Source organism: Xanthomonas sp. NCPPB 2933, assembly GCF_056725225.1.
Genome location: NZ_CM161518.1, coordinates 230686 through 288356 on the forward strand (window position 1 = coordinate 230686; position 57671 = coordinate 288356).

Annotated in this window: 50 protein-coding genes and 1 other RNA gene (2 of these 51 only partly in view); 36 read left to right on the forward strand and 15 right to left on the reverse strand. The window is 65.1% G+C overall.

What is annotated here, in order from left to right:
- The 9 genes from AC1PLU_RS00920 to AC1PLU_RS00960 form a co-directional block, all read left to right on the forward strand.
- On the forward strand, positions 1-428 hold the 3' portion of the coding sequence (locus AC1PLU_RS00920) for a TRAP transporter substrate-binding protein (protein WP_481107437.1). Its footprint begins 571 nt before the window's first position; 428 of the gene's 999 nt are visible here — the last part of the coding sequence; its start codon lies beyond the left edge, outside the window; it ends in the stop codon at positions 426-428.
- Between the two features lie 10 nt (positions 429-438).
- Positions 439-960 carry a TRAP transporter small permease gene (locus AC1PLU_RS00925; protein ID WP_481107438.1) on the forward strand — a complete coding sequence of 174 codons (522 nt, stop codon included), beginning with the start codon at positions 439-441 and terminating at the stop codon, positions 958-960.
- Positions 960-2243 carry a TRAP transporter large permease gene (locus AC1PLU_RS00930; protein WP_006452152.1) on the forward strand — a complete coding sequence of 428 codons (1284 nt, stop codon included), beginning with the start codon at positions 960-962 and terminating at the stop codon, positions 2241-2243. Before AC1PLU_RS00925 ends, AC1PLU_RS00930 begins: the two co-directional genes overlap by 1 nt.
- Positions 2244-2481: 238 nt before the next feature.
- Positions 2482-4065 (forward strand): family 43 glycosylhydrolase, encoded by a 1584-nt coding sequence (locus AC1PLU_RS00935; protein ID WP_481107439.1) that lies wholly within the window; start codon positions 2482-2484, stop codon positions 4063-4065.
- 140 nt (positions 4066-4205) lie between these two features.
- Positions 4206-5264, forward strand: a complete 1059-nt coding sequence (locus AC1PLU_RS00940) for a LacI family DNA-binding transcriptional regulator (protein WP_006452150.1) — start codon at positions 4206-4208, stop codon at positions 5262-5264.
- 395 nt (positions 5265-5659) lie between these two features.
- The gene (kduI, locus tag AC1PLU_RS00945; protein WP_481107440.1) at positions 5660-6514 is read left to right on the forward strand and encodes a 5-dehydro-4-deoxy-D-glucuronate isomerase; all 855 of its coding nucleotides are present in this window, start codon (positions 5660-5662) and stop codon (positions 6512-6514) included.
- A gap of 159 nt (positions 6515-6673) precedes the next feature.
- Positions 6674-7429, forward strand: a complete 756-nt coding sequence (gene kduD, locus AC1PLU_RS00950) for a 2-dehydro-3-deoxy-D-gluconate 5-dehydrogenase KduD (protein ID WP_023902094.1) — start codon at positions 6674-6676, stop codon at positions 7427-7429.
- A gap of 165 nt (positions 7430-7594) precedes the next feature.
- Positions 7595-8257, forward strand: a complete 663-nt coding sequence (locus AC1PLU_RS00955; RefSeq protein WP_115037011.1) for an RpiB/LacA/LacB family sugar-phosphate isomerase — start codon at positions 7595-7597, stop codon at positions 8255-8257.
- 222 nt (positions 8258-8479) lie between these two features.
- Positions 8480-9601, forward strand: coding sequence for a GDSL-type esterase/lipase family protein (locus AC1PLU_RS00960; RefSeq protein ID WP_481093901.1), 1122 nt, complete (start codon positions 8480-8482; stop codon positions 9599-9601).
- Positions 9602-9670: 69 nt separating this feature from the next.
- Here the strand turns inward: AC1PLU_RS00960 and AC1PLU_RS00965 are convergent, their stop codons facing one another.
- From AC1PLU_RS00965 to phhA, 4 genes are all read right to left on the reverse strand, one after another.
- On the reverse strand, positions 9671-10954 hold the full coding sequence (locus AC1PLU_RS00965; RefSeq protein ID WP_481093900.1) for a type II toxin-antitoxin system HipA family toxin: 1284 nt from the start codon (positions 10952-10954) through the stop codon (positions 9671-9673).
- Positions 10951-11271, reverse strand: coding sequence for a helix-turn-helix domain-containing protein (locus AC1PLU_RS00970; RefSeq protein ID WP_481093899.1), 321 nt, complete (start codon positions 11269-11271; stop codon positions 10951-10953). Before AC1PLU_RS00970 ends, AC1PLU_RS00965 begins: the two co-directional genes overlap by 4 nt.
- Before the next feature lie 108 nt (positions 11272-11379).
- On the reverse strand, positions 11380-12024 hold the full coding sequence (locus tag AC1PLU_RS00975; protein ID WP_481093898.1) for a DMP19 family protein: 645 nt from the start codon (positions 12022-12024) through the stop codon (positions 11380-11382).
- Positions 12025-12115: 91 nt separating this feature from the next.
- Positions 12116-13006, reverse strand: coding sequence for a phenylalanine 4-monooxygenase (phhA, locus tag AC1PLU_RS00980; protein WP_481107441.1), 891 nt, complete (start codon positions 13004-13006; stop codon positions 12116-12118).
- Positions 13007-13133: 127 nt separating this feature from the next.
- Here phhA and AC1PLU_RS00985 point away from each other — a divergent pair, with 127 nt between their 5' ends.
- Positions 13134-13616 (forward strand): Lrp/AsnC family transcriptional regulator, encoded by a 483-nt coding sequence (locus AC1PLU_RS00985; RefSeq protein ID WP_176341347.1) that lies wholly within the window; start codon positions 13134-13136, stop codon positions 13614-13616.
- A gap of 221 nt (positions 13617-13837) precedes the next feature.
- Positions 13838-16042 (forward strand): TonB-dependent siderophore receptor, encoded by a 2205-nt coding sequence (locus tag AC1PLU_RS00990; RefSeq protein ID WP_481107442.1) that lies wholly within the window; start codon positions 13838-13840, stop codon positions 16040-16042.
- Between the two features lie 79 nt (positions 16043-16121).
- Here the strand turns inward: AC1PLU_RS00990 and AC1PLU_RS00995 are convergent, their stop codons facing one another.
- Complete coding sequence (locus AC1PLU_RS00995; protein ID WP_481107443.1) at positions 16122-17159, reverse strand: patatin-like phospholipase family protein; 1038 nt, start codon at positions 17157-17159, stop codon at positions 16122-16124.
- Between the two features lie 276 nt (positions 17160-17435).
- Positions 17436-18281: an ABC transporter ATP-binding protein gene (locus AC1PLU_RS01000; RefSeq protein ID WP_481107444.1), complete on the reverse strand. Its 846-nt coding sequence runs from the start codon at positions 18279-18281 to the stop codon at positions 17436-17438.
- Between the two features lie 151 nt (positions 18282-18432).
- On the opposite strand from AC1PLU_RS01000, the gene AC1PLU_RS01005 reads away from it, so the two are divergent.
- The 4 genes from AC1PLU_RS01005 to AC1PLU_RS01020 all read left to right on the forward strand — a co-directional run bounded on the left by AC1PLU_RS01005 (position 18433) and on the right by AC1PLU_RS01020 (position 22290).
- Complete coding sequence (locus AC1PLU_RS01005; protein WP_481107445.1) at positions 18433-19638, forward strand: DesA family fatty acid desaturase; 1206 nt, start codon at positions 18433-18435, stop codon at positions 19636-19638.
- 61 nt (positions 19639-19699) lie between these two features.
- A complete protein-coding gene (locus AC1PLU_RS01010; protein WP_006453189.1) occupies positions 19700-20023 on the forward strand; it encodes an EF-hand domain-containing protein in 324 nt (107 codons plus the stop codon).
- A 60-nt stretch (positions 20024-20083) separates the two neighbouring features.
- Positions 20084-20821, forward strand: coding sequence for an ATP-binding cassette domain-containing protein (locus tag AC1PLU_RS01015; RefSeq protein WP_481107446.1), 738 nt, complete (start codon positions 20084-20086; stop codon positions 20819-20821).
- Positions 20818-22290, forward strand: a complete 1473-nt coding sequence (locus tag AC1PLU_RS01020) for an ABC transporter permease/substrate-binding protein (protein ID WP_481107447.1) — start codon at positions 20818-20820, stop codon at positions 22288-22290. The genes AC1PLU_RS01015 and AC1PLU_RS01020 overlap by 4 nt, the downstream gene beginning before the upstream one ends.
- Before the next feature lie 121 nt (positions 22291-22411).
- Here AC1PLU_RS01020 and AC1PLU_RS01025 read toward each other — a convergent pair whose 3' ends face one another.
- Positions 22412-23593: an aminotransferase class V-fold PLP-dependent enzyme gene (locus AC1PLU_RS01025; RefSeq protein WP_481093891.1), complete on the reverse strand. Its 1182-nt coding sequence runs from the start codon at positions 23591-23593 to the stop codon at positions 22412-22414.
- Between the two features lie 65 nt (positions 23594-23658).
- Between AC1PLU_RS01025 and egtB the strand changes: the two genes are divergently transcribed.
- Together egtB and egtD are read left to right on the forward strand one after the other, a co-directional pair.
- Positions 23659-24948 (forward strand): ergothioneine biosynthesis protein EgtB, encoded by a 1290-nt coding sequence (gene egtB, locus AC1PLU_RS01030; RefSeq protein ID WP_481093890.1) that lies wholly within the window; start codon positions 23659-23661, stop codon positions 24946-24948.
- On the forward strand, positions 24945-25931 hold the full coding sequence (egtD, locus tag AC1PLU_RS01035; RefSeq protein ID WP_481093889.1) for an L-histidine N(alpha)-methyltransferase: 987 nt from the start codon (positions 24945-24947) through the stop codon (positions 25929-25931). The genes egtB and egtD overlap by 4 nt, the downstream gene beginning before the upstream one ends.
- A 58-nt stretch (positions 25932-25989) precedes the next feature.
- Here egtD and AC1PLU_RS01040 read toward each other — a convergent pair whose 3' ends face one another.
- From AC1PLU_RS01040 to AC1PLU_RS01050, 3 genes are all read right to left on the reverse strand, one after another.
- On the reverse strand, positions 25990-27267 hold the full coding sequence (locus tag AC1PLU_RS01040) for a type II toxin-antitoxin system HipA family toxin (RefSeq protein WP_481107448.1): 1278 nt from the start codon (positions 27265-27267) through the stop codon (positions 25990-25992).
- On the reverse strand, positions 27264-27821 hold the full coding sequence (locus AC1PLU_RS01045) for a type II toxin-antitoxin system Y4mF family antitoxin (RefSeq protein ID WP_481107449.1): 558 nt from the start codon (positions 27819-27821) through the stop codon (positions 27264-27266). Before AC1PLU_RS01045 ends, AC1PLU_RS01040 begins: the two co-directional genes overlap by 4 nt.
- A 124-nt stretch (positions 27822-27945) precedes the next feature.
- Positions 27946-31653, reverse strand: coding sequence for an indolepyruvate ferredoxin oxidoreductase family protein (locus AC1PLU_RS01050; protein ID WP_481107450.1), 3708 nt, complete (start codon positions 31651-31653; stop codon positions 27946-27948).
- 163 nt (positions 31654-31816) lie between these two features.
- Between AC1PLU_RS01050 and AC1PLU_RS01055 the strand changes: the two genes are divergently transcribed.
- From AC1PLU_RS01055 to AC1PLU_RS01095, 9 genes are all read left to right on the forward strand, one after another.
- On the forward strand, positions 31817-32455 hold the full coding sequence (locus AC1PLU_RS01055) for a tetratricopeptide repeat protein (protein ID WP_268213691.1): 639 nt from the start codon (positions 31817-31819) through the stop codon (positions 32453-32455).
- A gap of 672 nt (positions 32456-33127) precedes the next feature.
- A complete protein-coding gene (locus tag AC1PLU_RS01060) occupies positions 33128-34045 on the forward strand; it encodes an AEC family transporter (RefSeq protein ID WP_481107451.1) in 918 nt (305 codons plus the stop codon).
- A 338-nt stretch (positions 34046-34383) separates the two neighbouring features.
- Positions 34384-35016: a ParA family protein gene (locus AC1PLU_RS01065; protein WP_006449221.1), complete on the forward strand. Its 633-nt coding sequence runs from the start codon at positions 34384-34386 to the stop codon at positions 35014-35016.
- Positions 35017-35030: 14 nt separating this feature from the next.
- Positions 35031-35507 (forward strand): SixA phosphatase family protein, encoded by a 477-nt coding sequence (locus tag AC1PLU_RS01070; RefSeq protein WP_023902098.1) that lies wholly within the window; start codon positions 35031-35033, stop codon positions 35505-35507.
- Between the two features lie 3 nt (positions 35508-35510).
- Entirely contained in the window at positions 35511-36083 is a 573-nt protein-coding gene (locus AC1PLU_RS01075; protein ID WP_023902099.1) for a YceI family protein, read from the forward strand.
- On the forward strand, positions 36080-38113 hold the full coding sequence (locus tag AC1PLU_RS01080; protein ID WP_481107452.1) for a phospholipase D family protein: 2034 nt from the start codon (positions 36080-36082) through the stop codon (positions 38111-38113). The genes AC1PLU_RS01075 and AC1PLU_RS01080 overlap by 4 nt, the downstream gene beginning before the upstream one ends.
- 262 nt (positions 38114-38375) lie before the next feature.
- Positions 38376-38804 carry a hotdog fold thioesterase gene (locus AC1PLU_RS01085; protein WP_023902102.1) on the forward strand — a complete coding sequence of 143 codons (429 nt, stop codon included), beginning with the start codon at positions 38376-38378 and terminating at the stop codon, positions 38802-38804.
- A 21-nt stretch (positions 38805-38825) separates the two neighbouring features.
- Positions 38826-39725 (forward strand): lysophospholipid acyltransferase family protein, encoded by a 900-nt coding sequence (locus tag AC1PLU_RS01090; RefSeq protein ID WP_172839254.1) that lies wholly within the window; start codon positions 38826-38828, stop codon positions 39723-39725.
- Positions 39726-39787: 62 nt separating this feature from the next.
- Positions 39788-40774, forward strand: a complete 987-nt coding sequence (locus tag AC1PLU_RS01095) for a YheT family hydrolase (RefSeq protein ID WP_023902104.1) — start codon at positions 39788-39790, stop codon at positions 40772-40774.
- 4 nt (positions 40775-40778) lie between these two features.
- Here the strand turns inward: AC1PLU_RS01095 and AC1PLU_RS01100 are convergent.
- A non-coding RNA gene (locus AC1PLU_RS01100) (sX9 sRNA) lies at positions 40779-40853 on the reverse strand.
- Positions 40854-40970: 117 nt separating this feature from the next.
- Here AC1PLU_RS01100 and AC1PLU_RS01105 point away from each other — a divergent pair.
- Both AC1PLU_RS01105 and AC1PLU_RS01110 read left to right on the forward strand, forming a co-directional pair.
- A complete protein-coding gene (locus AC1PLU_RS01105) occupies positions 40971-43043 on the forward strand; it encodes a tetratricopeptide repeat protein (RefSeq protein WP_481107453.1) in 2073 nt (690 codons plus the stop codon).
- A gap of 174 nt (positions 43044-43217) precedes the next feature.
- On the forward strand, positions 43218-43829 hold the full coding sequence (locus AC1PLU_RS01110) for a YbhB/YbcL family Raf kinase inhibitor-like protein (RefSeq protein WP_481107454.1): 612 nt from the start codon (positions 43218-43220) through the stop codon (positions 43827-43829).
- A gap of 262 nt (positions 43830-44091) precedes the next feature.
- Here AC1PLU_RS01110 and AC1PLU_RS01115 read toward each other — a convergent pair whose 3' ends face one another.
- On the reverse strand, positions 44092-44901 hold the full coding sequence (locus AC1PLU_RS01115; protein ID WP_481107455.1) for an META domain-containing protein: 810 nt from the start codon (positions 44899-44901) through the stop codon (positions 44092-44094).
- A 137-nt stretch (positions 44902-45038) separates the two neighbouring features.
- The gene (locus AC1PLU_RS01120) at positions 45039-45833 is read right to left on the reverse strand and encodes an undecaprenyl-diphosphate phosphatase (RefSeq protein WP_006449211.1); all 795 of its coding nucleotides are present in this window, start codon (positions 45831-45833) and stop codon (positions 45039-45041) included.
- A 220-nt stretch (positions 45834-46053) separates the two neighbouring features.
- On the opposite strand from AC1PLU_RS01120, the gene glnA reads away from it, so the two are divergent.
- The 7 genes from glnA (at position 46054) to AC1PLU_RS01155 (ending at position 54015) form a co-directional block, all read left to right on the forward strand.
- Positions 46054-47463: a type I glutamate--ammonia ligase gene (gene glnA, locus AC1PLU_RS01125; RefSeq protein WP_006449210.1), complete on the forward strand. Its 1410-nt coding sequence runs from the start codon at positions 46054-46056 to the stop codon at positions 47461-47463.
- Positions 47464-47751: 288 nt separating this feature from the next.
- Entirely contained in the window at positions 47752-48090 is a 339-nt protein-coding gene (locus AC1PLU_RS01130; RefSeq protein ID WP_002808480.1) for a P-II family nitrogen regulator, read from the forward strand.
- A 22-nt stretch (positions 48091-48112) separates the two neighbouring features.
- A complete protein-coding gene (locus AC1PLU_RS01135; protein ID WP_268213699.1) occupies positions 48113-49555 on the forward strand; it encodes an ammonium transporter in 1443 nt (480 codons plus the stop codon).
- A 264-nt stretch (positions 49556-49819) separates the two neighbouring features.
- Complete coding sequence (locus AC1PLU_RS01140; protein ID WP_006449208.1) at positions 49820-50875, forward strand: two-component system sensor histidine kinase NtrB; 1056 nt, start codon at positions 49820-49822, stop codon at positions 50873-50875.
- Complete coding sequence (gene ntrC / locus AC1PLU_RS01145) at positions 50868-52298, forward strand: nitrogen regulation protein NR(I) (RefSeq protein WP_481107456.1); 1431 nt, start codon at positions 50868-50870, stop codon at positions 52296-52298. The genes AC1PLU_RS01140 and ntrC overlap by 8 nt, the downstream gene beginning before the upstream one ends.
- A gap of 417 nt (positions 52299-52715) precedes the next feature.
- A complete protein-coding gene (locus AC1PLU_RS01150) occupies positions 52716-53318 on the forward strand; it encodes a superoxide dismutase family protein (RefSeq protein WP_162498212.1) in 603 nt (200 codons plus the stop codon).
- A 49-nt stretch (positions 53319-53367) separates the two neighbouring features.
- Entirely contained in the window at positions 53368-54015 is a 648-nt protein-coding gene (locus tag AC1PLU_RS01155; RefSeq protein ID WP_481107457.1) for a superoxide dismutase family protein, read from the forward strand.
- Between the two features lie 219 nt (positions 54016-54234).
- Here AC1PLU_RS01155 and AC1PLU_RS01160 read toward each other — a convergent pair whose 3' ends face one another.
- Entirely contained in the window at positions 54235-55119 is an 885-nt protein-coding gene (locus tag AC1PLU_RS01160; protein ID WP_481107458.1) for a hypothetical protein, read from the reverse strand.
- 88 nt (positions 55120-55207) lie between these two features.
- Between AC1PLU_RS01160 and AC1PLU_RS01165 the strand changes: the two genes are divergently transcribed.
- Entirely contained in the window at positions 55208-56503 is a 1296-nt protein-coding gene (locus AC1PLU_RS01165; RefSeq protein ID WP_043888825.1) for an acetyl-CoA C-acetyltransferase, read from the forward strand.
- Positions 56504-56778: 275 nt separating this feature from the next.
- Here the strand turns inward: AC1PLU_RS01165 and AC1PLU_RS01170 are convergent, their stop codons facing one another.
- Positions 56779-57671, reverse strand: the 3' portion of a protein-coding gene (locus AC1PLU_RS01170) for a heme biosynthesis HemY N-terminal domain-containing protein (RefSeq protein WP_481107459.1). Its footprint extends 373 nt past the window's final position; only the last 893 of its 1266 coding nucleotides appear in the window; its start codon lies off the right edge, out of view; its stop codon occupies positions 56779-56781.

A 57671-nucleotide genomic window follows, 5' to 3' on the forward strand; every position in this document is an offset into this window, starting at 1 on the left:
GCGCCAATCCCACCCCGATGTCGCTGGGCGAGACGTTCTCGGCGATGGAAACGCACATGATCGACGGTGCGGAAAACAACATGCGCAGCTTCCAGTCCAGCCGCCATTTCGAGGCGGCGCACTACTGGTCCCAGAGCGAGCATTCCTACGCGCCGGACATCCTGGTGATGTCGCGCAAAAGTTTCGAATCGCTGAGCCCGGCCGACCGCGGCCTGGTGGTGGAACTGGCACGCGCCTCGGTGCCGGTGATGCGCAACCTGTGGGATGCCTCGGAAGTGATCGCGCGCAAACAGGTGATCGACTACGGCGTCAAGCTCAATCAGGTCGACATGCCGGCATTCCGCGCCGCCTCCGCCCCGCTGCTGGCCGAATACCGCAAGCAGCCGGAGATCGAAGCGTTGTACCGCCGCATCCGCGATTTCGCATAGAGGTAATCCAATGACCGAACCCGAGACTCTCGCCGTCCCGGTCGCGCCGTTGCAGCGCGCGCTGGACCGCGTTTCCGACACTGCCGTTGGTGTGGCATCGCTGGCCTTGCTGGGCCTGGTGGTCGTGCAGGGCTGGCAGGTGTTCACCCGCTACGTGCTCAACGACTCGCCCAGCTGGACCGAGCCGGTGACGCTGCTGCTGCTGAGCACCGCGCTGAGCCTGGGCGCGGCCGCCGGTGTGCACACCAACCGCCATTTCGGCTTCTACCTGCTGGGCGAACACGTGCCGCCGCTGGTGCGCAAGGTGTTCGATCTGATCCGCCCGCTGATGATCATCGCCATTGGCGCGGTGCTGGCGCGCTGGAGTGCGGCGCTGCTGGTCGATGGGCTGGACATCAAGATGGCCGGCGCGCAGATGCCGCAGAGCATCAACTACCTGCCGCTGTCGATCGGCGGCGCGCTGATGGTGGTGTTCGCCTTGTACAAGCTGTGGCGTGTGCTGCGCCCGATCCACACCGGAGGAGTGCGCTGATGGGCATCGCCATGTTGTTGGGAACCTTCGTGGTGCTGCTGCTGATCGGCGTGCCGGTGGCCTACGCATTGGGCGCGGCCGCGCTGGCCACGCTGCTGTATCTGGACCTGCCCACGGTGGTGCTGGTGCAGCAGATTTCCGCCGGTAGCGGCTCGGCCTCGTTGATCGCCATTCCGCTGTTTATCTTCGCTGGCGAGTTGATGCTGCGCGGTGGTATTTCCGAACGCTTGATCGCCTTGGCCTCGTCGCTGGTGGGGCGTGTGCGTGGCGGCCTGGGCCAGGTCAGCGTGTTGTCGTCGCTGTTCTTCGGCGGCGTGTCCGGCTCGGCGATTGCCGACGTCTCGGCGGTCGGCGGCACCATGATTCCGCAGATGATCAAGCGCGGTTACGACCGCGATTACGCGGTGAATGTGAGCATGACCGCCGCGCTGGTGGCGCTGCTGGTGCCGCCCTCGCATAACCTGATCCTGTTTTCCGCAGCAGCGGGCGGCGGCATCTCGATTGCCGATCTGTTCGCCGCCGGCATCTTCCCAGCGCTGTTGATGACTGCGGCAATGATGGTCACCGGCTATGCGGTGGCGCGCCATCGCGGCTACGGCACCGAGCCGTTCCCCGGCTGGCGCGCGGTGGCGCTGCGCCTATTCGGCGCACTGCCGGGCCTGGGGTTGGTGGCGCTGATCTTCATCGGTATTCGCGCCGGCATCTTCACCGCAGTGGAGAGCGCCGCGATTGCGGTGGTGTACGCGTTGATCGTCACCGCGCTGTTGTATCGCCAGCTGCGTTGGGCCGAGTTCTTCGCGGCGGTTACGCATGCCGCGCGCACCACTGGCGTGATCCTGTTCGTGATCGCCACGGCTGCAGTGTTCGGTTGGTTGCTTGCGTACTTGCAGGTGCCGGCGGCCGCAGTGAAGTTCCTGCAGGCCATCGCCGACAGCAAGAACACCGTGCTGCTGATGATCGTGGTGATGCTGTTGTTGCTGGGCATGTTCATGGACCTGGCGCCGAAGATCCTGATCTGCACGCCGATCTTCCTGCCGGTGGTCAAGGCCTACGGCATCGACCCGATCCACTTCGGTCTGGTGATGGTGCTGGCCGGCGGTATCGGCTTGATCACCCCGCCGATCGGCTCGGTGTTGTTTATCGGCACCTCGATCGGCCAGATCACCATCGCCCAGAGCATGCGCACCATTTGGCCATTCTGGTTGGCCGCGTTATGCGTGCTGCTGATCGTGGCGTTTTTCCCCGAACTGTCGTTGTGGTTGCCGCGGGCACTGCGCGCGTAAGGGCGCCACTCCCATCCACTGCGTATCCGTCGGCAGGGCGCGGTCGGGGCGAACGAATCGGCGTCTACCACGTGCGATTCCACCGCCCCGGCCACCCCATCCGACAGTCGCTTGGCGACGCTGCATGAGCTGTGCTCAGCGCCGCTGCTGGCGGGAGTTTCCGCCGTCATCCCAGCGGCCGACGATCTAAGGCGTCGGCCGCCGCATCGCCCCGCAGGTTGGGGGTCAAGGAGAGAGCATGCGTATGCGTAACACTTCACTCTGTTTGCGTTGGCTGCTGGCCAGCGGCCTGCTGCTGTGTGCCGGGCTAAGCGCTGCGGCCGACTGGAAGCGCGGTATCGAACACCAGCGCATTGCCGACCAGGGCAACGGCACCTTCCTCAACCCGGTGCTGGCCGGCGATCACCCCGACCCGTCGGTGCTCAAGGACGGCGACGACTATTACCTCACGCTGTCCTCGTTCGATGCCTATCCCGGCCTGCCGATCTGGCATTCGCGCGATCTGGTCAACTGGCAACCGCTGGGCCATGCGATCACGCAGAACGTCGGCGCGATCTGGGCACCGGACCTGATCAAGCACGGCAAGCGCTATTACATCTACTTCCCGGCGCGCCGCGGCGACCAGGGCGAGCGCAGCAACTTCGTGGTCTGGGCCGATGACATCACCGGCCCGTGGAGCAAGCCGATTGACATCGGCCTGGGCAAGTACATCGACCCCGGCCATGCAGTGGGCGAGGACGGCAAGCGCTATCTGTTCCTGAGCGGCGGCGATTACGTGCAGCTCTCCGACGACGGCTTCAAGGTGGTCGGCACGCCCAAGCACGTCTACGACGGCTGGAAATACCCGGAAAGCTGGGACGTGGAGGGCTACGCCCAGGAAGGCCCCAAGATTACCCGCCACAACGGCTGGTACTACATGACCACCGCAGTCGGCGGCACCGCCGGCCCGCCGACCGGGCATATGGTGATCACCGCGCGTTCGCGCTCGATCCATGGCCCCTGGCAGAACGCGCCCAACAATCCGATCACCCGCACCAAGAGCGCCGACGAGCCGTGGTGGTCGCGTGGCCATGCAACCCTGGTGGAAGGTACCGACCAGCGCTGGTGGATGCTCTACCACGGCTACGAACACGGCTACTGGACGCTGGGCCGGCAGGCGCTGCTCGACCCGATCGAGTGGACCGCGGATGGCTGGTTCGTCGCCAAGGGCGGCGACCTGGGCACGCCGTTGAAAAAGCCCAGCGGGCAGGCCTTGCCGCATGGCCTGAGGTTGTCGGACGACTTCCGCGCCAACACGCTCGGCCCGCAGTGGTCGTTCTTCAACCCGGCCGCCGACGAAGCCAAGCGTCTGCAAGTAGGCGATGGCGTGCTGCGCCTGCAGGGCAAGGGCAGCGCCCCGCGCGATGCCTCGCCGCTGACCCTGATCGCGCCCGACCAGGCCTATCAGTTCGAGGTGCAGATGACGGTGGCACCGGGCGGGCAGGGCGGGGCGCTGCTGTTCTACAGCGACAAGCTCTACGCCGGTGTGGGGAGCAACGGCGAGAACTTCGTCATGCACCGCTACGGCGAAGAACGCCCGGCCAGGCTGGCGCCCAGCGGCAAGGGCGGCGCGTTATGGCTGCGCGTCACCAACAACCGCCACATCGTCACCATCCACAGCAGCACCGACGGCACCACCTGGACCAAGTACCCGGTGCAGATGGAAGTGTCCGGCTACCACCACAACGTGGCCGGCAAGTTCCTGGCACTGAAACCGGCGCTATACGCGTCCGGCCAAGGCCAGGTGGAGTTCCGCAACTTCCGCTACCGCGCCCTGGACTGACCGTTCTGCACTGCCGGGCATGCTGTGGCGCATCACGCCACGGCGCCCTGGTCATGGCGGATTCGAGACATCGGCAAGCCTGCGAAGGCTTGCCGGCCCGCTGGCCGGTAGAATCCAATCAACTTCAATGGTTGACCGCTATGCCCGCCCGCAAGATGCCTGAAGAGGGAATGCCCGGCCTGCCGAAGGGCAAGGTAGCCACGATCAACGACATCGCCCGGATGTCCGGGGTGTCCAAGAAGACCGTCTCGCGGATCATCAACAATTCGCCGCTGGTCCGCCAGGACACCCGCGAGAAGGTCGAAGCGCTGATGCGCGAGGTCGGCTACTCGCCCGACCCGCTCGCGCGCGGGCTGGCGTTCCGGCGCTCGTTCCTGATCGGCATGGTCTACGACAACCCCACCGCGCAGTACATCGTGGACATGCAGTACGGCGCGCTGGACGCGCTGCGCGGCTCCAGTTTCGAGCTGGTGGTGCACCCCTGCGACAGCCGCAGCCCCGGCTATATCGAAGGCGTGCGCCGCTTTGCCCAGGCGCAGAAGCTGCACGGGGTGATCCTGGTGCCACGCGCCTCCGAGGACCAGGCGCTGGCCGACATGCTGGCCGAGATCGGCTGCCGCTATACCCGCATCGCCTCGGTCGCGCTGGACGCCACCTCGCAGACGGTGATCACCCACGACCGCGACGGCGCCGCCGAGGCCGCCGACTACCTGCTCTCGCTCGGCCACCGCGACATCGCCCTGGTCACCGGCCCCAGCGCTTACCGCTCCTCGGTCGAGCGCACCTCGGGCTTTGCCGACGCGCTGACCCGGCGCGGCATCGAACTGCCGCCCGAGCGGATTGTGGAAGCCGGCTATACCTTCGAATCCGGCGTGGCCGCCGCCGAAAAGCTGCTGCTGGGCAAGAAGCGCCCCACCGCCATCTTCACCGGTAACGACGAAATGGCCGCCGGTATCTACAAGGTCGCACTGCGCGCCGGTATCAACATCCCGCGCCAGCTTTCGGTGATCGGCTACGACGACAGCTCGCTGGCCTCGCGGCTATGGCCGCCGCTGACCTCGGTGCGCCGCCACACCCGCGACACCGGCCGCACCGCCGCCGCGATGCTGATCCAGCCCGACAACGCCCCGCAACTCCCCACCGCCAGCGTGCGCCCGCACCTGATCGTGCGCGACTCCTGCCAACCGCCGGAGGATTGAGCACGTAAAGCCTCTCTCCCTGCGGGAGTGCGCGCAGCCTCGCACCCTCATCCGGCGCTACGCGCCACCTTCTCCCGACGGGAGAAGGGAGTGAGCCCCTCTCCCTCCGGGAGAGGGGTTGGGGTGAGGGTACGGCGGCAGACAGCCATCTAAAAAAGCTCGGACATGCGCTGAAGTGAGATGGGCGCACAAGCCTCTACTCGACCAACCCGATCGCGCCCTCTAGCACCGCGCGCAGCCTCGTACCCTCATCCGGCGCTTACGCGCCACCTTCTCCCGCAGGGAGAAGGGATTCCCACGCTATCGTGCACTGCGCAATGACACCGGTTAACCAGAGTCGGTAGAATGTCCCGGTGCAAGCCAATATCCCCCTTGCTTGCTACCGGAGATCGCGCATGTCCCTGTACTGCAAGACCCACTACGCCACCCATCCCGACGCCATCAAGGGCGCCAGCAACGACGACCTGCGCGAGCTCTATCTGCTCGACGGCCTGTTCGTCGAAGATGCGGTGACCCTCAAATACACCCACTACGAGCGCTTTGTGCTCGGTGGCGCGGCACCGCTTGGTAAAACGCTGGAGCTGCCCAAGCAGACCGAACCCGCGTCCGCTGCCGGCCATCCGTTCCTGGAGCGCCGTGAGCTGGGCATCCTCAACGTCGGCGCCGGTCCTGGCACCGTGACCGTGGACGGCACCGCCTACACGCTCGGGCCAAAGGACGGCCTGTACGTGGCGATGGGCAGCACCGAGGTCACCTTCGCGTCCGCAGACGCTGCCAATCCGGCCAAGTTCTACCTGGCCTCTACGCCGGCGCACGCGCGCTTCGAGACCAAACAACTCTCGATCAAGGACGCGGTGGCACTGGAGCGTGGCGCGCTGGAAACCAGCAACGAGCGCACCATCTACCAGTACATCGTGCCGGCCACCTGCCAGTCTTCGCAGTTGCTGCTGGGCCTGACCGTGCTCAAGCCGGGCAGCGTATGGAACACCATGCCGCCGCATTTGCACGACCGCCGCAGCGAGGTGTATTTCTACTTCGATCTTGGCGCCAACGACCGCGTCTATCACTTCATGGGCGAGCCGGACGCGCAGCGCCACATCGTGATCCAGAACAACGAAGCGGTGGTGTCGCCGCCGTGGTCGATCCACATGGGTGCCGGCACCAGCAATTACGCCTTCATCTGGGCGATGGGCGGCGAAAACCTTGATTACACCGACATGCACGTGCTGGACATCTGCCAGCTCAAATGACGCTGGCGCTTGCAAGGCAATACTTAATCAGCGCAATAACTCGGTTAATGCGATTCACCAGCCAAGTTAATGCAATAACTCCATCAATGCGTGGCCGCGCAGCGCGCGGACGCAACGCACTCATCCAACGTGGCATCACCCAGCAGGAGCGATAAGGTAATGAGCAATCCGTTCAGTCTCGAAGGCAAGGTCGCACTGGTCACCGGTGCCAACACTGGCCTGGGCCAGGGCATCGCGCTGGCACTGGCACAGGCGGGCGCCGACATCGCCGCCGCCGGCATCCAGGCGCCGACCGAGACCGAAGAACTGGTCAAGGGCCTGGGCCGCCGCTTCATCGCCATCCAGGCCAACCTGATCAGCCTCGAGCCAGTCGAGCGCATCCTCAAGGAAACCCTGGACGGCCTGGGCCGCCTGGATATCCTGGTCAACAACGCCGGTCTGATCCGCCGCACCGACGCGGTGGATTTCAGCGAGCAGGATTGGGACGACGTGATGAACGTCAATCTGAAATCGGCCTTCTTCATGGCCCAGGCCGCCGGCCGCCATTTCATCGCCCAGGGCAGCGGCAAGATCATCAACATCGCCTCGATGCTGTCGTTCCAGGGCGGCATCCGCGTGCCGTCGTACACCGCCAGCAAGTCCGGCATCGCCGGCATCACCCGCTTGCTGGCCAACGAGTGGGGCAGCAAGGGCGTGACCACCAACGCCATTGCGCCCGGCTATATGGCCACCGACAACACCGCCCAGCTGCGTGCCGACGAAGCGCGCAACAAATCCATCCTGGACCGCATCCCGGCCGCGCGCTGGGGCGTACCGGCCGACCTCGGCGGCACCGCAGTGTTCCTGGCCAGCAGCGCCTCGGATTACGTCAACGGCGCCATCATCCCGGTCGACGGCGGCTGGCTGGCACGCTGAGAAAACCGCGTCGTTCCCTTCTCCCTCCGGGAGAAGGTGCCCGAAGGGCGGATGAGGGTCGGCATGCACGCGCACGACCCGACCCAGACACTCATCAAGTCCGCCACCCAAGCGCACGCATCACCACATTCCAAACAACTTTCCCCAACCCAATCGGAGCACCCCATGAAAATCGCACTCATGAATGAGTTTAGTCAGGCCGGCAAGAACCCGGTGATCCTGCAGCAGCTCAACGACGTCGCCAGCGAACAAGGCCACAGCGTGTTCAACGTCGGCATGGACGGCGACAACGACCACCGCCTGACCTATATCCATCTGGGCATCGTCGCCAGCCTGCTGTTGAACTCCAAGGCGGTCGACTTCGTCGTCGCCGGCTGCGGCACGGGTCAGGGCGCGATGATGTCGCTCAACGCGCATCCGGGCGTGTTCTGCGGCTACTGCATCGAGCCGACCGACGCCTACCTGTTCGCCCAGGTCAACAACGGCAATGCGCTGTCGCTGGCATTCGCCAAGGGTTACGGCTGGGGCGCGGAAATCAACGTGCGCTACATCTTCGAAAAGGCCTTCAGCGGCGAGCGTGGCCTGGGCTACCCGGCCGAGCGTCGTGAATCGCAGGCCGCCAACGCCGGCATCCTCACCCAGCTCAAGCAGGCCACCGCCAAGTCGTACATCGACGGCCTGCGCGCCATCGACCCGGAGCTGATCAAGCAGGCCGTCGGCGGCGAGCGCTTCCAGCAGTGCTTCTTCGACAACGCCCAGGACGCCGAGATCCGCGCCTTCGTCGCCGGCGTACTGGGCAAGCCGGAAGCCGCTGCTGCCGCAGCGTAACTAGCCAATGCGTTTTAGCCCCTCTCCCGCCGGGAGAGGGGTTGGGGTGAGGGTACGGCGGAAGACAGCTGGCCTAAACGGAAAAGGCTTGAAAGGCTTGAGACGACAGTAAGGCCGTCCAACATTTCCGATGCCGCCGCACCCTCATCCGCCCTTCGGGCACCTTCTCCCGATGGGAGAAGGGACACCGCGCTGTCCTAAACACTCTTCTCCGGAGCCACCATGCGTCTGCTTCTGTTCGCATCGTTGCTGCTGCTCTCCGCAAACCCCGCCCGCGCCGAACCACACCGCATCTTCATCGCCGGTGATTCCACCGCCGCCGAATACGGCCCGGAGCGCGCGCCGCAAGCCGGCTGGGGCCAACTGCTGCAAGACTGGTTCGACCCTGCGCAATGGCAGGTCCGCAACCACGCCAAGGGCGGCCGCAGCACCCGCAGTTTCATCGCAGAAGGGCACCTGGACGCCATCGCCAACCAACTGCAACGCGGCGACATCCTGCTGATCCAGTTCGGCCACAACGACGCCAAACACGAAGACCCGACCCGCTATACCGACGCGCACAGCGACTATCAGCAGTTCCTGCGCCGCTACATCGCCACCGCACGCGACAAGGGCGCCACGCCGATCCTGATCACGCCCGCCGCTCGTTTGCTCTACGACTTCGGCGCGCTGCTCGACACCCACGGCCGCTATACGCTGGCCATGCAGCAACTCGCAGCGCAAGAGCACGTTGCCCTCATCGATCTCAACGCCAGCTCCAGCGACTGGATCCGCGCACTCGGCGAACAGGCAGCCAAACCGTACTTCCTGTTCGTGCCCGAACAAGGCAAGGTCGATGGCACCCACTTCAGCCGCGCCGGTGCCACCGCAATCGCCTGCCTGGTTGTGCATGGCTGGGTGCAACTGCAGCCAGCGCTGAAACCGCAACTCCGCCGCGACGCCGATTGCGGCGCAGCCCCCGACACGGCCGCACAACGCGCCGCGCAGGCGCATCCCTCGCTGGTGGTGCACGAACGCGACCTCGCCCGCGAGCAACCCGGCCCGCACGGTGGCGCCGGGCCCACCACGGCGTACCCCTTCTTCGCCGACGCACCGGAGCTGAAATTCGTGCTGCGCAAACGCGTGCTGCACAAGGGCGCGGGCATCGGCCTGCACTTGCACGACAAGGACGAGATCTATTACATCGTCAGCGGCCGCGGGCTGTATGCACTGGATGGCAAGCAATACGAAGTCAACGCAGGCGATGCGCTACTGACGCGGCCGGGAAGTACGCACGCGTTACAGCAAACCGGAGAAGAACCGTTGGTTGTATTGCTGGCATACACGGTGGCGCCGAAGATATAAGCCATACGTCACTGATACGTATCATCGATCTCCCGGTTGCGATGCTCACGATAAGCCTTGAAATCAAGCCTATCGCATCGGATCAATCACCGATTCCATCGCCACTATCTCTGCGCGGCTGGCGTTGCATCGCACAGCTTCCTGTTGCCACCGCGCAACCGCCGCGCGTACTTCTTCGATGATGGCCAATGCCTGCGCTCTGGTCAGCCGATAATACTCGTGCGTTTCCATCAATAGCGCCGTATCGGGTATGGTGTCGTCAAGACTGATGGCCAGCACGTGCACGTCTTTGTCCTGGTTTGGATTGACGTCGAACGCAGGTGCCAAACGCCAGCCGTCGTGCTCACGCAGGAATCCATGATTGCGTAAGTGATCGTCGCGATTGCCGACCAGTATGTTGAAGGCGACGCGGCGGAATAACTGGTGCAGATCATGTTGAATCGCGTGTGTTGCGCCAACGACTTCGATGGCATGCGCAATATCGACGTAAGACGACGCTTCGCTGTGTTCCACATCCAGCAGCGTAAATGCCGAGGCATATGCACGGCGGCTATGCGCAGTGCGATCAAAGCGCTGCACCGCGAACGTGGTGCCGTGATTGGACAGTTCCAGTGGTTTGGCGGCAGGCATGCTGATGCCCGCAGCCAGTGACAAACGGTAGGTGATGTATTCCCATCGCCCCACGTCGTAGAGGTCGTCAGCGGAAGGAAATTTCGCCAGCCAGAGAGAGCCATCCGTCTCTCTGACACTGGCCTTGGGCCTGGCGCCACCAAGCGAAGCGCCGGGTGCGATCAGTTGCTTGACCCACGTGAGATCCATGTCGCTGTCATCCATGTCATCGCGCTCAAGGCGCCGAGCAATCGCTTCCAACTCGCGCAATTGCGTCATGGGCGGTGCGCTCAATGCATGGTCGTCGAGGTGTCGGCCGGTCGTGCTGTCGCGCAACCTCAGCGCGCCCATGCGGGACGCATCGTTGACGCCGATCAGATAATCCCAGGGCCGCAGTGCACGAACTTTTCGGCCTTGTTCGCGCGCCATGATCACTTCTCTGCGCTTCATCAGCAGTTTGCCCCAGCGATCGGGCGAACAATCCAGAAAGGCACCGGTCAACTCGGACGCTCCGGCGCGTGCAATCGATGCGCCTGCATAGAGCGGCAGTTGCGGGTCGAGCGCGAACGCGCGAACGGGTGTCTCGTTGGCCAGCCAGCCGGCGGCATATTCGAACTGCAGTGTCTCGCCGCGGCGGCTGTATTGGCGTGTCAAATACCCAACCAGGGAGCTGCCGCCCAATGATTGATCCTCTAACCACACCTCGACCTTGTTGATGTCATGCGCCAAGGGAGCCGAACTCATGGCTCGCTCCTGATGGAGGAGGGCCCCGGGCGACGCAGCCTGCTGTCCTGCAGCTGCCTCCCCAGCGGATCGGTCTGCGCCAGCAGATCGATGTCCTTGTCCAGACCAAGCACGGTCAGTACACGGAGAACGGTCGCCAGACTGGTCGATGGATCGCCGTTTTCCAGCTTGGCCAGGGTTGGCACGCTGACGCCGACGCGGGTGGCCAGCTCGCGCTGGGTCATCTCGCGACGCAGTCGTGCGGCGCGCAAGCGTTCTCCCAGCGCCTCGATTTGGCGCTGGGCACGCGGCATGGTGGGAGGGACGCGTTTGGCCATACCAAATTAAATTACTCTTTAGCAGTATAAAAGCAACTTAATTTTGTATTCGGCTGGTCTGCTTGTTAGGGTTTTATGCCTTGTCGTAAGCGCTGGTACCTGCACCCCTCAGGCCTTGTCCACCCCGTAGTGGGTCAGCCCCAACCGCGCCAGTTCGCCGGAGCGGCGGTAATAGACTTCTTCCCAGCCATCCACGCGCTGGCGGTCGGTCTCGTTCATGGCGTCGAGGATGTCTTCGATGCTGAGCAGATTCGGGTCTTCTTCCAGGCGTTCGAACACTGCGCCCAAGCCTTCGATCGCCTGGCGTGTCTGCGCTGCGCCCATCGCCGCCAGCGCCTGCAGCGCGTAAGTGCGCGTGGTGGCGTCCCAGCGATCGAAATAGCGCGCGTAGCCGCTTTCGACCATGTCCGCGTCCAGCCGTGCCAGTGCAACCAGCTCGCGCTCGCCGGGGGTCAGCGCATCCAGGTGTCCACGCAGCATGGTCAGTTTGGTCTGCGCGCGCGCACTGCGGCGGCGCCACAACAGCTCGGGCATGTTGAGCAGGCCCTCCGGGGTAGGCGGCGCGACGGCGGGCCAGTTCACCCCAAAACCGTCTTCGGTGAGCTGCCACTGCGCGCGCTGCGGCGCCGCCGCCTTGAACAACAGCCGATGCGCCTTGATGGGCTCATCGATACGGATGCCATTGGCCAGGGTGAACAGCAGGCGGGTGTCGTCCAGCTCCAAGCGCCGGATGCGTAGCTGCGTCAGGTCCATTGAGCGAAGGCGGTGTGGGGAGGTTTGACCTTAGTCCGCGTGGGCAGTGCTGTCGAGTCGGTGCAGCGATCTCGCGCCACCCTGGCACCGCTCACACATCGCCGTCGTGACTCCAGCCTTCGCCGGTACCGCGCTGGAGCACCCGATCTGTGACCAGCACATCGCCGGCCGGCACCTGCGCTTGCTGCGCAAGATCGGCATAGATCGGGGTGAAGTCCGGCGCGGTAGCGTCCATCAACTGCGCGAAGCTGTCGATGACGAAATAGGTCTTTTGAAAGCTGTCGATGCGGTAGCGCGTGCGCATGATGCGTTGCAGGTCGAAGCCGATCCGGTTGGGCGCCGGCGATTCTAGCGAATGCAGCGATTCGCCCTTCGACGACACGATGCCGGCCCCAAAGATACGCAACCCTTGTGGCGTTGCGATCAGGCCGAATTCCACCGTGTACCAATACAGGCGGGTGAGATTCTGCAACGCGTCCTGCCCGATGCCGTGCGCCTTGACTCCGCCACGGCCGTAGGCCTGCATGAAGTCGGCAAACAGCGGGTTCATCAGCAGCGGCACGTGCCCGAACAGGTCATGGAACAAATCCGGCTCGGCGATGTAATCGATTTGATCGGGGCGGCGGATCCACCACGTCACCGGGAAACGCTTGTTGGCCAGATGCTCGAAGAAATCCAGCTCCGGCAGCAAGCCTTGTACGCCGACCAGGGTCCAGCCGGTGGCCGCCTGCAGCACGGCGTTGAGCGTATCGAACCGCGGGATGTGGGTGTCGCCCATGCCCATCGCATCCTGCGCCTGCAGGAATTCGTCGCAGGCGCGCCCGACCAGCAGCTCGCGCTGGCGCCGATACAAGCTGCCCCAGGTGGCATGGTCGTCGGCGCTGTAGCCGTCCCACGGCTGCTCGACCACGGCGGTGGTGTAGACCGGCACATAGCCCTTGTCGGTGAGCTGATTCTCGACGCGTTGCGGTGCGATGTTCATGCGGCGGCAGTTCCCGATGATCAGCGCTCACCTTAGCCCGATGGCCGCGCAACGGGATTGCGAATCTTGCGCGGTCAACGCCAGATGGCGCAAGATTCGTGCGTCATCTTCTGCTGCTGCGCAACATATGGACCAGCCAATCGCCCTGGACCGCACCGATCTGCGTCTGCTCGCCTTGCTGCAGACGCAGGGGCGCAGCAGCAACGCGGAGTTGGCGGTGCAGGTCAATCTGTCGGCCTCGGCCTGCCTGCGCCGTACCCAACGGCTGGAGGCGGCCGGCATCATCGCCGGCTACGGCGCGCGCCTGGATGCCAGGGCGCTGGGACTGGGATTGCAGGCGTTCGTGCGGGTGCAGTTGGAGCAGCACGGCCAGGCAGATATCGAGCATTTCGCCGATGGCGTGCGCGGCTGGGACGAGGTGGTGGCCTGCTGGGCGCTCACCGGCGACATGGATTACCTGCTGCAGGTCCAGGTGCGCGATCTGGAGCATTTCTCGCGGTTTCTGCTCGACCGCCTGCTCAACGCCACCGGCGTGTCCGACGTCAATTCCAGCTTCGTGCTGCGCACCGTCAAGGCACCGGAAGGCTTGCCGTTGGCGCATCTGGCCTGACCCCCGCAGCGCTGCATGAGGGCGGGGCGGCACACTGTGACTTGCCTCTCAAACGCTAACGATTTACATTTGCATAACTTCTGGCCGCGTCCGGTCATGTCGTTCCCCGTCGATCCGCCAGCCCCGCAGGGCCAGCCAGCTCGTCGCCCGAGTGGGACGCGCACGCCTGCCTGCAGCTTCCTGACGCCCAGCGTCCGCACCGATCGATGAGAACCCCTCCAATGCCCGCGATTTCCGCCCCTCTGGCCACGCTGTCCGCCGCCTTGCTGTGCGCGCTGGCGATGACGACGTCCACTGCCCACGCCGCCGATGCCACCAGCGCCAAGACGCTGGACCAGGTCAACGTCAACGGCACGGTGAGCCGCGCGCAGCCGGCCACCACCACGCGCTTGCCGCTGACCTTGCAGGAAACGCCGCAGTCGGTGAGCGTGATCGGGCTGCAGCGGTTGGAAGACGAATCGCTTTTCAGCATCGACGATGTGATGCGCAACGTCACCGGCGTCAACGTGTCGTTCTACGACACCCAGCGGCCGCTGTATTTCGCGCGCGGTTTTCAGATCACCGACTTCCAGGTCGACGGCTTGCCCACCTACAGCGGTTCCACCAACCAGGAATACGACACGGTCTTTTACGACCGCATCGAAGTGATCCGCGGCGCCAATGGCCTGCTCACCGGCGCGGGCATTCCCTCGGCCACGGTCAACCTGCTGCGCAAGCGGCCCGGCAAGGAGTTCGATGCCTCGTTCGCGGTGAGCGCGGGCACCTGGGATTTCCGCCGCATGCAGGCCGACGTCAACGCACCGCTGACCGAAGACGGGCGCTGGCGCAGCCGCGTGGTGGCGGCCTGGCAGGACCGCGATTACTACTACGACCGTTACCATGACAACAAGATGTCGGGCATGGCGGTGCTGGAAGGCGATCTGACCGACAGCACCACGCTCACCGTCGGTTACCAGCGCCAGGACAACAGCCCGGTCGGCTCGACCTGGGGCACGGTGCCGTTCTTCGCCGCCGATGGCTCGCTGGCCAACCTGTCGCGCTCCACCAATCTGGCGCCGGAGTGGACCCGCTGGCAGCGCGAAACCAGCACTGCGTTCGCCAACCTGGAACAACGCTTCGGCGAGGACTGGCTGTTGCGCGTCAACACCGCGCACACCAAGGGCAATGTGCAGAGCCTGCGCGTGTACGGCACCGGCTATCCGGCCGCCGATGGCAGCGGCATGTTTCTGCGCACCGGCGCTGGCGAGACCGAAGACACCCGCGACAGCGTGGATGTGTATCTGTCCGGTGGGTTCTCGCTGTTCGGCCGCCAGCACGATGTGGTGGTTGGCGGCAGCTGGCAGGATCTGCAATCGACCTCGTATGACGTGGCGCAGACCTATCCCGACGACTGGGCGACCTGCCCCAACGACTTTGGTCCACCCGAGCGCTGCTATTTCATTCCCAACATCCGCAACTGGGATGGCAATGCGTCCGAAGTGACCTATGCGCGCACCGGCCGGCGCAGCGAAGCGCGCACCACCCAGCGCGGCGTGTATGCCTCCACACGGTTTCGTCTGGCCGATCCGCTGTCGTTGATCGCCGGCGCACGCCTGAGTTCCTGGGAAACCCGCACCCAGGCCTTCGACACCAGCGGCACCTACACCGGCACCAGTGGCCGCTATGAAGTGAGCGACGAAGTCACGCCGTACGTGGGCCTGGTCTACGACATCGTGCCGGACGTCTCGCTCTACGCCAGCTACACCGAAATCTTCAATCCGCAGAACTACCGCGACAAGGACAACAACCTGCTCGCGCCGGTGGAAGGCTCCAACCTGGAAGCCGGCATCAAGGCGCAATTGCTCGACGGCCATGCGATGGCCACCGCCGCCGTATTCGAGGCCAAGCAGGACAACTTCGCCGTGCGCGACATGACCCAGCCGGAATCCTCGCTGCCGGACGGCAATTCGGCCTACATCGGCATCAACGGCACCAAGAGCCGTGGTTGGGAAATGGATATCAACGGCGAGATCCTGCCCGGCTGGACCGTCAATGCCGGCTTTACCCACGTCAAGGTGACGCGCCCGCCCACCGATGCGATCTACGCCAACCTGCCCGAGGATTATCTGCAGCTGTCCACGCAGTTGCGCTTGCCCGGCGCCTGGGAGCGCCTGAGCATCGGCGGTGGCGTCAGCTGGCAGAGCGCGGTACGCGGTTTCAATATCCAACGCCCCACCGGCGACGGCACCGGCGCCACCACACCGGTCACCGTGGTGCAGAGCGCGTACGCCTTGGTGCACTTCAACGCCAACTACCGCATCAGCGATCAGTGGACTGCCACGCTGGCGGTGCGCAACGCCTTCGACAAAACCTACTGGGCCAACCTGGATTACCAGAACTATGGCGAGCCACGGTTTGTCAGCGTGTCGTTGCGTTGGCGCTATTGAGGCGTCGCCGATGATGCTGATGCGTTACAGGTAACGCATCGCGGCCAAGGCCGCTCCTACAAGAGCAGTCTTGTCCGCATCACGGCGCCACGCAGGCCTCTTCCTTGCCGCGCAATTTCTCCCAACGCGAGCGCTCTTCCAGACAGCGCCGATACGCTTCTGCCTTGGCTGCGGCAGCCTGATCGGCCGCCGTCCGGGTAGCGCTACTGCGCTGCGCCTGCAGCTGCGCGATCTTGGCGCGGATCTGCGGCATCGCCGCCATCGCGGCGCGCTCGCCTTCCAGGATGGCCGCGCCACGCTGGTTGAAATCGGCCGAACCGATGTCGCTGACCTTGGGGCGGATCACCACATCGGCACGTTTGAGTTCGGCCTCGCCCAGGCGCTGGCCCATGATCGAGATCGACTGGTTGACGGTGCCGAGCAGATCGCCAGGATTCTTGCCGCTGGCCTTGCTGGAAATATCCACCGCCACCACGAATTCGGCGCCGAGCTGACGCGCGGCATCCACCGGCACCGGGCTGACCACGCCGCCGTCCACATAGTGGTACTGGCCGATGGTCACCGGCTCGAACACGCCGGGAATGCTGCTGGACGCGCGCACCGCCTGGCCGGCATTGCCGCGCACGAACACCGTGCGCTCGCCGTCTTCCAGGCGCGTGGCGACCGCGGCGAAGGGCTTGCGCAACTTGTCGATCGGTTTGCCGCCGAGCTGCTCGTTGACGTAGTCCTGCAGCTTCTGGCCCTGCACCAGCCCGCCGGAGAAGATCCGCACATCGCGGATGCTGGTCTGGTCGAGCGCAACGGCTTTTTCCTGCATCTGGAATGCGTCCATGCCGCTGGCATACAACGCGCCGACCACGCTGCCGGCGCTGGTGCCCGACACCACCACCGGCGCAAAGCCATTGGCTTCAAGCATCTTGATCACGCCGATATGCGCAAACCCCTTGGCCGCACCGCCACCGAGCGCCACGCCGATCTTCACCGGCTTGGCAGTGCTGGCAGATGGCGCCTGCACGACAGGTGCAGGCATGGCAGGACGCGGTTCACCGCCGCAGGCCGAAAGCACACCGAGCAACGACATCAGGGCGAGAAAGCGTGGGCGGCGGAGCGCGGTCATGGCGACGGGATGTTGGATGGATGGCGAGGGAGAATACACGCGTCGCGCGACCCGCTGCTGTTCCTTCTCCCCCCGGGAGAAGGTGCCCCGCAGGGGCGGATGAGGGTACGTGCGAAGCCTTGCGGTATCCGTTCCAAGCATGGCTTCGCCCCGTACCCTCACCCCAACCCCTCTCCCGCAGGGAGAGGGGCTTGATCTCATGAAGGTTCGAGCACGGTTGCCCAATGCACGTCTCCCCGATGCACGTCCCTATCCGAGCCCACGCGCGCAAGCAACTCAGCCTTCCCCAACCGTCGCCCAATAACGCTCGCCATCGCGCTGCACCCGCACCGGGCCGTCGAACACTGCCGACAGGCTGGCGTCGGTGAGCAGCGCATCGCGCGTGCCATCGGCCACCACGCTGCCGCCGCGTAGCAGGATCACCCGGGCGATCTCCGGCACGATCTCTTCGATGTGGTGGGTCACCAGCACCAGCGTGATGCCTTGCTGGGCGAGGTGCCGCATGGTGTCGAGCAGATGCTGCCGCGCGACCAGATCCAGACCGGTGGACGGCTCGTCCAGCAGCAACGCTTGCGGCCGGTTCACCAACGCCCGCGCGATCAGCACGCGACGGGTTTCGCCGGCCGACAACTCGGCAAATTGCCGATCCAGCAGCGGCAGTGCGCGCGCTAGTGCAAGCGCCTCACGTGCCCGCGCGCGCATGTCGTCGCTGACGTCGCGATGCGGCGGCACTACGTAGCTGGCGAAGAAGCCGGACAGCACCGCGCTTTCCACATCCAGCCCCGGCATGTCGGCCAGGTTGACGCTCAGATCGCCGGTGACGATGCCCAGCTGCGAGCGCAAACGATCCACCTGCCAGCGCGTCTGGCCCAGCACTTTCACCGCCGGCTGGCCGTCGGCACGCACCAGCGGATACAGCTCGCGCGTGATCAGTTTGATGAAGGAAGATTTGCCGCAGCCATTGGGTCCCAGGATGGCGGTGTGTTGCCCCAGCGCAATGCGCAGGCTCAAGGCGTGCAGCACGCGCACCTGGCCACGCATCACGCTGGCATGGTCGAGTTCGATCAACGGGACGGCATTTTCAATAGCAGAAGTCGCAGAAAAACCGGCAGCAACAGTCATACGGATGACATCAACCAAGTTGGGAAAGGAGACGTGTGAACCGCTTTAGGAATGCAGGGTGCACCCTACGCATCCGAAGGGTGAAGTTTGCCGCCATCGCCCCCATCATGTCTGCATCGACCAAAGAGATGGCGCCGCTGTGGAACTGCCGATGTTGTCCGATCCGATCATCGACTTCCTGACCTCCGGCGTGGCCGGGTTGGGCGTGTGGAGCATGCTGGCGGTGCTGCTGGTGTTCACCCAGCTCACCATCTTTGCGGTGACCTTGTACCTGCATCGCAGCCAGGCGCACCGGGGTGTGGATTTTCATCCGCTCGTTGCGCACGTCTTCCGTTTCTGGACCTGGCTCACCACCTCAATGATCACCCGTGAATGGGTGGCGATCCATCGCAAGCATCACGCCAAGGTTGAGACCGAAGAAGACCCGCACAGCCCGCAGACCAAGGGCATCCGCCAAGTGTTCTGGCGCGGCGTGGAGCTGTACCGCGAAGCGCGCGCGCAGCGTGCCGATATCGAGCAGTACGGCAAGGGCGCACCCACCGACTGGATCGAGCGTCACCTGTACACCCCGCATGCCAATGCCGGCCCGATCGCGTTGCTGGTCATCAACGCGGTGTTGTTCGGTCTGCCGGGCATTGCGTTGTGGGCGATCCAGATGGCATGGATTCCGTTTTGGGCCGCCGGTGTGGTCAACGGTCTTGGCCATTGGTGGGGCTATCGCAATTTCGAATCGGCCGACACCTCCACCAACCTCACACCGTGGGCGTTGTGGATCGGCGGCGAAGAACTGCACAACAACCATCATGCGTTCCCGAGCTCGGCGCGGTTTTCGATGCGGCGCTGGGAGCTGGATATCGGCTGGGTCGCGATTCGCGGTTTGCAGGCCTTGGGCCTGGCCAAGGTGCTGCGCGTTGCGCCGTCGCTGGATATCCGCCCCAACATCGCCGTGCCCGATGCCGACACACTCAAGGCATTGCTCTCGCATCGCTTTCAGGCCATGACCGACTACCAGCGCAACGTGCTCAAGCCGGCACTGCGCGAAGAAGCTGCCGCCACCGGCGCCAAGTTGCGGCAGTTGCTGCCGCGGCGCTTGCGCAAGGGCCTGGTCGACGACGGGCGCTGGCTCAAGCCCGACGCGCGCGAACAGTTGCAGCGCTGGGTGGCCGAGCGCCCGCGCATGCGCACGCTGGTCGAGTACCGCGCGCGCTTGACCGCCGTGCTGGAAGCGCGCAGCCATGATGCCTCCGAACGGCTCAAGCACTTGCAGCAGTGGTGTCACGAGGCCGAAGCCAGCGGCAATGCCGCCTTGCAGGCGTATGCGGCGCAGCTCAAGGGTTATGCGCTGAGTGGCTCTTAAGCGCGGTGGTATGCGTGCTGATGCGCGCGCGCATGGATCGCATGGTTCGATCGTGCGCAGCATGCTGATGGCGTGTGGTGTGTGCATTCCGGCAGTTGTCGCGCAGGCCCAGGTGCAGGACAGCCAGCAATATCTGCAGCGCATGGATACCGACGGCGATGGACGTGTTAGCCGCGATGAATATCTGGCCTGGATGAGCTACGCCTTCGATCAGCGCGACCTGGATCACGACGGCGTGCTGCAGGGCGATGAACTGCCGGGTCGTCGCGGCAAGCCGATCACCCGCGCGGCCCATCGCGCCACGCTGATCGAGCGCTTCGCGCGGCAGGATGCCAACGGCGATGGCTCTCTGAGCGCGCGCGAGTTGCTGGCGCCGCCGCGGTGATGCGCGCCGGCACGCTTGCCTTCGCGCTCGCCTGACGCCAGGCCCGGCAAGCTCGCGCACATGTTCACTCTCGACCAGGTCAGCCGCCGCTACGGCCAGGCCATTGCCCTCGATGCAGTCACGCTGACATTCGCCAGCGGGATCACCACCGCCTTGATCGGCCCCAGCGGTGCCGGCAAGTCCACCGTGTTGCGCATGCTGGTGGGGCTGGAATGGCCCGATAGCGGCACGGTGGCCTTCGACGGCACGCCGCTGCAACGCGCCAGCCTGCAGGCGCAGCGGCAACGCATCGGTTATGTGATCCAGGAAGGCGGGTTGTTTCCGCATCTGGATGCGCGCAGCAATGTGGTGTTGCTGGCGCAGACGCTGGGCTGGACGCGGCAACGCATCGATGAGCGCCTGGAGACCTTGTGCGCCCTGTGCCAGTTGCCGCCTGAATTATTGAAGCGCTACCCGGCCGAGCTATCGGGCGGACAGCGCCAGCGCGTGGGCTTGATCCGCGCCTTGATGCTGGATCCACCGGCCTTGCTGCTGGACGAACCGCTCGGCGCGCTCGACCCCATCGTGCGCTACGACCTGCAAGCGCAGATGCGCGAACTGTTCGCCCAACTCGGCAAGACCGTGGTACTGGTGACGCATGACGTGGCCGAAGCGGCGTATCTGGCCGACACCCTGGTGCTGATGCGCGCCGGCCGCGTGGTGCAGCAGGGCAGTGCACGCAGCTTGCTCGAACATCCGGCCGATCCGTTCGTGCAACGCTTTCTCACTGCGCAACGCAGCATCGGCGAGGCCGCATGATCGCGCGCGTGTTGCTCGCACTATGTGTACTGATCTGCAGTGCCGGCGCGCATGCCGCGCAGGTGACGATCGGCTCGAAGAACTTCACCGAAGCGGTTTTGCTAGGCGAGATCGCCACCGCTGCCGGCCAGCGGGATGGCGTGGACGTGCAGCACCGCGCGCAGCTCGGTGGCACCCGCATCCTGTGGCGCGCGCTGGAGACCGGGCAGATCGATGCCTATGCCGAATACACCGGCACGTTGGCGCAGGAGCTGCTGCAGTTGCCCAAGGCCAGCCAGGCCGAACTGCGCGCCGCACTGGATGCGCGCGGACTGGCGATGACCGACTCGCTCGGCTTCCAGAACATCTATGCCTTCGGCATGCGTGCCGAACGCGCACAGGCGCTCGGTATCGCGACGATGTCGGATCTGGCCCGGCATCCGTCGCTAAAGATCGGTCTGAGCAACGAATTCATGCAACGCGCCGATGGCTGGCCTGGCATACGCGCCGCGTATGCATTGCCGCAGACCGCAACCGGGCTGGATCACGATCTGGCCTATCGCGCGCTGCAGAGTGGGGCGATCGAAGTCACCGATCTGTACAGCACCGATGCGGAAATTCCGTATTACCAGTTGCAGGTGCTGCGCGACGACCGCCGGTATTTCCCCGAGTACCAGGCCGTGTTTCTGTATCGCAAGGACCTGGCACAACGTGCACCGGCGATGCTGAAGACATTGCAGGGGCTGCAAGGCCGCATCGACGAGGCGACCATGCAGCGGCTCAACGCGCAGGTGAAGCTGGAGCGTCAGTCCGAGGCGGCGGTGGCAGCGCAATGGCTGGGCGTCACGCCTGCATCCGAAGCCGATTCGCGTATCACGCGCCTGCTGCGGCACACGCGCGAACATCTGGCCCTGGTCGGCATCTCGTTGGGCTTTGCGTTGGTGATTGCGTTGCCGCTGGGTGTGCTGGCGGCGTGGCGGCCACGGCTCGGTCAGGTGGTGCTGTCGTTGACCGGCGTGCTGCAGACACTGCCATCGCTGGCGGTGTTCGTCTTCATGATTCCGCTGTTCGGCATCGGCGCCAAACCGGCGATTGCCGCGTTGTTTCTCTACAGCCTGCTGCCGATCGTGCGCAACACCTACGCCGGGCTGACCTCGATCCCGCGCGAGCTGCGCCAGACCGCTCAGGCCATCGGGCTGCCGGCGTGGACGCGCTTATGGCGCGTGGAGTTGCCGTTGGCGCGTCGCACGATCGTGGCCGGCATCCAGACCGCAGCGGTGATCAACGTCGGCACCGCCACGCTGGGCGCATTGATCGGTGCTGGCGGTTACGGCCAGCCGATCCTCACCGGTATTCGCCTGGACGACATCGGCTTGATTCTGGAAGGCGCGATTCCCGCGGCGGTGCTTGCACTGCTGGTGCAGGCGGCGTTCGAAGGCCTGGAGCGCTGGGTGACGCCGCGCGGATTGCGGCTCAGCCAGCGCGGTTGAGTGGCAGTGCAACCCTATGTTCGCCATGAACACGTAGGAGCGGCCTTGGCCGCGACAGGGCTTTACCCCGGTAACGCCCCGTCGCGGCCAAGGCCGCTCCTACGAGGGCAGGCTTACTGCTTCATTCGTTTGGCAGCGCCGCAATCAAGCGTGAAAGCGCATTCTCGGTGACGCTCATGTGTGGTGCGATACGCAAACGTCCGTGTCGCCGTGTGCAGATCGCACCAAGCTTGCTGAACGTTGCCGCCACTGCATCCAGCTGATCTGCTGGCGGCTGCAAGGCCGTGAGATGCGGTGCATGCCCAGGCGTGCACCAGCCGCCCAGACCACGTGCGTGCAAGGCCGCATCCCACTGCGCAGTGAGCGCACCAAGCGCCTGCCCAATGCGTGCCGGTTGCCATGCGGTGACTTGCTGCAATGCCACCGTCGCCATCGCGATCCGCAAGGGATCGGCAACGCCGCCGGCATCGAACCGTCGTGCACCGCTGTGGTACGGCGGCGCTTTGGCGACCGGAAAGTCCCAACTGCTGCCGGCATCGCGGCCGATCCAGTGTTCTTCGATCGGCACGCCGTGCGCACGCCACTGCGGTGCCACCCACAGCCAGGCCAATCCCATCGGCCCGAGCAGCCATTTGTGGCCGACACTGACCACAAAATCCGGTTGCCAGCGCGGTAGATCGGTCGGCAGCACGCCCAGGCTCTGGCTCAGATCCAGCACCAATGCCGCGCCGCGCGCGTGCACCGCTGCGCTGATCCGGTCCAGGTCCAGTTGCCGCCCATCCAGCCAGTACGCATGCGGCAGCGTCACGATGCGTAACGCAGGGGTGTCGGCAATCGCCTGCAATACCGCATCGGTGAGTGCGTCGCCGCTGGCCGTCGGCACCGCCACGATATGCGCACCGACTTCCACACAGCGCCGTTGCCAGATCAGCAAGTTGGACGGGAATTGTCCCTCCAGCAGCAACACCGCCTCGCCGCGTTGCAGCGGCAGGTTGCGTGCGGCAGTGGCCAGCCCATGCGCGGCCGAGGGCAGCATCGCCACGCCATCGGTGTCGTGGTCGAACAAGCCAGCGGCAAGCGCACGCAAACATTCGATGTCGTGCAGCCACGCATCGAACGGCAGCCGCCAGGGTGTGGCCATCGCGTCGATGGCCTGGTGCGCCACCGTTTGCACGGCGCGCAACAGCGGCCCGCGCGAGGCGGCATCCAGATACGTGATGTCGATAGGCAACGCGAATGCCTGCTGCCGATGTGCCCAATCGATGGGGGAGGGGAGCAGGCTGGACAGGGAAGACGTGGACATGACCACAGCTTACCGCTGGCTGCCACGCTGCCGACACGGCGCGTTCACGGTCGCTCCTCAAGCATATGCTCATGTCTGCACTCTCCCCCGTGCTGGTCGACCACCAGCAACAGCAGCTGACCCTGCTGGAACGCTTCGCGCAGACCCGCGCGTTGAGCGATCGCCTCGCCGCACCGCTGAGCGCCGAAGACGCGATGGTGCAGAGCATGCCCGACGCCAGCCCCAGTAAATGGCATCTGGCGCATACCACCTGGTTCTTCGAACGCTTCGTGTTGCAGACAGATCCTGCGTACCGCGTGTTCGATCCGGCCTGGGATTTCTTGTTCAACAGCTACTACCAAAGCGTCGGCCCGATGCATGCGCGCGCGCGTCGCGGTGTGTTGTCGCGGCCCTCGTTGCAACAGGTGCGCGATTACCGCGCTGCGGTCGATGCACAGATGCAGCAGCGCTTGCGCGATGGGCAATTAGACGCCCAGGCCTGCACCATCGTGCAACTCGGGATCCAGCATGAGCAGCAGCATCAGGAGTTGCTGCTCACCGACATCAAGCATGCGCTGTGGAGCAATCCGTTGCAGCCGGCCTATCGCGATGCGCCCGCACCGCCCGCCGCCATTGCCAGCACGCTGCGCTGGCATGCGCGCGACGAGCAGATCGTGGAGATCGGTGCAGCCGCGTGGCCGCAATCCGAAGCGTTTGCCTACGACAACGAATCGCCGCGTCACCGTGTGCTGGTCGGCGCGCATGCGCTGGCCAATCGCGTGGTCAGCAATGCCGAATTCCAGGAATTCATCGACGCTGGTGGTTACCGCAGCGCCGGCTCCTGGCTCAGCGATGGCTGGGCGATGGTGCAGGCGCAGGGCTGGCAGCGTCCGTTGTACTGGGATGCAGATGGACGCGAGTTCACGCTTGATGGCTGGCGCGCGCGTGATGCACATGCACCGGTGTGCCATCTGAGTCTCTTCGAAGCCGATGCCTTCGCACGTTGGGCCGGCGCGCGTCTGCCCACCGAAACCGAGTGGGAGCAAGCCGCGACCGGTGTGCCGGTGCAAGGCAACTTAGTCGATACCGACGCGCTGCATCCACGCGGCGCCGAAGCGGTGGATACCGGCCTGCAGCAGTTGTTCGGCGATGTCTGGGAGTGGACCGGCAGTGCGTATCTGCCGTATCCGGGTTTCGCGCCGTGGCCCGGATCGCTGGGCGAATACAACGGCAAATTCATGAATGCGCAATGGGTGCTGCGCGGTGGCAGTTGTGCCACACCGGCCAGCCATATCCGCGCCAGTTACCGCAACTTTTTCCCATCCGATGCGCGTTGGCAGTTTGCCGGCGTGCGCCTTGCCAAGGATCTGCCTTGAACGCCGCCGCCCACGCCACCCAACGCGCTCACGCCGCGCTGACCGATCTGCAACCGCAACCGGACGACATCACCGCCGATGCGCTGGCGGGTTTGGCCCAGACGCCCAAGACGCTGCCGTCCAAGTACTTTTACGACGCGCGTGGTTCGCAGTTGTTCGAAGCCATCACCCAGCAGCCGGAGTATTACCTCACCAGCACCGAATTGCGTCTGCTGGAAGCCAGCATGCCGGCGATCGCGCAGGCGATCGGCCCCGAGGTGCATGTGGTCGAATACGGCAGCGGCAGTGGCCGCAAGACCGAGTTGCTGCTGCAGGGCCTGCGCGATGTGGTGGCCTATACCCCGCTGGAAATCTCGCGCAGCGCCTTGCTCGACAGCACCGCGCGGCTGGCCCAGCAATTTCCGCAGATCCAGATGCTGCCGGTGTGCACCGACTTCACCAAGCCGCTGCGGTTGCCCGATGCGCAACGTCCGGCGCGTCGGCATCTGGTGTTCTTCCCCGGTTCCACGCTGGGCAATTTCACCGACGCCGCTGCCATCGAGCTGATGGATGCGATGCGCCAGACCATGGGCAGCGATGGCTGCGCGTTGATCGGGATCGATCTCGACAAGGATGCCGCGCTGATCGAGGCTGCCTATAACGATGCCGCTGGCGTCACTGCCGAATTCACCTTGAATCTGCTCGCGCGGCTCAACCGAGAGATTGGCAGCGATTTCGATCTGGAGGGCTTCCGTCACCATGCGGTGTATGCACGCGAACGCGGCCGCATCGAGACGTTTCTGATCAGTCAACGCGCCCAGCACGTGCACGTAGGCGGCAAGGACTTCGACTTTGCCGAAGGCGAGGCGATGCAGGTCGAATACAGCTACAAATACACCGACGCCCGTTTTGCCGAGCTTGCCGCTGCCGCCGGGCTAAAAGTCACGCACGGCTGGAACGATGCCAAGGACTGGTTTGGCTTGCGCTTGTTGCGGCCGCTGTAACCGGCTGCTTTTTTCGAATGTTATCGGTGCTTGGCGACGTGGTGGCCGTGTCGGTGCCTCAAACTGATTGAAGTAGTTTGAGCGCCCGCTGACATGCGGCGTGGATTGCGTCCACCAGCGCGTCCACGATTGGATGCTCGACGCCTTCGTTTCGAAGTTCGACAGCAAGATCCTGCGCGTGGTCCGGCAGCTGATTGGCAGCCAGGCGCATCCACGCGAGGCAAGCCGATGCCTCCAGGCGCATCTGCAGCGCAAGCTGTTGCCAATCGCTTGAACGGACATCCCACCAGCGATAGTGGCTGCTGATCTTCATCGCCAGCTTGAGCTTGCGCTGTTGCAGATGCGGATAAGGCAGGGCGCTGGAGATGTCGTACAGCGGCGCCAGTCGCACTTGTCCCGCCTGGCCAAGCAACAACGAATAGTTCTTCGCATGCGCATCGGTGCCGCCGATCAGGTAATTGAAGACCAAGGCCTGAAACAGGCTTTCAACGTCTTGCCGCGCGTGCGAGGAATGCATCCACAGCAGCTGCGCGATCTCGGTTGGTCCCGGGCCACCCTGGTTTTGATACTTGATCTGCGGCATCACTCCCAATGCCTGGCAGAAGTCTTCCTGATGGATGCGCAGCAGCGTGCCCTGGGTTGCGATGCGGTCATAGCGCTCGACACAGATGGCCGTCTCATCGCCAAACCTCAGCGCCTGGCCCGCTGCAGTCGACAGGCCGATCTTGCGCGCAAGGCGCAGGCAAAACAGTTCGTTCTCGACGAAGCCGTCGTATTCGCCGCTGGGTGGTTTGAGGATATGCGTGGTTGGAATGCGTCCGGCCGGGATGGCCCACTGCTGTCCGTCGTGCAGCAAGGCAATCTTGGCCTGCGCGCCGGCTAGACTGAATTGACCGACGTCGTCGATCTGGCGTGCTGCACCGACATCCTGGCGCAGCCTGCGCAGGCGCATTTCCAACGCGCTCTCGGTGAGAGGCTCGATGCTGTCGTTGGCGCCGGACATGACGTCCTCAAGCCGGGCTGGAGTGACGAATTGCACCGCACCGGCACAGTCCTCGCCAACATGCGACAACAGCGCCAACGGGTTGCGCGGCGAGACCTGAAATCTGGATGCCCAGCGTTGCAAGGTGGTTTCATTGTCGGGTAGCAAGCCCCAGACCACCGCGTTGACCGCATCGGTTGGGTGATGCTCCCGGCTGAGCGGAATGTTCAACGAAAGCGGTATCGCATTCGCCGATGCTCGCCAGGCAGGGTCGTAAGCAAATCGCGCACGGCCAGTAGCGTCGGCATCCAACTGGCCGACCACTTGGCTACCGATCAGTGCAATCAGCTTCACTCGGTCTTCTTCTTCCTGCTGATTGATCGCGCTTTTGGTGTGGCAGGTGTGGTCTTGCTACCGATGTCTGGTGCACGAGCGTTTTGTGAATTCGCCGCATCAGTCTCTGCTGCCTCTGCAGACGGCTGCTGCGATTTGCGCGGGCCGGCGCTTTGCGAAGGTTCCAGGACATGGAATGCATTCGGCTTGCCCACGTTCTTCAACGCGTAAAGCGAACTGAGCGGACGCTGGGTGCGATTGCGTTCGACGATGTCATCCAGGTTGATCGATGGCATGGCTGCGCGGTCGGGTGGAAGACGATGTCGAGCATCGGCGCCACCCGGGGCAAGCAGCAACTCAAGGCCCAGCACCTGCAGCGCGCGCAGGATCAGTTGCAGCTCGGCGCGTGGCTTGCCTTTCTCGATATCGACGATCCACTGCCGACTCGCGCCGATTTCATTGGCCAGACGTGCCTGATCCCAGCCCCGGCTCTTGCGAGTGGCGCGGATAACATTGCCGATGTCGGCAGGGGTACGCACAGTGTCCATGGTCTGAATGTAAGCGATCGGCGACATGGATTCAATGTCGCCGATCGCTTACATTCGGCTTGGAATTTGCAACACCTTAAGCCCCTAAGCGCGCTGTGGTGGCGAATGAGTTCGTTCGGTTACATCTTAGCGATGTAACCGTTCGGCGACATCAAGCCGCCTGCACCACATGCAGCGCCTTGGGATTGCGCCACTGCACCAGCAGCGCGGCCTCGCGTGCCTTGGCCTCGTGCAGATGCGCGTGCTTGATATGGCCATAGCCGCGGATGTGCTCGGGAATGCTGGCGATCTGTGCGGCCAGGCCGACGTTGTCGGCATCCAGGCGCTCCAGCAGCGTTTCCACCGTTGCAACGTAATCAGTAATCAGTTGGCGTTCGCCACGCCGCTCGGCGCTGTAGCCGAACACATCGAACGTGCCGCCACGCAGGAACTTCAACCGCGCCAGAAGCTTGAAGGCGTTGAACATCCACGGCCCGTATTCGCGCTTGATCAGGTTGCCGTGCGCATCCTTCTTTGCCAGCAACGGCGGCGCCAGGTGGAAGCGCAGCGTGTAGTCGCCTTCGAATTGTTGTTGCAGCCGGCGCTGGAAGTCGCCGCGCGTGTACAGCCGCGCCACTTCGTATTCGTCCTTGTAGGCCATCAGCTTGAAGGCATAACGCGCGACCGCTTCGCTCAATGCGCTGCTGCCGGGCGCACGTTGCGCCTCGTGCGTGCGTACGCGTTCGACCAGTGCGCGATAGCGCTGCGCGTAGGCGGCATCCTGATAGTCGGTCAGAAAGCCGACGCGACGCGCGATGGCTTCATCCAGCGACTGCGCCAGCTGCTCGTCGTCAAGCGGATGCGTCGGCGCATCGACATCGCCATGCAGCGTGTTGCCCGTGCTTTGCGCCAACGCACGTGGCGCGCTCTGACCGCTGAGATCGTGCTCTTCCCAACTGCCGGGCGCACGCGCTTGCGGCACCTCGCCATGCGCGATGGCCGAGTCGCCCACGCTCGGCAAGCCCGCAGCACGCCGCACTGCCGGCAGATCGACCGCGGCCAATCGCCCCCACGCGAACGCCTGCTGATTCATCGCCACCGCCGCACCGTTGAGCTCGATCGCACGCATCAGCGCCGTATGCGACAACGGCACCAGCCCGTGTTGCCAGGCATAGCCGAGCACGAACAGGTTGCTGGCGATCGCATCGCCCAGCAGCGCGGTGGCCAGTTGCGTGGCATCCAGCAGTAACGGCTCCTGGCCGCCCAATGCGGTACGCACGCCGGCGATGATCTCGGCGGCGGGGAATTGCAGGTCCGGCTGGGTGGTGAAGTTGCCCGGCATCGCCTCATAGGTGTTGAGCACCACCTGGGTGCGGCCATCGCGCACCTTGGACAGGGCCCAGTAATCGTTGACCACCACCATGTCGCAGCCCAGCACCAGATCTGCTTCGCCGGCAGCGATGCGCACCGCGTGGATATCGGCCGGTCGGCGTGCGATGCGGATATGCGTGGTCACCGCGCCGCCCTTCTGCGCCAGCCCGGTCTGATCCAGCACGGTGGCGCCCTTGCCTTCCAGATGCCCGGCCATGCCAAGCAACGCACCGATGGTCACCACGCCGGTGCCGCCGACGCCGGTGATCAGGATATTCCACGGTTGTTCCAGTGTGGTGCGTTGTGGCGGCGCGGGCAGCGTGTCGAACAGCGCGGTGGCATCGCGTTGTTTGCCCTTGCGCGGCTTGCCGCCATGCACGGTGACAAAGCTCGGGCAAAAGCCAGAGACGCAGGAATAATCCTTGTTGCAATTGGATTGATCGATCTGCCGCTTGCGTCCGAATTCGGTTTCCTTGGGCAGCACCGACACGCAGAAGCTCTTTTCGCCGCAATCGCCGCAACCTTCGCAGACCAGCGAATTGATCATGACGCGCTTGGGTGGGTCCACCAGCTTGCCGCGCTTGCGCCGGCGGCGTTTTTCGGTGGCGCAGGTCTGATCGAAGATCAAGATCGATACGCCCTTGATGGTGCGCAAATGTTGCTGCACCGCATCCAGTTCGCTGCGATCGTGAAACGTCACATCGGCAGGAAAACGCTCGCGCCGCCGCGTCCATTTGCCGATCTCGTCGCTCACCACCACGATGGCGTGGATGCCTTCGGCGCGCAGTTGATGGGCGATGTCGGGCACGGTGAGGGTGCCGTCCACCGGCTGGCCGCCGGTCATCGCCACCGCATCGTTGTAGAGAATCTTGTAGGTGATGTTGACGCCGGTGGCGACCGACTGGCGGATCGCCAATGAGCCGCTGTGGAAATACGTGCCATCGCCCAGGTTCTGGAACACGTGCGGCGTTTCGGTGAACGGTGCTTGCCCCGACCAGGTCACGCCTTCGCCGCCCATGTGGGTGAAGGTGTCGGTAGAGCGGTTCATCCAGGTCACCATGTAATGGCAACCGATGCCGCCCAGCGCACGCGAGCCTTCCGGCACCGCCGTGGAGGTGTTGTGCGGGCAGCCGGAGCAGTAATGCGGCACGCGCGGAAACAGCGCGCGCGGCAAGGCCATTTCGGCTTCCTTGCTGTCCATCCAGCGCAGCCGCTGTTCGATCGAGTCGGTCATCGCGCTGGATGGAAGCGCAAATCGCTGGATACGCTTGCCGATCACCGCGGCAATCGTGGCCGGGGTCAGCTCGCCGGTGGAGGGCAAAATCCACGCGCCATGCTCGTCGTATTTGCCGACGATGCTCGGCCGCGCACCGGCGCTGGCCGGCCAGTTGTAGAACAGCTCCTTCATCTGGCGCTCGATGAAGGCTTTCTTCTCCTCCACCACCAGAATGTCTTCGAGCCCCTGCGCAAACGCGCTGATGCCCACCGGCTCCAGCGGCCAGGTCATGCCGACCTTGTAGACGCGGATGCCGATCTGCGCGCACGCCTGCGCATCCAGGCCCAGGTATTCCAGTGCCTGCAGCACGTCCAGATAGCTCTTGCCGGTCGTGACGATACCCAAGCGTGCGTGCGGCGAATCCAGCACGACGCGGTCGATGCCGTTGGCGCGCGCGAATGCCTGCGCGGCGGCGATCGCGTAGCGGTGCAGACGCATTTCCTGATCCACCGGCGGGTCCGGCCAGCGGATGCTCAACCCCCCTGGCGGCAACGCGAAGTCCTCTGGCAGCACGATCGTGCGTGCGAACGGATCCACATCCACCGAGGCGGAAGACTCCACCGTCTCTGCAATGGTCTTGAAGCCGATCCAACGCCCGGTATAGCGGCTCATCGCCCAGCCGAGCAGGCCCATGTCCAGGATGTCCTGCACCCCGGCCGGGTTGAGGATCGGCATCATCGCGCTGACGAATTCTTCTTCCGAACCGTGCGGCAGCGTCGAGCTGCGGCAGGCATGGTCGTCGGCAGCCAGCGCCAGCACGCCGCCATATGGCGAAGTTCCGGCGGCGTTGCCGTGCTTGAACACGTCGCCGCTGCGGTCTACGCCCGGGCCCTTGCCGTACCACATGCCGTACACGCCCTGCACCTTGGCACCGGGGAACAGATTGGTCTGCTGGGTGCCCCAGACCATGGTGGCGGCCAGGTCTTCGTTGAGGCCGGGAGTGAAGGTCACCCTGGCCGCGTCCAGATGCTTGCGCGCGCGCCACAGCTCCAGATCGAAACCGCCCAGCGGGCTGCCGCGATAGCCGCTGATGAAGCCAGCAGTCGCAAGGCCGGCGGCGTCATCGCGCAGGCGTTGCATCAACGGCAGCCGCACCAGAGCCTGCACGCCTGACAAGTAGATGCGGCCATCGGCGCGCGTGTACTTGTGCTCCAGCGTGTAATCCGCATCCACCTGGCCGAGCTCCGGCGTGTTGGCAGAGTCGGGGGAAGAGAGTGCAGCAGTACTGGTCATGGCTTGCCCGGAAAGGGTGGCTGGAACCCAGGGCTCCAAAACGGCCTAACAATTGTAGCAGCCGCTATTCACATGCCTGGCACACCGGGTGTGCATCGCAGCGACACTGAGGTTAGGATGGGACAGGGTTGGGGTTTGTCGTGTGTCGCAAGGGGAAAAACCAGTGAGAACGAAGTTCGCATGGGCCATTGCGTTGGCCCTGCTCGGGAGCGTGTGGTCGTTGGCGCAAGCGCAGAGCCTGCCCAAGCCCAAGGAGTTCTATTTCGACGAAGACCGCGGCACCACGAAAGCCGTGGTCGCCGTGCAGGGGCAGGGCGATGCGGTGGTCGACCGTCTGGCCGCGATGGTGCAGCGTGACGCACGTGCCGCCGAGCCGCGCGCGCAACTGGCCTCGCTGGCCTATGCCGGTGGGCGCACCCAATTAGGCGACGAGCTTTACCAGGGGGCGTTGGGCCTGGTTTCCAGTGGTAGCCAGCAATATCGCGCTATCAGCTGGAACTACGGCTGGGATCTGTTGCGCGCCGACAAGGCCGACAAGGCCTTGCAGCTGTGGGCCAACCTGGCCAACGGCCGTCCGGCCACGCCGCAATGGCTGCCCACGACCGCGGCGCTGGCGCTGTGGCGTGCCGGGCGTAAGCAGGAAGCGGTCGAGTGGTATGCCGCCGCCGTGCGCACCTGGCCTGAACGCTGGAGCAGCACCGCCAACTACGCCAGCCTGCTGCCGGACTGGCGCGAAGCAGAACGTGCCAGCCTGGCCGAGGTCTTCGCTGCCTGGCAGGCGAACCCGCCGGCGTTTCCGTGAGTCTTGGCATCGCGCTGCAGTTAACCGCCGCAGCGCGATGCCCTGCATTAGCCGAATCTGCGACAGGCCATCGCTGGTGATAGCTGCATTTGCATAGAAGCAGCCCGTGCTCGACTGACCAGGTTTTCGACTGCATCGAAACATCGCTACGACGCGAAGTTTTGCTTGTCTTCGAGGGCTTGAACAGAGCGGATAGATCAGAACAGTGCGGATAGATCAGGTGTAGTGCGGCTGTTCTGCTGTTCTGCGGCTTGGCTGCAGGGCCCTTGCCCGCTCACCATCGCGGGACACGCCGCAAGTACGTCCGTGTAGGCTCTTACGCGGCATCCATGCCGCGTAAGGTCCCGCGACGGTGAGCGGACAAGGACCAGTAGAGATGGTCGGTGTGCGTGTTTTCAACAACGCAACCGACTAACTCTCTGGTGCTGTGTCCTCGCCGATTGCGGGATCGTGTGGCGGCATGGATGCCGCCACCGAGCCCCCAGGGACGGGTTCACGGCGTGTCCCGCGAGCGGCGAGGACGCCGCGCACTCGACACACTGGTTTCGGATAGGCAAACGATGGAAGTCTCGCTGCTTCGGGTTAGCGCGATGCCAAGCCAGCCCTCCGCCGATGCCTGTGCTGCGCGCTATGCGATCCTGTGCATCGCTTTCCAACGGACACGATCACGCCATGGCGGTGGATGCATTTGCGTTGATTCTGGCGATGCTGGGGCTGGGTCTGCTGTTCGCCCGCTTGCGGGTGCTGCCGGACAACAGCGCCGACGTGCTCAATCGCATCGTGTTGTATATCTGCCTGCCGGCCTCGGTGCTGACCTATGTGCCGCGCCTGCATCTGGATGCTTCGCTGGGTGGGGTGATCGCCACGCCGTGGGTGTTGAGCGCGATCATCGTGCCGCTGCTGTGGGGCTGTAGCCGTGTGTTTGGATTCAAACGCGAGGAATACGCCGCGCTGCTGATGTGCGTGGTCTTCACCAACTCCAGCTTCATCGGCTTTCCGATGGTGCGCGCGTTGATCGGCGATCACGCGCTGCCGTATGCGGTGGTCTACGACCAGTTCGGTACTTTCGTGCTGCTGTCCACGTTTGGGTTGTATGTGCTGGCGCGCTACAGCGGCGACACCCCGCCTACCGCGCGGATGATCCTGCTGCGGGTGCTGCGGTTTCCGCCGCTGTGGGCGCTGCTGTTCGCACTGACGTTGATGCCGGAGCAGCCGCCGACCTGGATCGGTTCGGGATTGAAGAGTCTGGCCGATGCGATGCTGCCGCTGGTGATGCTGGCAGTCGGCTTTTCGCTGCAGTTGCGCTTGCCTGCGGACGAGTTAAAACCGCTGGCAGTGGGGCTGGTCTTCAAACTTGCGTTGATGCCGGTCCTGGCACTGCCGTTGTCCTGGGCGCTTGGCCTGCATGGGGCGATGTTGCAGACCAACGTCCTCGAATCGGCCATGCCCACCATGATCACTGCCGCCGCATTGGCCATCTCGCATCGGCTGGCACCGCGCCTGGCCGCAGCGATGGTCGGCTACAGCATCCTGCTGTCGCTGCTGACCTTGCCTGCCTGGGCCTGGTTGCTGGCACGCCTGGTGGCGTGATGCCAGGCGCGAACTCGCGCTGCCACTTCGGTACTGCCGCATCGCAGGTTCAACGCGCACCCGCGATGTGGTCGCCTCGCACCCCCAATGCTGCACTGCGATGACAACGAGCTGCATGCAGAGCCGCCAATCGACACCACAGCGCGCGAGGTCATGACGCAGGCGCGCAGGTCGCGCAGAAGCTGCTGCGCACGCGCGCTGCACAGGGATTTTCCGAGCATGGATCACGGCTGTTGGAAGATCGCCCGGCTGGCAGTCGAGCGGTTTAACGTCTTTCGACTACTTCCTCACCGTGCCGCGGTGTACGCTGCCGGCTTGCTCCCGGAAGCGAGGCGTGCATGAAGACAGTCCTGGTGGCCGGCTCCAAAGGCGGCGTAGGCAAGACCACGATCGCCACCAATCTGGCCGCACATGCGGCCTTGCAGGGCCAGCGCACCGTGCTGGCAGATGCCGATCCGCAGGGCTCGTCCACGCGCTGGGCGCAGCGTCGCGCCAGTCTGGAAAGTGCGGTGCTGCCGATCGACGCCACCCGCCGTCGCAACTGGCAGGCCGCAGTGCCCGATGGCACCGATCAGCTGATCATCGATGCCCCGGCCGGGGCGATGGCCGACGACCTGAGTGGATTTCTGGACCACGTCGATGCCATCGTGGTGCCGGTGCTGTCCTCGGCACTGGATATCGAAGCGGTGGTGGGCTTTCTCAACACGCTGGCCAAGGTGCCGCGCGTGCACCAGCGCAAGCTCCCGGTGGGCCTGGTGCTCAACCGCGCGCGTCCGTGGACCCAGACCTCGCAACAGGCCGCCGAGATGATCGGCACCTGGCCGTATCCGCTGGTGACCCAACTGCGCGACACCCAGGCCTACGTGGTCATGGCCGGGCTGGGACGCAGCCTGTTCGACTACCGCTCGGCGCAGGTGCGCGATCATCAACAGGACTGGGAGCCGCTGTTCAAGTGGCTCAAGAAGGCCTAAACCGGATAGTTTCTATGCGCGAATTGATCTTGTTGCGACATGCCCACGCCGAGCCGGCCGATACCGGCCAGGCCGATCTGGACCGCCCGCTGTCCCCGCATGGCATTGCCGAGGCGGAATCGGCCGGCCGCTGGCTGCGCGAGCAGCGCCTGGTGCCCGACCGCGTGCTGTGCTCGCCGGCCCGGCGCGCCCGCGAGACGCTGGAAGCGGTACTGGAGCTCACCGGCTATATCGAACAACGCCTGGACGAGCGCATCTACGAAGCGACGCCCGGCACCCTGGCCAGCCTGGTGGACGAACACCGCGACGCCGAGCGTTTGCTGCTGGTGGGCCACAACCCCGGGTTGGAGCGGTTGGCAGCGCTGATGCACAGCGGCCAGACCGGCGACTACCGTGGCATGCCCACCGCCGCGATCGCCCTGCTGGCGCTGCCGCTGGAGGCCGCCATCGAACCGGGGATCGCCCGCCTGACCGCCTTCTGGTGGCCTTGATCCGTGTCATCGTCGCTGCGCTGGTACGCCTGGCTCGCGCTCTGGGTCGCTCTGCCCTGTATGGCGCAGCAGAAGGTGCATTCCATCGACCCGGTGCAATCGCGCTTCGGGTTTGAGATCAGAACGCGCTTCGGCATGAAGATCGAGGGGTTCTTCCCGCGTTTTCGCGGTGAGCTGGTGGAGTTGCCCGACAAACGCCAACAGGTGCGCTTCCGGCTGGACGCCACCCAGGTGGAAATCCCCGGCAAGGACCGCTACACCGCGTGGATGCGCGGCGAGGATTTCTTCGATGTCGCCCAGTACCCGGTGGTGGAATTCGAGTCGCTTCCCTACACCGAAGCGGTCGTGAAGCAGGGGGGCGACATCACCGGCAACCTGACCATTCGCGGAATCACGCACATCGAGACCCTGCATGTGGCGCCAGCTGAATGCGCGCGGCCGGGCTATGATTGCGACGTGATCAGTCGTGGGACGGTGCTGCGTGGACGTTACGGAATGAATGCGTGGCAGATGGCCCTGGGCGACAGGGTAACGTTCGTTCTGCGTGGGCGGTTGCAGGAGGCGCGGCGCCCGTGAGTTTCCTGTTGAGGGTGCTTGTGCTGGCAACGCTGTTGCTCGGCACCGGATGCGCCGGCCTGTCGCAAATCGAACGCAACCGTGCGGCAGGCGTGGCTTCTGCCGCGCGCAGCACGCTGGTGAGCTGCACCCAGGCCAATCGCTGTGCACTGTCCTCGCCGCTGCGCGCGCTGGGTGGCGAGGCGATCACCAGCTCCACTGCGGCTGCGCCGCGGCACTACGCCACCATCGTCGATCGCGGTGAAGAATCGTTGGTCGCGCGGCTGAATCTGATCCGCAGCGCCACCCGCAGCATCGATCTGCAGACCTATATCTTCGACAAGGACGATAGCGCACGCATGGTGCTGGATGCACTGATCGACGCGGCGCAGCGCGGGGTCAAAGTGCGCATCCTGATCGACCAGCTGTCGGCGATCGCCGATCTGCAGATTCTCGGCGCGCTGTCCAGCACCCATGAAAATCTGCAGCTGCGCATCTACAACCCCACTTTCGGCAAGGTCAAACTCAATTACTTCGACTATGCCGGCAGCGTGGTGTGCTGTTTCCGTCGCTTCAACCAGCGCATGCACAACAAGTTGCTGGTGGTGGACGATGTGCTCGGCGTGGTCGGCGGCCGCAACTACCAGGACGACTATTTCGACTGGGACAGCGAATACAACTTCCGCGACCGCGACGTGATTCTGGCCGGCCCGGAAGTGCGTGCGATGGCGGCCAATTTCGACGCGTTCTGGCGCGCGCAGCGCAGCGTGCCGGCCGAGCGCCTGAACGATGTCGGCCGCCTGCTGCTGGAGCAGGGCGCGCCGAAAATGCCGCCGGCCGACATCCGCCGACCGGAGCGGGTGGCGCGCGTCGACCGTGAGGCGCGCGATGCGCAATTCATCCGCGATGCGTTCGTGACCCCGGCCATGCCGGTGCAGCGCGTGCTGTATGTGGCCGACCTGCCGCAAAAACACCGCAAGGAACATGCCGCCAAGGCGGTGTCCACCGCGCCGGAGCTGGACGGCCTGATCGCCGGTGCGCAGCAGGAAGTGCTGCTGCAGACGCCGTATCTGGTGTTGTCCGATGAGGCACAGGCGATCTTCCGCACACTGCGCACGCGCCCGCAGCCGCCACGCATCGTGGTCTCGAGCAATAGCCTGGCGGCCACCGACAACCCGATCGTGTATGCGCTGTCGTACAAGTTCAAACGCCGCAACCTGCGCGAGCTGGGCTTCAACATCTACGAATTCAAGCCATTTCCGCTGAATGCACCGGTGGACTACGCCAATCTGGTGCCCGACCCGCTCAATCCGCAGGCCGCCGAGCCGGTCGAGGGCGACAGCAGCGTCAATCGCGTGATCAGCGGCAGCGCGGCCGGTAACGCGGTGCGTGGCAGCGGTGGCAGCAATAGCAACAGTGGCGGCGGAACACCGGGGAGTGCCATTCGCGGCAGCGGTGGTGGCGCGGGGCGTGCGCCCGGCGGCAGCGAGGTTGACCGGCGTGTATTGCGTACCGAAACGCGGCCCTCGTTCCTGGGCACACGTGCGGTCAACAAGCCGCTGCCGGTCACCCGCGCCGGCGCGCGCATGGGCCTGCATGCCAAGTCGTTGGTGGTGGACCGGCGCATCGGCGTGATCGGCACGCACAACTTCGACCCGCGCAGCGAGAACTACAACACCGAAGCGGCGGTGGTGATCGACGATGCGCGCTTTGCGCAGGCGCTGGCTGCCAGCATCGAGCGCGACATCGCGCCGGAAAATGCCTGGACCGTGGCCTCGCGCGAAAAGCCGCCGGTGCTGAGCGGACTGAACTACAGCGTGGGCAAGGTGTCCGAATCGTTGCCGGTGCTCGATTTCTGGCCCTGGCGCTATGCCACCAATTACGAATTCCAGCCTGGCCCCGGCTGCCCGTTTCCACTCAAGCGCCAGGACCCGCAGTTCCGGCAGTGCTACGTGGCGGTGGGTGACTTCCCCGAGGTCAACGTCGGCCCGAAGTGGTTGCTGGTGCGGATGCTGACCGCCTTCGGTGCCGGCCTGGTGCCGATTCTGTGATCGCATAGGCGCGCCGCTCACTGGCCGCTATCGTGACGATATGTCTCTGGCGCGGAGACGGAACTGCGCCTGGATCAATCAGGGCAGTCAGCGACAGTTGAACCAGATCCTCCGGGCGCAGATGCTGTTGCGATTCCCGATTCCCGATTCCCGATTCCCGATTCCCGATTCCCGATTCCCAATCCCCAATCCCCAATCCCCAATCCCCAATCCCCAATCCCCAATCCCCAATCCCCAATCCCCAATCCCCAATCCCCAGCCTATGACCTTCCGCGACCCCGTCGATCTTGCTGCCCTCAACGCCTCCAGCCGCGACACCTTGATCGAACATCTGGGCATCGTGTTCACCGATGCCGGCGAGGATTGGTTGCGCGCCACCATGCCGGTGGATTCGCGCACCAAGCAGCCGTACGGCTTGCTGCACGGCGGTGCGTCGGTGGTGCTGGCCGAAACCCTGGGCAGTAGCGCTGGCAATCTGTGCGTGGATATGACCACCCAGATGTGCGTGGGGTTGGAGATCAACGCCAACCATCTGCGTGCGGCGTATCAGGACGTGGTCACTGGCACCGCGCGCGCCGTGCATATCGGGCGCAGCACGCAGGTGTGGGACATCACCATCGAAAACCCGGCCGGCAAGCGCGTGTGCGTTTCGCGGCTCACCTTGGCCGTGGTCCCGCGCAGCAATGGCTGAGCCCGCCGTGCAAGCACATGGGTGGAACAGCGCCACCCGCTGCCGGCACTGCGCGCGTGCCAAGCTGCTGTCACAATAGTCGCGCTTCCTTCCCCTGGTACCGGTCCCGTTCCTGCAATGAGCGAGTCATCCCTGGACGCCACGCGCGATGCTGGCGGCGTGCTGCGTTGGTTCCGGTACCTGTATCGGGTACCGCTACTGCTGGTGCACCTGAGCATCTGTCTGCCGATCACCATGCTGTGCGTGGTGGCGCCGCCGCTGGCGCGCATCCGTACCGGCCACGACGACACCCTGGACGAGTGGATGATCCGCTGGTGGCAGGGCAATCTGATGCGCATCTTCGGATTTCGTTTGCGTCACTTCGGCACTCCGCTGCCGGGCGCTGCGTTGTTCGTTGCCAATCACGTCAGCTGGATTGACATCTCGATGCTGCACAGCCAACGCGTGATGGGCTTTGTGGCCAAGCGCGAGATCGCCGGCTGGCCGCTGGTGGGCTGGCTGGCGGCCAAGGGCCAGACCATCTTCCATCAGCGCGGCAATACCGAATCGCTGGGCGGCGTGCTGCAGGAAATGCTGGCGCGGCTGCAAAGCGGCAAACCGGTGGGCGTGTTTCCGGAAGGGCGCACCCGCGGCGGCACCGAGGTCGGCCCGTTCCATGCGCGCATCTTCCAGGCCGCGGTCGAGGCCGGCGTGCCGGTGCAACCGGTGGCGTTGCGTTACGGCGAGCGCGGCAATGCGCAGGCGGTTGTGGCGTTCGGCGAGCGCGAGAGCTTCTTCGACAACATCGTGCGTCTGCTCGGCGAGCCGGCGCGGCTGGCCGAAGTGCATTTTCTCGAGCCGATCCGCGCGCTGGATATCGACGGACGTCGCCGCCTGGCCGACACCTCGCGTCAACGCATCATTGCGGCAATGGAGTCCTAGCCCGCGATGCGTATGCTCATCACTCCTGCGGCCGACGCGACAGTGCCTGGCCCGATGAGCGCATGAACGTCTCCGACTATTCGCCGCCCCGCTGGTTGCGCAATCCGCATGTGCAATCGCTGCTGGGCAGCAGTGCGTTGCGCCGGATCCGCAGCCGCCAGTTGCTGGCCGCCAGCGGCGCGGTGACCAGCGAACATATTCTCGACGGCGGCGACGGCGTACGCCTGCAGGGCTGGATGAGCATTCCGCCAGGCGATGCACCGGTGCGCGCCACCGTGCTGTTGCTGCACGGCTGGGAAGGCAGCGCCGATTCCAATTACATGCGGCTCACCGCTGCGCGCCTGCTGGGCCTGGGCTATCAGGTGTTCCGGCTGAATTTCCGCGACCACGGCGGCACCCATCACCTCAATGTGGATCTGTTTCACTCCGATCGCATCGATGAAGTGGTCAACGCTGCAGGCGATCTGTGGCGGCGTTTTCCCGCGCCGCAGTTACTGGTGGCCGGTTACTCGCTGGGCGGCAATTTCGCACTGCGGCTCGCCTTGCGCGCGCCGGCGGCCGGTCTGCCGGTGGCGCGGGTCGCAGCGGTGTGTCCGCTGCTGGATCCGGCCGCCACCATGCTTCAGCTGGAAAAAGGCCCGCAGTTCTACGATTGGTATTTCCGCCGGCGCTGGCGCGAATCGCTGCTGCGCAAACGCAAGCTGTTTCCCGATCAGCACGGCTACGACGATGCCACCCTGGCGCTGGACATGCGCGGCCTGATGGCCTGGTTAGCCGAGCAGCACACCGGGCACGGCTCGCTGCAGGCGTATTTCGACAGTTATTCGATTGCCGGCGAACGCCTGGCCGGCTTGCAGGTGCCGGTCCACATCCTGATGGCCGAAGACGACCCGGTGATTCCATTCGCCGATTTCGCCGGTTGGCATCTGCCCGCGCACGCACAGCTGGAAATCGCGCGCTGGGGCGGCCACTGCGGCTTTCTGGAAAATGCCCGTGGCGATGGCTTCGCCGAACGTTGGGTGGCCGAGCGGCTGACCGCGCAGGCCTGAGAGCGGCGACAACCGTCGCGAGCAGTCGCCAGGTGGGTGCGGATGGCGCGCTCCGAACTGCAGTGTACGAGTGGTGCCTGCCAACGAGCATCGGCCGCGCGCGCCGGGCGGCTGCGCAGCAGTTCGATGGCCGCTGCGAGTCGGCGTCCCAGCGCGCATCGTTACAATAGGCGTTTGTCCTGGACACGCCACCGCCATGCAAGACGCCATTCTTCAAGCCCTGCGCCGCAATGCGGCCGACGATGCGGTGGCGCTGGCCCGCGAGTGGGTCATCAGCGCGCCGGATAATGCCGCCACCCATCGCTGGCTCGGCCTGGCCCTGCAGCAGCAGGGTCAGCCAGCGCTGGCGCTGGCCAGTATCGAAACCGCGCTGACGCTGACGCCGGAAGATGCCGACCTGCATCTGCTGCGCGCCGGCTTGCTATTGGCCACGCGTGATCTGTCTGCGGCCGATGCCGCGTTGTCGCGCACCACCGCACTCGATCCGAACCAGTTCAACGCCTACGTGATGCAGGCGCATCTGGCGGTGGCGCGCGGCGATCTGGATGATGCGCAGCGGCTGAGCCGCACCGCGGCGCGACTGGCGCCGGAGCATCCGCAGCTGCTGGCCGTCGATGGCGTGGTGGAGCTGCGCCGTGGCCAGAGCGACCACGCGCTGTCGCTGCTCACCCGCGCCGCCGAGCAGTTGCCGGACGATCCGCGTGTGCTGTTCGCGCTGGGCTTTGCGTACCTACAGAAAGAACACTTCGCGTTCGCCGAGCGCGCCTTCGAGCGCGTGGTCGAGCTCAATCCGCCGGGCACCGCGCTGCGCGCCTTCATCGCCCAGCTCGCCCAGCGCCAGGGCCGCCTGGACGATGCGCTGGCCGCGATGCAGGGCGTGTTCGCCCAGCCCGGTGGCGACATCCCGGCCATGCGCCGGCTCGCGGGCGAAATGGAATTGCAGGCCGGCCGCCCCGACCAGGCCGTGGCGCACTTGCGCCTGGCGCTTGCGCACTGGCCAGCCGACCGGCGCACGCTGCACGCGCTACTGACCGCCTGGGAGCGATTGGGCGCGGTCGACGACGCACGCGACACTCTGGACGCGGCGTTGGCCACCTCGGTCAGTGCGCATGATCTATGGCTGGCGCGGCTGGCGGTGGAGCCGGTCGGTGGACCGCAGGCGCAGGCGGTGATCGAGCGTTGGCTGCTGGGCATGCCCGAGCATCTGCCGGCGCTGGAAGCGCTGATGCGCGTGCACGACATGCAAGGCCATGCCGAAGAGGCCGAAATGGTGGCGCGGCAGATCGTGGCGGTGGAGCCGGGCCGCATCAGCGGCGAGCAGCGCATCGTCGAAGCCTTGCTGGAGCGCGACCCGCCGGCAGCGATCGCCTGTGTCCAATCCTTGATCGACTCGCTGCCGGAGAACCAGCAGACCGTGCTGCGACCGTGGCTGGGCAATGTGCAGGACCGCGCCGGCCAGCCCGATGCGGCGCTGGCCACCTGGATGCAGTTCCAGCGCGAGCAGGCCCAGCACCGTCTGCCGTTGCCGCCGCAGGCCGCTAAGCAGCCGATGCAGTGGCCGGCCTTGGGTACGATTCCCGACGCGGTGACCGCGCGCCCGCTGTTCGTCTGGGGCGTGCCCGGTTCGCATGTCGAACGCCTGATCGCAGTGATGGGCGCGGCCACCCCGCTGGTACGCGACGACCGCTACGGCACCACGCCGCCGTCCGATGCGTTGCAGAGCTATCGCAGTGTCGAACAGCTGGCCTCCGGCGAACTGGCGCCGCTGGCGCTGGTTGAAGGGTGGAAGGCGCAACTGCCGCGGCGTGGTATCGACGACGGCAACGTCATCGACTGGCTGCTGTGGTGGGACAACACCTTGCTCACTGCACTGCGCCCGCACCTGCCCGAAGGCCGGCTGGCAATCGCATTGCGCGACCCGCGCGACATGCTGCTGGACTGGTTGTCGGCCGGTGCGCCTGCGCCGTTGGCCGTGCAATCGCCGCAGCAGGCCACCGACTGGTTGCTGGCGGCGCTGGAGCAGCTCGCCGTGCTGCACGAACGCGATCTGTATCCGCACCGGATCATCCGTCTGGACGGCATCGAGAGCGACCCGCAGGGTATTTCCACCGCGCTGGAACAGGCCTTCGGGCTGAGCTTCCCGCTGATCGAGCCGCGCGGCCCCGCACGCCTGGCATCGGGCCGCTGGCGCAACTATCGCAGCGTGCTGGGCGCGCAATTCGATCTGCTCACGTTGATCGCAGTGCGCTTCGGTTATCCGCAAGACTGAGCGGCGACCGAAATGGCTGCGCTCACTGTCGGGTGGGCGCGGCATTGTTCGCTGGCGTGATGAACCGGCAGCGATATACCCAACCGAGCGCATCAGAGGGTTCCATTGCGATGGCTTCCACTGCTGCGTAGACCCAGGCACCCTGATCGGCATCATCCCTCACGGAGACCCTGCATGCGCCTGACCAGCAACAGCATCGAAAACGGCAAGCCCATCGCGGTGGAGTTTGCGGCCGGCACGCCGGAGGGCTTTGCGCCCAACCGCAACCCGCATCTGGCCTGGAGCGAGGTGCCCGAAGGCACGCGTTCGTTCGCGCTGCTGTGCCTTGACCCTGATGTACCGACCGTGCCGGAAACCGTGGGCCGCGACGATGTGCAGATTCCGGTCGACCAGCCACGCACCGATTTTGTGCATTGGGCCATGGCCGATATCCCCGCTGAAGTGCACGAGATCGCCGCAGCCAGTTGCAGCGACGGCTTCGTTCCTAAGGGCAAGCCGCAGCCGGCCGGCCCGGCCGGTGCGCGTCAGGGTCTGAATTCGTACACCGAATGGTTTGCCGGCAATGCCGACATGGCCGGCAACTACCTGGGCTACGACGGCCCGTACCCGCCGTTCAACGACCTGCGCGTGCACCGTTATTTCTTCCGCGTTTTCGCGCTGGATGTTGCGCAGCTCAGCCTGCCCGAGACCTTCACTGCGGCCGATGTGCTGTCGGCGATTCAAGGCCATGTGCTGGCCGAAGCTGCGTTGCATGGCACCTATACGTTGAATCCGTCGCTGCGCTAAGAGCGCCTAACAACGGCTGTGCCGCCGCCATGCGGGCGCCGTCGCTGCCGAGGAGAGCTGCCGGTTCACACGCCACCCGGCGGCTCGGTCGTGGCATGTATCAATCGATCACTTCACTCCTGCATGCCGTCCGCATCTGATCTGACGACCGCTCGCTATCTGTTGGTAGTTGCTGTCAGTAGCCTGTATCTGCACGTCGCATCTGCGCGCGTTGATCGCATCGGCGATCACGCGATTACGCCACGCAGTCAAAACTCGACTGCTAACCGCTGGCTTCGATCATCTGATCGAGCACATATACCGGCGTGCCGTCTGGGCTTGCAGCGGCGGGATAGCGCGTCACCCGCAGCAAGGTGCGGATACCGGTTTCGTGCTCGAAGCCTTCGATCTTGCCCTCGAAGGTTTGCCAGCGCTGGGTGACGGGCTGTCCCGTTGCATCCTGCTCGCGTAGCTGCAGGCATTGGCGCGATGGGTCGGAGGCGCACGGCACGGTCTCGGCGGCCACTTCGATCAACACCGTTTGGCCGTGGCCGCCATAGCGCGTGTCTGCGGTGGCGATGCCACCGAAAACCAGGCGGGTACCATCGCTGCGGGTAAGAGTCAGCCGCGGCGCGGTCTGCACGCTGTTCAACGCCACCGCGAAACGGCCGGACAGCAGCTCGCTGGCGGCGCGCTCCTGCGCCATCCGCCGTGATTCGGCACACAGGCGTTTGCTCGACACCACCCGGCCGATCTGCAACTGCGCCTCGGCCACGCTGTAGTTGGCGCCCAGGGCATTGCAGGTCTGGCTGACCTGGATGCGTTCATCGCTGAAATCCAGTTGCAGTGGCGCAGTGCCCTCGACAAACAAGCTGCGCAACGCGGTGCCGTGCGCATCGCTGGCCTGCTGCAACTGCCAGTGCTGTGCGCGCAGGGCGGCTCGCAGCGAGGCATTGTCGGCGGCCGGTGCGGCTACCGCATCGGCTTGCGCGGCAGCGCTGGGGGAGGAGCCGGGTGCGTCCGGCGAAGCGCCCGACCCGCAGGCCGTCACGCCCGCCGCCAGCAGTGCAGGGGCGAAGAACATGACACGCATGGGCGGCTCCCGGTGATCAATGCCTCAGTGATACCGCCACCGCGCGGCCAGGGCAATGACGGGCGTCACTGCCTGGGCGCGTGCCACGCCTGTCGCGCTCGCTTGAACAGACACGCCGCGCGGGGACAGTTGAGGCGTCATGCCGCAGCCGGCAGCCACAACAGCAAGGCAGCGCCAAGCACGATGCGATAAACCGCAAACACCGTGAAGCGATGCTTTTTGATGTAGCCCAGCAGCCACTTCACCACTACAAAACCGGTGATGGTCGCCGCCACGAAGGCCACCGCCACATCGGCCCAGTTCTCGCTGCCGAAGCCGCCTTCCTTGTACATCTCCAGCAGCGCATAGCCACTGGCCGCGAACATGGTCGGAATGCCCACCATGAACACGAAATCCGCCGCCGCCGAGCGCTTGCTCAGGCCCAGCAACATGGCCAGGAAGATTGCCGAGGCCGAGCGCGAGGTGCCGGGAAACACGCCAGCGACGACCTGTGCCAGACCGACCGCGATGGCCACCTTCCAGGTCACCACGTCGCGCTCGGGCAATTTGCCGGCAAAGTGCTCGGCCACCAGCATCCACAGCCCGCCGATCAGCAGCGCCCAGGCCACCGGATGTACGGTTTCCGGCAGCTGCCAGCCGGCCTTGCGCACGATCAGCCCGACCACTGCCGTGACCAGGAAGGCCACGCCGATCTTGAGCACGTAGTCGCGATTGTCGCGTTCGCCCAGGCCGGTGGCCAGGGTCCACAGCTTCTGCCGCAGCGCCAGGCAGATCGCCAGGATCGCGCCGGCCTGGATGACGATATTGAAGAAGTCAGAACGGCGTCCGAGCCATTGTTCGGCGATCAGCAGGTGGCCGGTGCTGGAGATCGGCAGGAATTCGGTCAAGCCTTCGAGAATGCCCAACAGCAGGGCGGAGATCAGATCGGACATCGGACTGGGGAGGGATGGGGGAGGCGTCAGGATAGTGCATTGCGGCATGCACCATATCGGTGCGCATTGCGATCAATTAGCACCACCAAGGTGCTAGTGCAGCCTGAGCGGCCTCTAGCGATGCAAGCAAAATCAAGGACTTGTGAAAGTATGACGCTTGGCACGGTCCCTGCTGTAGTACCGCCCACGAGCCACTTAACTTCCCCTGAGGTTTCTTCCGATGTCCGTGGAAAATGTTGAAAAGCTGATCAAGGACAACAAGGTCGAGTTCGTCGACCTGCGCTTCGTCGATATGCGTGGTGTACAGCAGCACATCACCTTTCCGGCCAATATCATCGAGCCGGCGTTGTTCGAAGAAGGCAAGATGTTCGATGGCAGCTCCATCGCGGGTTGGAAGGGCATCAACGAGTCGGACATGGTCCTGCTCCCGGACGCAGGCACCGCTTATCTGGATCCGTTCTTCGCCGATCCGACCATCGTGCTGACCTGCGACATCCTCGATCCGGCCACCATGCAGAGCTATGAGCGCGACCCGCGCGGCATCGCCAAGCGCGCCGAGGCCTATCTGAAGTCCTCCGGCACCGCCGACCAGGCGTTCTTCGGCCCGGAGCCGGAATTCTTCATCTTCGATTCGGTGCGCTTTGCCAACGACATGGGCCACACCTTCTTCCAGGTCGGCTCGGAAGAGGCTGCCTGGAACACCGGCGCCAAGTACGACGGCGGCAACAGCGGCTACCGTCCGGGCGTGAAGGGCGGCTACTTCCCGGTCCCGCCGACCGACACGCTGCACGACCTGCGCGCGGAAATGATCAAGACGCTGGAACAGGTCGGCATCGAGACCGAGGTGCACCACCACGAAGTGGCCACTGCCGGCCAGTGCGAGATCGGCACCAAGTTCAGCTCGCTGGTGCAGAAGGCCGACGAACTGCTGACGATGAAGTACATCATCAAGAACGTCGCCTACCGCAATGGCAAGACCGCGACCTTCATGCCCAAGCCCATCGTGGGCGACAACGGCTCGGGCATGCACGTGCACCAGTCGTTGACCAAGGGCGGCGTCAACCTGTTCTCCGGCGACGGCTACGGCGGCCTGTCGCAGATGGCGCTGTGGTACATCGGCGGCATCTTCAAGCACGCCCGTGCGATCAACGCCTTCTCCAACTCCGGCACCAACAGCTACAAGCGTCTGGTCCCGGGTTACGAAGCGCCGGTGATGCTGGCCTACTCGGCCCGCAACCGCTCGGCCTCGTGCCGCATTCCGTGGGTCACCAACCCGAAGGCGCGCCGCATCGAGATGCGCTTCCCCGATCCGTTGCAGTCCGGCTACCTGACCTTCACCGCGCTGATGATGGCCGGCCTGGATGGCATCAAGAACCAGATCGACCCGGGCGCGCCCAGCGACAAGGATCTGTACGACCTGCCGCCGGAAGAAGAGAAGCTGATCCCGCAGGTCTGCTCCAGCCTGGACCAGGCGCTGGAAGCGCTGGACAAGGACCGTGAGTTCCTCAAGGCCGGCGGCGTGATGAGCGACGACTTCATCGACGGCTATATCGCGCTGAAGATGCAGGAAGTCACCAAGTTCCGTGCTGCGACCCACCCGTTGGAGTACCAGCTGTACTACGGCAACTGAGTTCCACCGCGGTGATGGCGGAGGCCCCCCCTCCCACCTCCGCCATCGCCGCCCATGTTCGATAGGTCCATGGTCGATGCCGTGGACTTGCAGGGGTCTTGATAAGGGTATTGAGAGAGCACTGGATCGCGACGCGCGGGCCTGACCTCTCCCACGAGGCGGATGCACTGGCATCCGCTGGGGTCTGCGTGCTCGCGAACGAGCGGATGCCGGGGTTGGCATCCAGGGGAATGACACCGCCGGGCGGCGCAATGCCGGCCGGTTTTTTCCACCATTCGGGGTATGCGCATGAAATTGATCACCGCCATCATCCGGCCGTTCAAGCTCGACGAGGTCCGTGAGGCCTTGTCCGCAGCGGGCGTGTCGGGCATCACCGTGACCGAGGTCAAGGGTTTCGGACGCCAGAAAGGCCACACCGAGCTGTACCGCGGCGCCGAGTACGTCGTCGACTTCCTGCCCAAGATCAAGATCGAGACGGTGGTGACCGACGACCGGCTGGACGCAGTGGTCGAGGCGATCCAGAACGCCGCCGGTACCGGCAAGATCGGCGACGGCAAGATCTTCGTGACCGCGATCGAGCAAGTCGTGCGCATCCGTACCGGCGAGATCGGCGCCGATGCGCTCTGAATCCCCCACCCCAGGAGTCCTTATGAAGACAGGTCTTTTCGCCGGGTGGAAAGCCCGGTTCTACAGCGTCTGCATGCTGATGCTGTTCAGTGCGCTGGTGGTGGGCGGCATGGGTAGCGCGCATGCGCAATCCACCCCGCAGGTCACCCCGTTGCCGACCGAGCCGGTCACCACCGAACCGCTGCCGTCCGCGCAGCCGGAAGCCCCCCCGGTGGCGGCCGCCGAAGCTGCACCCGTGGTCGAGAAGGGCGATGTCGCCTGGATGCTGACCTCCACTTTGTTGGTATTGCTGATGGTGGTGCCGGGTCTGGCGCTGTTCTACGGCGGCATGGTGCGCGCCAAGAACGTGCTGTCGGTGCTGATCCAGGTCGCTGTGGTGTTTTCGCTGCTGACCATCCTGTGGGTGCTCTATGGCTATAGCCTGGCGTTCTCCGGCGAAGGTCCGTGGATCGGCAATCTGGACAAGGCACTGCTCAAGGGCGTGACCATCGAAACCCTGTCGGCCACCTTCACCAAGGGTGTCAGCCTGCCGGAATACGTGTTCGTGGCGTTCCAGGCGACTTTTGCCGGCATCACTGGCGCGCTGATCGTCGGTGCGTTTGCCGAACGTGCCAAGTTCGCTGCGGTGCTGCTGTTCTCGGTGATCTGGTTCACCTTCGGCTATCTGCCGCTGGCGCACATGGTCTGGGCCACCGGTGGTTATCTGTTCGGGCTGGGCGCGCTGGATTTTGCCGGTGGCACGGTGGTGCACATCAACGCCGGTATCGCCGGCTTGGTGGGCGCCTACTTCGTCGGCAAGCGTGCCGGGTTGGGGCGTGAGGCGATCAAGCCGCACAACGTGACCCTGACCTTCGTCGGTGCGTCGCTGCTGTGGGTGGGTTGGTTCGGCTTCAACGCCGGTTCCAACCTGGAAGCCAATGCCGGTGCGGCGCTGGCCTTCCTCAACACCTTGCTGGCCACTGCCGCGGCGGTGCTGGGCTGGTCGTTGACCGAGAAGATCATCAAGGGCAAGTCCTCCGCCCTGGGTGTGGCTTCGGGCATGGTCGCCGGCCTGGTCGGCATCACCCCGGCCTGCGGCACGGTGGGTCCGTTCGGCGCGATCGTGATTGGTCTTGCCGCTGGCGTGCTGTGCGTGTGGGGCGTTACCGGTCTCAAGCGTTTGCTCGGTGCCGACGACAGCCTGGACGTGTTCGGCGTGCATGGCCTGGGCGGCATCATCGGCGCGATCCTGACCGGCGTGTTTTCGGCGGCCTCGCTGGGCGGCCAGAAGGGTGGCGATTACGACATCGTGCATCAGGTCGGCATCCAGGCATTGGGCGTGGGCATCACCCTGGTGTGGATCGGCGTGGTCTCGGTGGTGGGTTTCCTGGTCGCCAAGCTGGTGTTCGGCCTGCGCGTCACCGAAGAAGCCGAGCGTGAGGGGTTGGACATCACCTCGCACGGCGAAGCCGCATACGAGTCTTGAGCATGAACACCCGCAGCCATGCCGCTGCGGGTGGCACGACGACCCGGCCGGGACTGCCCGCCGGGTCCGTTTCTCCCCGCGGCGCTGGTTGGCGCGGGTCAACTGCCGAGGTGTCTGCATGACCAGCCCCACGCCTGTCCCTGTCGGCGCGGATGTGCGCTGGATCGGTGTACGCCACCGCTCGTCGGCCCCGAATTCTTCTCTGCACGCTTCGTCTAGCGCGACATCCGCGCACGTCGATGCTGCTTGCACTAAATTGGTGCAATGGTGATTTCTTCTTCGATGCCATCGCTGGACAGCCTGGGCACCCCGGTGGCCTGGGCCGACCGCGAGGGCCGTGTGCTGGGCGTCAATCCAGCCTTCGCGCGCTGGCTTGGCGTCAGCGCACGGCGACTGGTCGATCAACCGCTGGCCGCGCTGGAAGTACAGGGCGATGCGCTCGCCCGCTTCCTGCTCAACGACGAACGCGATGTGCTGCGTCTGCATCGGCTGGCCCTGGGCCTGCCCAACGACGCACCGCGCTTTGCCGAAGGCTGGCTGTCGCGGCTGGACGACGGCGGCTGGCTGCTGGAAACCCACCCGGTCGACGAATTCCCCGCGCTGGATCCCACCCATGCACTGCCTAACGCCCTCAGCGCTGCGCTCAAGGGTCTGGCGCACGAGCTGCGTAATCCGCTGGCCGGGTTGAAGGGCGCCGCACAACTGCTGGCACGCCGTTCGGCCGGGCGCGACGAGGACGAGCGCGAGCTGATCGAATTAATCGGTACCGAGATCGAACGCCTCAACACCTTGCTCGAACGCCTGCTCTCGCCCACACCGGCGCGCCCGCACGACCGCCTCAATATCCATGTCGTGCTGGAGCGCGTGCTGCGCCTGGCCGAAGCCGAGGGGGGCTGGTCGGTGCAGGTGCAACGCGATTACGACCCCAGCATTCCCGACATTCTTGGCGATGGCGATCGCCTCACCCAGGCGGTCTGGAACCTGGTGCGCAATGCGTTCCAGGCCGGTGCGACGCGGGTGACGTTGCGCACCCGCGTCGAACATGGCCAGCGCATCCGCGACCGCGTGCATGCGATGTCGCTGCGGCTGGAGATCATCGACGACGGCGGCGGTGTGCCAGAAGAGCTGGCCGAGCACCTGTTCCTGCCGCTGGTCAGCGGGCGCGCCGAAGGCAGTGGCCTGGGCCTGGCGTTGGCCCAGCAGGTCTCGCGCGAACACCACGGCACGCTGACCTACCGCTCGCGCGCTGGCCATACCGTTTTCACCCTGCTGTTGCCCGAGCTGGCCGGCGATCACGACAAGGAGCATCTGCATGGCTGAGGCCGCCGCCGCATCCCACCATATCTGGGTGGTCGACGACGACCGTTCGGTCCGCTTCGTGCTGTCCACCGCGTTGCGCGATGCCGGCTACGCCGTGGATGGCTTCGAGAGTGCCGCCGCCGCGCTGCAGGCACTGGCCATGCGGCCCACGCCCGATTTGCTGTTCACCGATGTGCGCATGCCCGGCGAAGACGGCCTGACCCTGCTCGACAAACTCAAGTCCAAGCACCCGCAATTGCCGGTGATCGTGATGTCGGCCTACACCGATGTAGCCAGCACTGCCGGCGCGTTTCGCGGCGGCGCGCACGAGTTCCTCTCCAAGCCGTTCGACCTGGATGACGCGGTGGCCCTGGCCGCACGCGCGCTGCCGGATGCCGATGCCGGCGTCGACGCACTGGTCGGTGTGCCGGTGGCGCAAGGCTCGGCCGCGCTGATCGGCGACACCCCGGCGATGCAGGCTTTGTTCCGCGCCATCGGCCGGCTCGCGCAGGCACCGCTGTCGGTGCTGATCAACGGCGAAACCGGTACCGGCAAGGAACTGGTCGCACGCGCGCTGCACAACGAATCGCCGCGTGCGCGTAAATCCTTCGTTGCCCTCAACACCGCCGCCATTCCTGCAGAGCTGCTGGAAAGCGAATTGTTCGGCCACGAAACCGGCGCTTTCACCGGTGCCACCAAACGGCACATCGGCCGTTTCGAACAGGCCGATGGCGGCACGCTGTTTCTGGACGAAATCGGCGATATGCCGCTGCCGCTGCAGACCCGTTTGCTGCGCGTGCTGGCAGAGAACGAATTCTTCCGTGTCGGTGGGCGCGAACTCATCCGTGTCGACGTGCGCGTGATCGCCGCCACCCACCAGGACCTGGAAGCGCTGGTTGAACAAGGCCGCTTCCGTGCCGACTTGCTGCATCGCCTGGACGTGGTGCGGCTGCAATTACCGCCGCTGCGCGAACGCCGCGGCGACATCGCGCAACTGGCCGAAAACTTCCTGGCCATGGCCGGTCGCAAGCTCGACATGCTGCCCAAACGGCTGTCGTCGGCCGCCTTGGAATGCCTGCGCCACTACGACTGGCCCGGCAACGTGCGCGAACTGGAAAACGTGTGCTGGCGCCTGGCCGCATTGGCCACCGCCGACATCATCGACGTGGTCGATGTGGAAGCCGCACTGGCGCGTGGCGGCCGTCGCCAACGCGCCGGCCGCAGCGACGGGCAATGGGACGAGATGCTCTCCAGCTGGGCCGCGCAACGCCTGAGCGAAGGCGCCCAGGGCCTGCACGCCGAAGCCCGCGAACGCCTCGACAAGACCCTGCTCGAAGCCGCCCTGCAACTCACCCAGGGCCGCCGCGCCGAGGCCGCCGCACGCTTGGGCTTAGGCCGCAACACCGTCACCCGCAAACTCGGCCCAGGGCGCAAACGCCGCTGATGTATCGCCTGGCCCCGGCTAAAGCCCGCTCCGCTGAAAGAAGGAACGGCGCGTAGGCGATACAGGCTTACCGCAATGGTGCATCAGACCGCACGCGGAGTTGAGCCCCTCTCCCGCCGGGAGAGGGGTGAGGGTACGTGGCGAAGCCTACACGCACCCAAACTTCACTGGCGCTTCGCCCGTACCCTCATCCGGCGCTACGCGCCACCTTCTCCCGGCGGGAGAAGGAAACAACGCACGCGATCCAGGCTTATCGCAATCGCACATCGGTGCTACCGCGCATCCGTCGACCCGCACCTCAAAACAACCCGACACTCCACACCAACCCCGTAAACTCCCGATCAGCCGGCAAGCGCATTTCATGACACGTGAACATGTGCCCGCATAGGTTTCCAGCCTGATCAGGAGAACAGCTCGATGCGTTACCGGTCGTCCACGATCGTCGCCCTCACCGCTCTGGCGCTGGCCGCCTGCAGCAGCACGCCACCCCCGCCGAAGACACCGCCACCGCCCGTGGCGCGTGTCGTGCCCACCCGTCCGGTGCAACAGGCCGAAGCGGCGCTGGCCTCGGCCTCGGGCAGTCTGGTCAGCGGTCGGGTGGTGCTGGTGCCTGCGTTACAGGGAATCCGCATCACCGGCACCGTCGGTGGCCTGCGCCCGGGCGGTGTTGCAGGCTTCCATGTGCACGAGCGCGGCGATTGCAGCGCCGCCGATGCCAGCAGCGCGGGCGCGCATTTCAATCCTACCGGTGCACCGCACGGGCGCGCCGGTAGCAATCCCCACCACGCGGGCGACATGGACAATCTGCGCGCCGACGCCGAAGGCGTTGCGCACCTGGACATGATCATTGCCGGCATCACCCTGGGCGATGCCGCGCCCACCGATGTGATCGGCAAGGCGCTGATCGTGCATGCCGATCCGGACGACTATCGCAGCCAGCCCAGTGGCAATGCCGGCGCACGTCTGGCCTGCGGCGTCATTCGCGTCACCCAATGGCGCACACCCCCTTCGCAGCCCTGAGTTGGGGCATCCATGGCCGCAACTGCGGCCTCTCTACAGGAGTTTTTTCATGCGCATTCTTCCCACGACGTTGTTCCTGGCCACCGCGTTGGTGCTGACCGCGTGCAAGCGCGACGAACCGGCACCGGCCGATCCCGCACCCGCACCGCAGGCCGGCACGCCAGCCGAAGCGGCGCATGGTGGCGAGCATGCCGCTTCCATGGTCACCGAAGCGGCAGCCACCACCACCGCAACCGCCGAGCTCAAGCCGACCAAGGGCAGTGAGGTGAAGGGCACGGTGAGCTTCAAGACCGTCGACGGCGCCTTGCGCGTCACCGGCCAACTGAGCGGCCTCAAGCCCAACAGCGAGCACGGCTTCCACATCCACGAAAAGGGCGATTGCAGCGCACCGGACGGCAGCAGTGCCGGCGGCCATTTCAACCCGGCCCAATCCGATCACGGCACCGTTAGCGCCGACCCGCATCACGGTGGCGACATGCCCAACATCAAGGCCGACGCGCAGGGCAATGCCAGCATCGATGGCCCGGTCTCGAGCAACGTCAATCTCGGCAAGGCCGACCAGTTCGATATCGCCGGCCACGCCGTGATCGTGCATGCCGATGCCGACGACTACAAAACCCAACCCACCGGCAACGCCGGCGGCCGTCTGGCCTGCGGTGTGATCACCACCGACAACGCGCCGGCTGCGACCAAGTAAGCCAAAGAAACGGGCAGACAAACAAACGCCGCAGTGATCGATCACTGCGGCGTTATTTGTTTGGTACACACCTGCCAAGCACTGGTGCTGGTTTCAAGTGCACGGACCAGTTCAGCACATGGATGTAAGGCGCGTAGGCGCGTGCCATGTTTGTCACCAAAAACGCCGGTTTTCCAGTACGCGCCAACAGTTCAACGTCCAAAGTAACCGGTGCGTTGCTTACGCAGCCAACGCCTGACGCGGATCCTGCCCCGGTTCCACATGCACATACAGCACTGGCAGCCCATGCGCTTCCAGCACGGCGGCCATCTGTCGCTGGCGTGAAAGATACTGTTCGTACACCCCGCGCAGACGCTCGCAGTTTTCGCGGTCGTGGGTGTAGTAATCGCACCAGCCGGCCGGGTCGAACAGCGCGATGCGCACTTCGCCGTCGACATAACGCAGCACCGGTTCGGGCGGCTGGTGCAGCCATTCTTCGGTGTGCGGGGCGAGCAGGGCGGCTTCGATCAGCGGCCATAGCGGCGCCAACCCTTGATTGTCGTACTGCATCGAAATCATCGCCGCCAGATCGTTCGCGGTGAGATAGCGCGCGTGTTCGATGCGTGCGCCGAAGCTTTCCTGCGCCAGCAAGGCGGTGTCGGCTTGCGCCATGCCCTGGGCCAGCAGCACCTCTTCCATCGCATCGGCCACGGTGGCGACGATTTCCGGATCGCCGGACAGCAGGAATGGCAGCACGCGCAGGCCGCCGCCGGTGAGTTGTGCATCGGCCTGGAACGGCAACGGAATCTCGCCCTGCGCATCGGCACCGAAGGCCAGCACGCGCGGGCCCTGGTCGCGTCCTGGTGCGCGCGCCTGCAGCTCTTCCAGCCGGCGATGCAGCGGCCAGCCCGGCCGCAGCACTTCGGCCGGGTCGAAATGCGCCATCGCCACGCTCAGCTCCAGCGCGCGGATCTCCGGGATCCACTGCGCCAGGTCGCGGCCGATACGTTCGGCCAGCATGCCGGCCTGCTCGGGCGCCAAGGCGCCGCGCTCGGGGGCGCTGCCGCCCGTCAATTCCAGCGCCATCACACCCATGGCGGTCACGCCGTGTTCGGTCTTGCTCATGATTCGCGGTTGGCCCATCACGGGGTCGAAGCTACACTGCGGCCATTATGCCTGCCGGCCCTGTGCAGGCCATGTCCCCGAGTCCTCCATGCCAGGTCAACCGATGCCAGCAGCCCGTCCCGTCGCCATCTTGGGCGGCGTTCGTATCCCGTTCTGTCGTCAGAACACCGCGTACGCGGATGTGGGCAACCTGGGCATGTCGGTGCGCACGCTGGGCGCGCTGGTCGAGCGCTTCGGGCTGCATGGGCAGCAACTGGGCGAAGTGGCGATGGGGGCGGTGATCAAGCACTCCTCGGACTGGAATCTGGCCCGCGAGGCGGCGCTGTCGTCCGGCCTGTCGCCGCTGACGCCGGGCATCACCCTGCAGCGCGCCTGCGGCACCAGCCTGGATTCGGTGATCACCATCGCCAACAAGATCGCGCTGGGGCAGATCGATTCGGGCATCGGCGGCGGTTCGGACACGACGTCCGAAGTGCCGATCGTCTACGGCAAGAAGCTGCGCGCGCGGCTGCTGGCTGCCAACCGGGCCAAGGCCACCGGCGACAAGCTCAAGGCGCTGCTGCGCGGTTTCAAGTTCGGCGAGCTCAAGCCCGAGTTCCCCGGCGTGGCCGAGCCGCGCACCGGCAAGAGCATGGGCGACCACTGCGAGGACATGGCCAAGGAATGGAACATCGCGCGCGATTCGCAGGACGCGTGGGCGGTGGCCTCGCATCACAAGCTGGCGGCAGCGTATGAGCGCGGCTTCTTCGATTCGTTGATCGCCCCGTTCCGCGGTGTCTCGCGTGACAATATTTTGCGTGCGGACACCTCGCTGGAAAAACTCGCCACGCTGCGCCCGGCGTTCGACAAGACTTCCGGCCGCGGCACGCTGACCGCGGCCAATTCCACCCCGCTCACCGATGGCGCTGCCGCGGTGCTGTTGTCCAGCGAAGCCTGGGCGCTGGCGCACGGGCACACCCCGATGGCCTATCTGCGCGATGCCCAGGTGGCGGCGGTGGATTTCGTGCATGGTGAAGGCCTGCTGATGGCGCCGACCATTGCAGTGCCGCAAATGCTGGCGCGCCAGGGCCTCACCCTGCAGGACTTCGACATCTACGAGATCCACGAGGCGTTCGCCGCCCAAGTGTTGTGCACGCTGCGCGCCTGGGAAAGCGAGGACTACTGCCGCAACCGCCTTGGTCTGGATGCGCCGCTGGGCCGTATCGACCCGGACAAGATCAACCCGCTGGGCTCGTCGCTGGCCACCGGCCACCCGTTCGCCGCCACCGGTGCGCGCGTGGTGGCCACCGCCGCCAAGCAGCTGGAAGAACGTGGCGGCGGGCGTGCGTTGATTTCGATCTGTACGGCCGGCGGCATGGGCGTGGTCGCCATCGTCGAGCGCTGATGCTGCTGCGCATGTGCGATTGGGCATTCGGGATTGGGGATTCGTAAGAGCAAAGCTCTTAATTTTGCGAATCAGGACATTACCTATCCCGAGGCCTTGGGTCGCGATCTTCGCAGACCTTCGCAGGCCCGGTGAACGTTGGGAGTGGCACTCCCGCTCAGACCCACAAAAACAAAAAGCCCCGGACATGCCGGGGCCTTTCAGTTAATCCACACATCGCCGCAGAATCGATCAGCCGTGATCGATGACAGCGTGATCGATGACAGCGTGATCAATTACAGCACGCGATCATCCGGTGCGAGCGGGTCGGCCGGCGGTGTTGCAGACGCCGAGACGATCGGTCCACGCAGCGATTGCTGCGGCAAACCCTCATGCACCGGTTCGCCGCGTGCAGCGCGCAGGGCATTGGCGTAGCAGTGCTGCGCAGACAGCAGATCGCCGGCCGCGGCAAAGCCATGCCCGAGTTCTTCCCAGGCCTCGCTGCCGGCGCCATTGGCCACGGCGCGATGCAGAAACTCTTCGGCCTGCGACCACTGCTGCTGGTGACGCGCCAGGCGCGCCATCGTCAACAACAGGCCCGGGCTATCCGGATACTGGGTGAGCCAACGCTGCGCACTGGCGCGGCGCGAGTCGTATTTTTCCAGCGGCAGCACGCCGTACAGACGCACCAGCGATTCGTCCCATTGCGTATCCAGCGCCTGTTCCAGGCTGTGTACGGCCGCATCGTCCCAATGCAGAATCGCCGCGCGCTGTGCATAGGCGCCGACGACTGCCGGATAGGTGCGCAGCGGCTTCGGCAGTGCTTCCCAGCGTTCTGCCAGGGCATTGGCATCGCCGGCCTGCAACAGCGTCTGTTCGGCCAGGGTGGCTTCCAGCGCGTTGTAGGCATCGGGGGCCAGCACCGCCTGCTGACGCAATGCGCCGAGTTGACCGTAGGCCTCGTCGGCGCGGCCGATCTGCGCCAGGGCCTGCGTGCGCAGCAATAGCCCGCGTGCCGGCAGCGGTTGCGCGTTGGCACTATCGAGCGCATTGATCGCCTCGACCGGGCGTTGCCGCGCCAGATGCCGTTCGCCTTGCAGCAGCGCGTGTGCGGTGGGGTCGCGCTCGGCCAGTTGCTGGGCCAGCGCAGTGGCCGAGGCGTCATCGCCGCGCGCATCGGCCACACGGA

Bases quoted from the DNA above. Each gene is read 5' to 3' on its own strand.
- AC1PLU_RS01045 (WP_481107449.1), bottom strand. From the start codon at position 27,821: ATGTCGCCGATCGCTTACATTCAGACCATGGACACTGTGCGTACCCCT.
- AC1PLU_RS01020 (WP_481107447.1), top strand. From the start codon at position 20,818: ATGATCGCGCGCGTGTTGCTCGCACTATGTGTACTGATCTGCAGTGCC.
- AC1PLU_RS01115 (WP_481107455.1), bottom strand. From the start codon at position 44,901: ATGCGTGTCATGTTCTTCGCCCCTGCACTGCTGGCGGCGGGCGTGACG.
- AC1PLU_RS01070 (WP_023902098.1), top strand. From the start codon at position 35,031: ATGCGCGAATTGATCTTGTTGCGACATGCCCACGCCGAGCCGGCCGAT.
- AC1PLU_RS01160 (WP_481107458.1), bottom strand. From the start codon at position 55,119: ATGAGCAAGACCGAACACGGCGTGACCGCCATGGGTGTGATGGCGCTG.
- ntrC (WP_481107456.1), top strand. From the start codon at position 50,868: ATGGCTGAGGCCGCCGCCGCATCCCACCATATCTGGGTGGTCGACGAC.
- phhA (WP_481107441.1), bottom strand. From the start codon at position 13,006: ATGAACATCGCACCGCAACGCGTCGAGAATCAGCTCACCGACAAGGGC.
- egtB (WP_481093890.1), top strand. From the start codon at position 23,659: ATGCTCATGTCTGCACTCTCCCCCGTGCTGGTCGACCACCAGCAACAG.
- AC1PLU_RS01015 (WP_481107446.1), top strand. From the start codon at position 20,084: ATGTTCACTCTCGACCAGGTCAGCCGCCGCTACGGCCAGGCCATTGCC.
- AC1PLU_RS01150 (WP_162498212.1), top strand. From the start codon at position 52,716: ATGCGTTACCGGTCGTCCACGATCGTCGCCCTCACCGCTCTGGCGCTG.
- AC1PLU_RS00985 (WP_176341347.1), top strand. From the start codon at position 13,134: ATGGACCAGCCAATCGCCCTGGACCGCACCGATCTGCGTCTGCTCGCC.
- AC1PLU_RS01165 (WP_043888825.1), top strand. From the start codon at position 55,208: ATGCCAGGTCAACCGATGCCAGCAGCCCGTCCCGTCGCCATCTTGGGC.
- AC1PLU_RS01120 (WP_006449211.1), bottom strand. From the start codon at position 45,833: ATGTCCGATCTGATCTCCGCCCTGCTGTTGGGCATTCTCGAAGGCTTG.
- AC1PLU_RS01005 (WP_481107445.1), top strand. From the start codon at position 18,433: ATGTTGTCCGATCCGATCATCGACTTCCTGACCTCCGGCGTGGCCGGG.
- AC1PLU_RS01135 (WP_268213699.1), top strand. From the start codon at position 48,113: ATGAAGACAGGTCTTTTCGCCGGGTGGAAAGCCCGGTTCTACAGCGTC.
- AC1PLU_RS00925 (WP_481107438.1), top strand. From the start codon at position 439: ATGACCGAACCCGAGACTCTCGCCGTCCCGGTCGCGCCGTTGCAGCGC.
- AC1PLU_RS00940 (WP_006452150.1), top strand. From the start codon at position 4,206: ATGCCCGCCCGCAAGATGCCTGAAGAGGGAATGCCCGGCCTGCCGAAG.
- AC1PLU_RS01105 (WP_481107453.1), top strand. From the start codon at position 40,971: ATGCAAGACGCCATTCTTCAAGCCCTGCGCCGCAATGCGGCCGACGAT.
- AC1PLU_RS00990 (WP_481107442.1), top strand. From the start codon at position 13,838: ATGCCCGCGATTTCCGCCCCTCTGGCCACGCTGTCCGCCGCCTTGCTG.
- AC1PLU_RS00935 (WP_481107439.1), top strand. From the start codon at position 2,482: ATGCGTATGCGTAACACTTCACTCTGTTTGCGTTGGCTGCTGGCCAGC.
- AC1PLU_RS00930 (WP_006452152.1), top strand. From the start codon at position 960: ATGGGCATCGCCATGTTGTTGGGAACCTTCGTGGTGCTGCTGCTGATC.
- kduI (WP_481107440.1), top strand. From the start codon at position 5,660: ATGTCCCTGTACTGCAAGACCCACTACGCCACCCATCCCGACGCCATC.
- glnA (WP_006449210.1), top strand. From the start codon at position 46,054: ATGTCCGTGGAAAATGTTGAAAAGCTGATCAAGGACAACAAGGTCGAG.
- AC1PLU_RS01140 (WP_006449208.1), top strand. From the start codon at position 49,820: ATGGTGATTTCTTCTTCGATGCCATCGCTGGACAGCCTGGGCACCCCG.
- AC1PLU_RS01065 (WP_006449221.1), top strand. From the start codon at position 34,384: ATGAAGACAGTCCTGGTGGCCGGCTCCAAAGGCGGCGTAGGCAAGACC.
- AC1PLU_RS01050 (WP_481107450.1), bottom strand. From the start codon at position 31,653: ATGACCAGTACTGCTGCACTCTCTTCCCCCGACTCTGCCAACACGCCG.
- AC1PLU_RS01155 (WP_481107457.1), top strand. From the start codon at position 53,368: ATGCGCATTCTTCCCACGACGTTGTTCCTGGCCACCGCGTTGGTGCTG.
- AC1PLU_RS00960 (WP_481093901.1), top strand. From the start codon at position 8,480: ATGCGTCTGCTTCTGTTCGCATCGTTGCTGCTGCTCTCCGCAAACCCC.
- AC1PLU_RS01085 (WP_023902102.1), top strand. From the start codon at position 38,376: ATGACCTTCCGCGACCCCGTCGATCTTGCTGCCCTCAACGCCTCCAGC.
- AC1PLU_RS01095 (WP_023902104.1), top strand. From the start codon at position 39,788: ATGAACGTCTCCGACTATTCGCCGCCCCGCTGGTTGCGCAATCCGCAT.
- kduD (WP_023902094.1), top strand. From the start codon at position 6,674: ATGAGCAATCCGTTCAGTCTCGAAGGCAAGGTCGCACTGGTCACCGGT.
- AC1PLU_RS00970 (WP_481093899.1), bottom strand. From the start codon at position 11,271: ATGGCCAAACGCGTCCCTCCCACCATGCCGCGTGCCCAGCGCCAAATC.
- AC1PLU_RS00975 (WP_481093898.1), bottom strand. From the start codon at position 12,024: ATGGACCTGACGCAGCTACGCATCCGGCGCTTGGAGCTGGACGACACC.
- AC1PLU_RS01025 (WP_481093891.1), bottom strand. From the start codon at position 23,593: ATGTCCACGTCTTCCCTGTCCAGCCTGCTCCCCTCCCCCATCGATTGG.
- AC1PLU_RS01000 (WP_481107444.1), bottom strand. From the start codon at position 18,281: ATGACTGTTGCTGCCGGTTTTTCTGCGACTTCTGCTATTGAAAATGCC.
- AC1PLU_RS00965 (WP_481093900.1), bottom strand. From the start codon at position 10,954: ATGAGTTCGGCTCCCTTGGCGCATGACATCAACAAGGTCGAGGTGTGG.
- AC1PLU_RS00955 (WP_115037011.1), top strand. From the start codon at position 7,595: ATGAAAATCGCACTCATGAATGAGTTTAGTCAGGCCGGCAAGAACCCG.
- AC1PLU_RS01010 (WP_006453189.1), top strand. From the start codon at position 19,700: ATGCTGATGGCGTGTGGTGTGTGCATTCCGGCAGTTGTCGCGCAGGCC.
- AC1PLU_RS01110 (WP_481107454.1), top strand. From the start codon at position 43,218: ATGCGCCTGACCAGCAACAGCATCGAAAACGGCAAGCCCATCGCGGTG.
- AC1PLU_RS01060 (WP_481107451.1), top strand. From the start codon at position 33,128: ATGGCGGTGGATGCATTTGCGTTGATTCTGGCGATGCTGGGGCTGGGT.
- AC1PLU_RS00995 (WP_481107443.1), bottom strand. From the start codon at position 17,159: ATGACCGCGCTCCGCCGCCCACGCTTTCTCGCCCTGATGTCGTTGCTC.
- AC1PLU_RS01130 (WP_002808480.1), top strand. From the start codon at position 47,752: ATGAAATTGATCACCGCCATCATCCGGCCGTTCAAGCTCGACGAGGTC.